The organism is Nocardioides epinepheli (assembly GCF_037936805.1).
Lineage (GTDB): Bacteria > Actinomycetota > Actinomycetes > Propionibacteriales > Nocardioidaceae > Nocardioides.
This window is the reverse complement of the sequence record NZ_JBBMMC010000023.1, coordinates 1-42,891: the sequence shown is the minus strand read 5'-3', so window position 1 is coordinate 42,891 and position 42,891 is coordinate 1. Positions and strand designations below refer to the sequence as shown.

The window sequence follows — 42,891 nt, the reverse complement described above, 5'->3', positions numbered from 1 at the left end:
TACATCGCCCGCGAGATCTACCGACACCTCGCCACCACAATGGCTTGACAACCCATAGAAGCGTCTCAACCTCCGGCCGGGGTGCTCGCTTGCTCGCCCTCCGGGCCCAACGCCTACCGTGGCCCCGTGACCATCCACCCGCCCGACCCGGCGTCCGCCGACCCGCTCTACGAGCAGCTGCGCTCGCAGATCGCGAGCCGTGCGGCGTCCGGGGATCTCCCGGCGGGCACGCGGCTGCCGCCGGTCCGGGCGCTGGCGGAGCAGATCGGCGTCGGCGTGCGCACCGTGCAGCGGGTCTACACCGAGCTCGAGCGCGACGGCGTGGTGGTCACCGAAGGACGTCGCGGCACGTTCGTGTCCGGCTCGACGGCCACCCCGGCGTCCGCCACCGACGCCGCCGACGAGTTCGCCGGCGCCGCCCGGCGCGCGGGCCTGACGCTCGCGGAGGCGACCCGGCTGCTGGCCGAGCGCTGGGGCACCGACGTCGGCGCCCACCAGTAACCTCCCCCGCATGGCCCTGGAGACCTCCCCCGAGCAGCCGGCACCGGTCCGGCAGATCGCCAACGCGATCTCGGGCTGGATCGACCGCCTCGGCGCGGTGTGGGTCGAGGGGCAGATCGCCCAGCTCAGCAAGCGCCCCGGGCTCCAGACCGTCTTCCTCACCCTGCGCGACTCGGTCGCCGACATCTCGGTACCGGTCACCTGCTCCCGCACCCTCGTCGACTCGATGAACCCGCCCCTGGTCGAGGGCGCCAGCGTGCTGCTGCACGCCAAGCCGTCCTACTACGCCAACCGCGGCACGCTCTCCCTGCACGCCCGCGAGATCCGGATGGTCGGGCTCGGGGAGCTGCTCGCCCAGATCGAACGCCGCCGCCAGCTGCTCGCCGCCGAGGGCCTCTTCGACCGCGCCCTGAAGCGCTCCCTGCCGTTCCTGCCCACCCGCGTCGGCCTGGTCACGGCTCCGAAGTCGGCCGCCGAGCGCGACGTGCTCGACCTCGCCCGCCGGCGCTGGCCGGCCGTCGGGTTCGCCGTCGCCCACGCCACCATGCAGGGTCCGCGCGCCGCGGGCGAGGTGATGGAGGCTCTGGCCCGACTCGATCGCGACCACACCGTCGAGGTGGTCGTCATCGCCCGCGGCGGCGGCTCGGTCGAGGACCTGCTGCCGTTCTCCGACGAGGGGCTCATCCGCGCGGTCGCGAAGGCCCGCACCCCGGTGGTCTCGGCGATCGGTCACGAGCAGGACAGTCCGCTGCTCGACCTGGTGGCCGACGTCCGCGCCGCCACGCCCACCGATGCCGCCAAGCTGGTCGTCCCCGACGTCGCCGCCGAGGCGCAGGCGGTCGCGAACGCGCGCCAGCGGCTGCGCGCGGTGATGCTCGGCCTGGTCGCCCGCGAGCAGACCAGGCTCGACGCCCTGCGCTCACGCCCCGTGCTCGCCGAGCCGCGCACGCTGTTCGACCGGCGCAGCGAGGAGCTCGCCCTGCTGCGCGACCGCGCCCGCCGCACCCTGCGCCATGCCCTCGACCGCGCCACCGACGACATCGGCCACCAGCGCGCCCGCGCCCGCGCGCTCTCCCCCCTGGCCACCCTCGAACGCGGCTACGCCGTCCTCCAGGACGCCGAGGGCCACGTCGTCACCTCCGTCGCCGCACTGAGTGCCGGCGAGCACGTCTCTGTCCGGGTGACCGACGGCCGGGTGCACGCCGACGTCACCTCCACCACCGAGGAGCCTTCATGAGCCAGTCCGCCGAGTCCGCTGCGTCACGCGAGGAGTCCCTCAGCTACGAGGAGGCGCGCGAGGAGCTGATCGAGGTCGTCCGTCGCCTCGAGGCCGGCGGCGGCACGCTGGAGGAGTCCTTGGCGTGGTGGGAGCGCGGCGAGGAGCTCGCCACGATCTGCCAGGACTGGCTCGACGGCGCCCGTCAGCGCCTGGAGGCAGCCATGAGCTCGGACGCTACGGCGTCTTCTTCGGAGACTTCGGAGTAGCGGAGCCGGACTCGCCCGGAGCGAGCGGTGCGTTGGTCAGTCGACCGATGAGGTCGGCGAGCTCGTCGGCCGAGGCCGCACCGAACACCAGGATCGTGCGGTCACCGTAGGGAGCGGTGAAGGCGTGGTCGCCGCCGTCGTCGGCCCAGCCGTCCCAGTCGGTGCGCACTCCGGGTCCGCCGGCCGAGAGTAGGCCGCTGGAGTCCTTCGGGCTGTCGTCGACGAACCTGTTCACCAGGTCCTCGGGGTTCTCGTCGGCCACCTTGACGCCGACATAGGAGCCGTCGCCGGTGAGCAGGTCGAGTCCGACGTCCGGGACGTCGCCGGGTCGCTCGACCGGGGTGGCGTCGACCGCGGTCACCCGCCAGTCCGTGGGCAGGCTCGTGGGATAGACGACGTCGATGTCGCCGGCCTGGAACTCCGCGACGCTGGCCCGGTAGTCGATGGCGGGCCGCTTGGTGTTGTCGACGTCCTCGCTCAGCAGGGCGCGGATGCCGACGAACGCCAGCACCAGCCCGACCAGCACCACCATCGCACCGATCAGCCCGCCGAACGAGCGCTCGTAGCGTCCGGGCCGCCCCTGCTGCTCATTCATCGCCGCCCATTGTGACGGTCGCCCCCCAGGCCGACGCGCCCACCCTCTCGTGGTCGGCCCGACGCGGCGGAGGTCGGTACCGCACCCGGCTACATTTCCGCGCGTGCCGGATCTCCTCTCGGACGCGGTCGCGCTCCTCGCGCTCGTTGCCCTGCTGGTCGTGGCCTACCGCCATCCCCGACGCCGGGTGGAGGCGTCGGTCTCGGTCGTGGCGGCCGCGGTCGTGCTGGCGACCGGGCTCATCACGTGGAGCGAGGCACGCGACACCGTCGCCCACCTGGCGCCGGTGGTGCTGTTCCTCGTCGCGATCCTCGTGACGGCGCACGTCTGCGATCGCGCCGGCCTGTTCGCGGCGTCCGGGCGGCTGCTGCGCCACGGCGGCGCCGTGCGTCTGTTGACCGTCGCCTTCCTCGTGGCGGCTGCGGTGACCGCGGTGCTCAGTCTCGATGCGACCGCGGTGCTCCTGACCCCTATCGTCGTCGCCGCGGCCCGCGCCGAGGGGGTGCTGCCGCGTCCGGGTGCGTACGCCTGCCTGCGGATGGCCAACTCGGCCTCGCTCCTCCTCCCGGTGTCCAACCTCACGAACCTGCTCGCTCTCCCGGCGCTGGGCCTCACCTTCACGGCCTTCGCCGCGACAATGGCGCCGGTGACCGCGGCGGTCCTGGTCGTGGAGTACGTCGGCCTGCGCCTGCTCTTCCGGCGTGACCTCGACGTGCGCACGCAGCCCCACGACGAGCCGGACGTGCCGCTGCCTCTGGTGCCCACGGCAGTGGTCATCGCGATGCTCGCCGGGTTCGCCCTCACCTCACCGCTCGGACTCGAGCCCGCCTGGGTCGCCGGCGCGGCGGCGATCGTGCTCACCGGGTGGGCCCACCGGCACGGTCTCGTCGCCTCCCGCGACGTCGTGCATGCCACGCATCCGGAGTTCGTGCTGTTGGTGCTCGCCCTCGGCGTCGTCGTCGCCGCGATCTCCGAGGGCTTCCTCGGGGAGGCCACCGCCCGGGTCGTGCCGGACGCCGCAGACTCGCTCGCGGCGCTGCTCCTGATCGCCGGTCTCGCCACCGCGCTGGCCAATGTCCTCACCAACCTGTCGGCCACCCTGCTCCTGGTGCCCTTGGTGGCTCCCCTCGGCGACGTCGCCGTCCTGGCCGCGCTGATCGGGCTGAACGTCGGCTCGGGACTCACCATGTCGGGCTCCCTGGCCAACCTGCTCTGGCGACGCACGCTGGCCGCCGGCGGCGACCGGGTCTCCGTGCCCGAGTTCCACCGGGTGGCGCTGCTCCTGACGCCGTGCTCGGTGCTGGTGGCTGTGCTGACGCTGTACGCGATCTCCCGATGACCCTCGACGGCGAGCATTCATCGTGACGTCTCCCTCGCGCCGGGCGCGGTTCGGTCGGGGGCCGATACGATCCGGTCATGAACCAGCCCATCGCGCCGTTCGAGGTCAGCCCCTCCTCACCCGACCGAAACCTGGCCCTGGAACTGGTCCGGGTCACCGAGGCCGCCGCGATGGCAGCCGGCCGCTGGGTGGGTCGTGGCGACAAGGACGGCGCCGACGGCGTCGCGGTCAACGCGATGCGGGTGATGATCTCCACCATCGGCATGCGCGGCACGGTGGTGATCGGCGAGGGCGAGAAGGACAACGCGCCGATGCTGTTCAACGGCGAGGAGGTGGGCGACGGCACCGGACCCGAGTGCGACGTCGCCGTCGACCCGATCGACGGCACCACGCTCACGGCCAAGGGCATGAGCAACGCCGTCTCGGTGCTCGCGGTGTCCCCGCGCGGCTCGATGTACGACCCGTCGGCGGTGTTCTACATGGACAAGCTCGTCACCGGTCCGGAGGCCGCCGACGTCGTCGACCTGCGCTATCCGGTCGCCGAGAACATCCACCAGGTCGCCAAGGCCAAGGGCAAGCGGGCCTCCGACGTCACCGTGGTGCTGCTCGACCGGCCGCGCCACCAGCAGCTCGTGGAGGACATCCGCGCGACCGGCGCGATGATCAAGTTCATCTCCGACGGCGACGTCGCCGGCGCGATCATGGCCGCCCGGCCCGAGACCGGCATCGATCTCCTGCTCGGTGTCGGCGGCACGCCGGAGGCCATCATCGCGGCCTGCGCGCTGAAGTGCATGGACGGTGTGATCCAGGGGCGCCTGTGGCCCACCGACGACGAGGAGCGGCAGCGCGCCATCGACGCCGGCCACGACCTCAGCCCGGAGACCATCCTCACCACCGACGAGCTCGTCTCGGGTGACGACTGCTTCTTCGTCGCCACCGGCATCACCGACGGCGAGCTGCTCAAGGGCGTCCGGTATCGCTCGGGCGGGGTGAGCACCCACTCGCTGGTCATGCGCTCGCGCAGCGGCACGATCCGCTCCATCCACTCCGACCACGCGCTGGAGAAGCTGCGGGCCTTCTCCGCGATCGACTTCGGCGGCAACTGACCGCACGCCGAGTCGGCGTCGCTCAGGCGATCTGGAGGCCCTCGGACGTCGTCGCGTCGGCGCCGCGGCCGAGCGCGGTGAGGACGTGGTCGATGACCACGGGGTCCACTGCCATCCCCAGATGCGAGGTGGTCACCTCGACCGGCTCGCCGTCGGGGTCGATGCAAGCCCGCCAGTCGACGACTCCGTCTCGCCGGGAGTAGATCGCGGTGAAGCTGACGTCGGTCGGCAGCGGGGCGCGACTCTCGTCGAAGCTCTGCCGCGCGCACAGGCCGGCGACACACTCCTCGGACATCAGGCCGGGCACGCCTGCGCGGGAGAGCCGGACCAGCGTCTCGACGCCCCACGAGAGCATCACGTGGTGGGCGGCCGGCGCGAGGATCGGGCTGCCGAGGGTGACGAGTCCGGAGACCAGGTCGGGCCGGCGCACCGCGATGCCGCGGGCGATCATCCCGCCGAGGCTGTGACCCACCACCTGGACCCGGGTGCCGCGGCGTAGCGCGATCGCCTCCAGGCGCGACTCCAGCTGGGCGGCGGCGTTGAGGGTGCAGCCGACGTTGGCGTGGATGTGGGAGCGGTAGGTGCGGAAGCCCCGGGCCCGCAGCGAGCGGGCCATCCACGACAAGGTGCCGTCGCCGGCCATGAAGCCGGGCACGAGGATCACCGGCTCCACCGCGCGGGCAGCCGATCGCCCCGTGTAGGGACGCGCGTGCCGTGCGCGCCAGTCACGGCCGGCCCGGACGGCGTAGCGGCCGGCCTCGCCGAGAAGCGCACTCTCCTTCATCATCGCCGCCAGCCCGGGCCGGGCGAAGCCGTCGGGCAGCAGGAAGGAGGCGAGCGGACTGTCGGTCACCCGTCAAGATTACGGGCAGCGGGTCGGACGGGAGGGTGATCTGGCGCCCATCGGCGGTTTGGTTGGATGGGCTCCATGCCCTCCAGGCCCACCGACTCGACGCCGATCCGCGTCTCCGAGGAGCTCTTCGCTCCGGTCTCCCCCCACGTCGAGCTCTGCTACCAGACCTTCGGGGAGCCCACCGACGAGCCGCTGCTGCTCATCATGGGGCTGGCCGGGCCGATGACCTGGTGGGACCCCGAGCTGTGCGAGATGCTCGCGCGGCGCGGCTTCTACGTGATCCGCTTCGACAACCGGGACGCCGGCCGCTCCAGCCGGGGCCGCGGCCGGGTGACCCGTTCGATGCTCGTGCGCGCGTTCGCCGGGGTGCCGGTGCGCGCGCCGTACTCGCTCGACGATCTAGCCGGCGACGCCTACGGCCTCCTCGACCACCTGGGCATCGAGCGGGCGCACCTGGTCGGCGTCTCGATGGGCGGCATGATCGCCCAGACGATGGCGATCGCCCACCCCGATCGCATCCGGTCCCTGACCAGCATCATGTCGACCACCGGTCGTCGCACCGTCGGCTGGCAGCACCCCTCGCTGATCAGGAACCTGCTCGCCCGCAGCACCGGGCGCGAAGCTTACATCCGCTCCAGCATCAACACCTGGCGGATGATCGGCTCACCGGCCTACCCGACGCCGCGCGCCGACGCGGAGAAGCGGGCCGCCGAGACCTACGACCGCGGCGTGAGCCTGGCCGGACTCACCCGGCAGATGGCGGCGATCATCACCCAGCCCGACCGCACTCCGGCCCTGCGCGCGCTGCCGGTGCCCACCACCGTGATCCACGGGCTCGCCGACAAGATGGTGCACGTCTCCGGCGGCCGGTCGACCGCCGCCGCCGTCCCCGGCGCCGACCTGCTGCTGATCGACGGGATGGGCCACGACATGCCCCCCGCCCTCTTCGAGACCCTCGCTGCGGCCATCCGCCGCAACGCCGACCGCGCCTCCTGACCCGCGCTCGGACCGGGGCTCGTCGACCACCCCGGCGGGGATGGCGCGGGGATCGTCGTCACCGCTAGCGTTCCCGAACGGTCTTGACGGACGTCAAGACGGCGCCCGGATCACGGTCACACACCGATCCACCCGCACCCGCGCGGTGGACTAGACAAACGCGAGCCCACGGGACAGGTTGTGACCAGTGTGACGAAGCGCACTCGGAGGGAGACATTGTGAAGATTCCCCACAGGAGTCGGCCACCCGGACGACTCCGTCGCCGCAGAAGCATCGCGCTCGGGGCGGTCGGCGTACTCGCGACCACGTTGCTCGCCGCCTGCGGCAGCAGCGGCAAGCCGGTGCTCAACTGGTACGTCAATCCCGACGGCGTCGATACGCTCACCAAGCTCGCCGAGCAGTGCAGCACCGATGACTACGACATCGAGGTCCAGCTCCTCCCCTCCGGTGCGACCGACCAGCGCACCCAGCTGGCGCGGCGCCTGGCCGCCGAGGACTCCTCGACCGACCTGATGAGCCTCGACCCCGTGTTCGTGCCCGAGTTCGCCAACGCCGGCTGGCTGGAGAAGCTGCCCGACGACGCAGCCACCAAGGCACTGGACGGCGTGCTGGAAGGCCCTGCGGACACGGTGCAGTGGGAGGACTCGGTGTATGCCTTCCCCCAGTGGGCCAACACGCAGGTCCTCTGGTACCGCAAGTCGCTCGCCGAGGCGGCCGGGCTCGACATGAGCAAGCCGGTCACGTGGGACCAGGTCATCGACGCGGCCTCCGAGAACGACGGGACCGTCGGCGTCCAGGCGAACAAGTACGAGGCCTATGTCGCATGGATCAACGCGATGATCCTCGGCGCCGGCGGCGACATCGTCTCCGACACCGAGGCGGGCAAGGACGCCAAGGTCGACATCGACTCCCAGGCCGCCGCCGACGCGGCCGCGATCATCAAGAAGCTGGCCGACTCGCCGGCTGCCCAGCCGGATCTCTCCGTATCCAACGAGGGCACCAGCCTCGGCCAGATGTTCCCGCCGGACGACGCCACCCGCAAGGCCGGCGAGTTCATGGTGAACTGGACGTTCGTCTACAAGAACTACGAGCCCGGCGAGGACAAGCCCACCACCAAGGAGCAGTTCGACGACCTGGGCTGGGCGCGGTACCCCCAGACCGTCGAGGGTGAGCCGTCGCGGCCGCCGGTCGGCGGCATCGACATCGGGGTCGGGGCGTTCTCCAAGCACACCGACTGGGCTCTGGAAGCGGCCGCCTGCGTGACGACGCCGGATGCCCAGACCCAGCTCGCGGTCACCGACGGACTGATGCCGGCCCGCGAGGACGCCTACTCCGACAAGGCCCTCACCGACGCCTACCCCCAGGACCTGCTGGACCTGTTCCAGGAGAGTCTCAAGGACGGCGGGGTCCGGCCCAAGAGCGCCTACTACGCGCTCATCTCCCAGGCGATCCAGAGCCGGTGGCACGACCCGACTTCGGTCGACCCGGACACCACCCCGGGCGAGTCGGCGAAGTTCCTCCAGGACGTCCTTGACGGAAAGGCACTCCTATGAGCACCCATGCTGCCGTCAAGCCGGTCGAAAGTGACCGGATGAAGGCCGAGGCCCGCCTGGGTCAGCGCCTGGTCGCACCCGCGATCATCCTGATGCTGGTCGTGACCGCGTTCCCGATGCTCCGGGCGCTCTACCTCTCGCTGTTCAACTACTCACTCACCGCGCCCGACGATCGCGAGTTCGTCGGACTCAGCAACTACCTGGTCGCGCTCACCGACCCGCTGCTGTGGAAGACCACGGGCGTGACCGTCCTCTACATGGTCGTCACGGTGGCCTTCGAGCTCGTCATCGGCTTCGCCTTCGCGATGGTGATGCACCGGGTCATCTTCGCCCGCGGCGTGATCCGCACCTCGATCCTGATCCCCTACGGCATCATCACCGTGGTCTCGGGCTTCGCCTGGCAGTTCGCGTTCAGCTACACCAACGGTTTCGTCAACGGGTGGCTCCCCTTCGTCGGCCAGGACTTCAACTGGTTCGGCGAGACGACGCCGGCGGTGATCGCGATCATGGTCTCCGAGATCTGGAAGACCACCCCGTTCATGTCCCTGCTCCTGCTCGCGGGTCTCGCCCAGGTCTCGGAGGACATGATCGAGGCCGCCAAGGTCGACGGCGCCACCTGGTGGCAGCGGCTGTGGAGAGTGATCCTGCCCAACATGAAGGCCGCGATCATGGTCGCCGTGCTCTTCCGGGCACTGGATGCCTACCGGATCTTCGACAACATCTTCGTGATGACCGCCGGGGCCCAGAACACCGAGTCGATCAGCTTCTTGACCTATCGGCAGACGATCGAGCAGTTCCAGATCGGGATGGGCTCGGCGCTGTCGGTGCTGCTATTCCTCTCGGTGCTGCTCATCGCGTTCCTGATCGTGAAGATCTTCCGAGTGAACCTGGCCGACGCACGGCAGGAGGGCTGAGATGAACCAGAAGCTCGGACAGAAGATCGGCATGGTCGTCGGGGTCGCGCTGATCCTGATCTGGTGCCTGTTGCCGGTGGTGTGGATCATCTCGCTGTCGTTCAAGTCGCAGACCGCGATCACCAACGGCAGCCCGGGATTCTTCCCCTCCGACGGCGGTGGCGCCGGATGGCAGAACTACATCGACGTCTGGAACAACGAGCAGTTCCGGCGCGCGATCTTCAACTCCATCGGCATCAGCCTGATCGCCACGACGTTGTCGGTCATCATCGCGACGCTCGCGGCCTACGCCGTCGCGCGACTCGAGTTCCGCGGCAAGAAGCTCGTACTCACCATGGCGCTGGTCATCGCGATGTTCCCCGTGGTCTCGCTGGTGGGCCCGCTGTTCGACATGTGGCGCACCTTCGGTCTCTACGACACCTGGCCGGGGCTGATCATCCCGTACATGTCGTTCACCCTGCCGTTGGCGATCTGGACGCTGTCGGCGTTCTTCCGCGAGATCCCCTGGGAGATGGAGCAGGCCGCACAGGTCGACGGCGCCACGTCGTGGCAGGCGTTCCGCAAGGTCATCGTCCCGTTGGCCGCCCCCGGCGTGTTCACCGCGGCGATCCTGACCTTCTTCTTCGCCTGGAACGACTTCGTGTTCGGCATCTCGCTCACCTCGACCGAGAACGCCCGCCCGATCCCGGCCTCACTGTCGTTCTTCGTGGGGGCCGACCCGTTCAACCGACCGGCCTCGCTGCTGGCCGCGGGTGCGGTCATCTCCACGATCCCGATCATCGTGATCATCCTCATTTTCCAGCGCAAGATCGTCGCCGGCCTGACCTCCGGCGCAGTGAAGGGTTGAGTTCATGGCTGCAATCGACATGAAGAACATCGTCAAGAAGTACGGCGACGGCTTCCCGGCCGTGAACGACGTGAGCATCGACGTCCAAGACGGCGAGTTCATGATCCTGGTCGGCCCGTCCGGCTGTGGGAAGTCCACGCTGCTGCGGATGATCGTGGGCCTGGAGGACATCACCTCCGGCGACATGATGATCGGCGACAAGCGGGTCAACGACTTGGCGCCGCGAGACCGCAACCTGTCCATGGTGTTCCAGAACTACGCGCTCTACCCGCACCTGACGGTCTACGAGAACATCGCCTTCCCGCTGCGGCTGGCGAAGGTGGATGACGCCACCGTCGACAAGAAGGTGCGCGAGGCGTCGAGGACCCTCGAGCTCGACGAGCACCTCGAGCGCAAGCCCGGCAACCTGTCGGGTGGTCAGCGTCAGCGGGTCGCGATGGGGCGGGCGATCGTCCGGGACGCCGACGCGTTCCTCTTCGACGAGCCGCTGTCGAACCTGGACGCCAAGCTGCGTGGCCAGATGCGCAGCGAGATCGCGCGACTGCAGAAGCGACTGGGCATCACCACGGTCTACGTCACCCACGACCAGACCGAGGCGATGACGTTGGGCGACCGGGTCGCGGTCCTCAAGCGGGGCGTCCTCCAGCAGCTGGCGACGCCGCGTGAGCTGTACGAGAACCCCGGCAACCTGTTCGTCGCCGGCTTCATCGGCTCACCGCCGATGAACTTCCTCCCGGCCACGGTCGAGGGGACCACGGTGAAGCTGCCGTTCGGCTCGGTGCAGATCTCACCGGAGAAGGCCGAGCGGGTCGCCGGCAAGGGACTGCTCATCGCAGGCATCCGTCCCGAGCACTTCGAGGACGCCAGCGTGGTCGAGACCAAGGCCGAGGGCTCGACGTTCCCGGCGAACGTCGAGGTGGTCGAGTGGCTCGGCGACAAGGCCTACGCCTACGTCCCGTTCGAGGCGCCGCCGGAGGTGCAGGAGCAGCTCCAGCAGCTCGAGCGCGACCTCGACGGCGACTCGCTGCGCACCCAGCTGGTCGTCGGACTCGACGGCGCCAGCCGGATCGCCGCGGGCGACGAGGCCGAGATCTGGGTCAACACCGACAAGATCCACCTCTTCGACCCGGGCACCGGGGAGAACCTCACCGTCGACAAGGAGCGGGCCGGACGCCTGGAGGAGCGGGCGCTGAACAAGGTCTGATCGCCACCTCGACGCGACGGCGCCCCCGAGCCTCGGCTCGGAGGCGCCGTCGCGTGCGTAGCGGGACGGAACTGCCCGGGCGCGTCGGCGAGGTGTCAGTCGATCTGACGCGGCTTGCCGCCCGGCGGGAGCTCGTCGCGGCGGCGCTTGCGCTCGACGTCGACGCCACCCCAGAGCGCGAAGCCCTTGATCCGCAGCGTCGGCGAGTCGGGCGTGAGCTCGGCCTCGACCCTGTCTGAGGGACCGGAGTACCCGCCCATGATCCCGACGCCCTCGACGACCACGTCGACGTCGGGGCCGACGACCACGTGGGCGCCACCCATGATCGCGTTCACGGTGAGCACGCACTCGGCGGCACCGAAGCGGGCCTCGCGCAGGTCGAGATCGGCCCCACCCCAGAAGGCGGTGACGGTCATCTGCGCCGGTACGGTCCACACCCCCTTGCGCTCCACGCCGCTCATCACGGCGAAGTGCCGCACCGGCTTGACCGGCTCTCCGGACCGCACGACCGGCGTGCCCGTCGCCGCCGGTCGCTCGACCGCGGCCGAGGGGTCCCGCGGTCGCGGCAACGAGGTGGGCAGGTCACTGGTGATCGGCACCAGCTCGGGGTAGGTCCGCGCGGCGTAGGTGGCCTCCAGCCGCGCGTCGAGCTCGTCCATGTCGAGCCGCCCCTCCCCCGCCGCCTCGCGGAGGATCTCGGCGACCGCGTGCCGGTCGGCGTCGGAGATGCGTAGCTCGGGGGTTCGCTCGGCCTCGTCCACGACCCCACCCTACGGCGACCTCGACCCGCGAACCGACCGTCCATCATCCCGTCGTCGTCGTGGGCCGACGCCACGTCCTACGATGCGACCGTGAGCACCGAGCCCGAGTTCCGCTACTCCGACCTCCTCCCGACCGGCGCCGACCAGACGCCGTACCGGCTGATCACCACCGAGGGGGTCTCGACCGTCGACGTCGACGGGCAGACGTTCTTGAAGGTGGAGCCGGAGGCACTGCGGCAGCTCACGGCGGAGGCGATGCACGACATCAGCCACTACCTGCGCCCCGCGCACCTCGCGCAGCTGCGCCGGATCATCGACGACCCGGAGGCCTCGGGCAACGACCGCTTCGTGGCACTGGACCTGCTCAAGAACGTCAACATCTCCGCGGGCGGCGTGCTGCCGATGTGCCAGGACACCGGCACCGCGATCGTGATGGGCAAGAAGTCCGAGGGCGTCCTCACCGGGGCCGACGACGCCGAGGCGATCTCGCAGGGCGTGTTCGACGCCTACACCAAGCTCAACCTGCGCTACTCCCAGCTGGCGCCGCTGACGACCTACGAGGAGAAGAACACCGGGAGCAACCTTCCGGCCCAGATCGAGCTGTACGCCACGCCGACCAAGGACGGGAAGCCGGAGTACAAGTTCCTGTTCATGGCCAAGGGCGGCGGTTCGGCCAACAAGTCGTTCCTGTTCCAGGAGACCAAGGCGATCCTCAACCCGAAGCGGATGCTGAGCTTCCTCGACGAGAAGATCCGCTCGCTCGGTACGGCGGCCTGCCCGCCGTACCACCTGGCGATCGTCATCGGGGGCACCTCGGCGGAGTTCGCTCTCAAGACCGCCAAGTACGCCTCGGCGCACTACCTCGACGAGCTGCCCACCGAGGGCTCGATGAGCGCCCACGGCTTCCGCGACCTCGAGCTGGAGGAGGAGGTCTTCAAGCTCACCCAGTCCTTCGGGATCGGCGCACAGTTCGGCGGCAAGTACTTCTGCCACGACGTCCGCGTCGTGCGGCTCCCCCGCCACGGCGCCTCCTGCCCGGTGGCCATCGCGGTGTCCTGCTCTGCCGACCGGCAGGCGCTCGGCAAGATCACCGCCGAGGGGGTGTTCCTCGAGCAGCTCGAGACCGACCCCGCGCAGTACATGCCCGACGCCGGCGTGGCCGACGACATCGCCGGCGGCGAGGTCGTGGAGATCGACCTGAACCAGCCGATGGCCGACATCCTCGCCGAGCTCTCCAAGCACCCGGTCAAGACCCGGCTGTCCCTCACCGGTCCGCTGGTGGTGGCCCGCGACATCGCGCACGCCAAGATCCAGGAGCGCCTCGACGCCGGCGAGGAGATACCGGACTACCTCAAGAACCACCCCGTCTACTACGCCGGTCCGGCCAAGACCCCGGAGGGGATGGCGTCAGGGTCCTTCGGGCCGACGACGGCCGGCCGGATGGACTCCTACGTCGAGGCCTTCCAGGCGGCCGGCGGCTCGATGGTGATGCTCGCCAAGGGCAACCGCTCCAAGGTCGTCACCGACGCCTGCGCCACCCACGGCGGTTTCTACCTCGGCTCGATCGGCGGCCCAGCCGCCCGGCTCGCCCAGGACTGCATCAAGAGCCAGGAGGTGCTGGAGTACCCCGAGCTCGGCATGGAGGCGGTCTGGAAGATCGAGGTCGAGGACTTCCCGGCCTTCATCGTGGTCGACGACAAGGGCAACGACTTCTTCACCGACCCCTCGGGCGCGGTCACGGTGCCGCTCAGCTCGATCGGGCCGGCCGGCATCCGGGTGCGCTCGGCGGAGTGACCGCGATGGGCTCCATCGAGATCGCCCGTGCGGAGTCCGAGCGCGGCGAGCTGGTGCTGCGACGCCGCCAGGGCGAGGCCGGCTCGCCCGCGGCGCTCGAGCTGCGCGCCAACGGCGTCTTCGTGATGGACACCGTGGAGACCACGACCGAGCGTGCGCTCGCCGCCATGGCCCTGGCGGCCGTGGCGGAGCCGCGCGCGGTGATGATCGGTGGACTCGGGCTGGGCTTCACCATGCACGAGGTGCTGGCCGATCCACGCGTGGAGCGCTGCGTGGTGGTCGAGCTCGAGCAGGCCCTGGTCGACTGGATGCGCGACGGCACCATCGAGCACGGCCCGGGCGTCATCGCCGACAGCCGGGTCCGCCTCGTCGTCGCCGACATCGCGGCCGCGGTCGCCGAGGCCCGCCCCGCCTCCTACGACCTGTTGCTGCTCGACGTCGACAACGGCCCGGGCTACCTGGTCCACGACGCCAACGCCGCGTTGTACGAGAACCACTTCCTCCAGCGTGCGCGCGACCTGCTCCGGCCCGGAGGCGCGGTCGCGGTCTGGTCGGCCGCGGAGGCCCCAGACCTCGAGGAGACCCTCACCGCGGTCTTCTCCTCGGTCCGGGTCGAGCGATACGACGTGCGTCTCGGCGAGCGCGACGAGCACTACTGGCTCTACCTCGGCTGCCTCGGACCCGGGCGGAGCCCTACCGGCCGGTAGTCGCCGAGGGTGGGGCGCCATGTGCACCCTGCGGTTAGGTTGGGGTAGTGAACGACACCCACGGCGTCCGGATCGAACACGATTCGATGGGCGAGGTCGAGGTACCCGCCGCGGCGCTGTGGCGAGCGCAGACCCAGCGCGCGGTGGAGAACTTCCCCATCAGCGGGACACCGATCGAGCCGGCCCTGGTGCACGCCCTGGGCCACGTCAAGGCGGCAGCCGCGGCGGTCAACGGCGAGCTCGGCGTGGTGGACGCGGGGGTCGCGGACGCGATCATCGCCGCCGCCAGGTCGGTCGCATCCGGCGAGCACGACGACGAGTTCCCCATCGACGTCTTCCAGACCGGCTCGGGCACGAGCAGCAACATGAACGCCAACGAGGTGATCGCCTCGCTGGCCGCGAAGGCCGGCATCGAGGCTCATCCCAACGACCACGTCAACGCCAGCCAGTCGAGCAACGACACCTTCCCGACCGCGATCCATGTCGCGGTGACCCTCGCCGTCGTCAACGACCTGGTGCCCGCGCTGGACACGCTGGCCGACTCGCTGGAGGCGAAGTCGGAGGAGTTCGGCGAGCTGGTGAAGTCCGGCCGCACCCACCTGATGGACGCGACGCCGGTGATGCTCGGGCAGGAGTTCGGCGGCTACGCGGCCACCGTGCGCTACGGCGCCGAGCGGCTGTCGGCGGTCCTCCCCCGGGTGCGCGAGCTCCCGCTGGGCGGCACCGCGGTCGGCACCGGCATCAACACGCCGCCCGGCTTCGCGGCTCGCGTCATCGAGGTGCTCAGCGAGGAGACCGGGCAGGCCTTCACCGAGGCGCGCAACCACTTCGAGGCCCAGGGCACCCGCGACTCGCTGGTCGAGCTCAGCGGCGTGCTGCGCACGATCGCGGTGGGCCTCACCAAGATCTGCAACGACCTGCGCTGGATGTCGTCGGGCCCCACCACTGGTCTGGCCGAGATCCACCTCCCCGACCTGCAGCCCGGCTCGAGCATCATGCCCGGCAAGGTGAACCCCGTGCTGCCGGAGGCCACCCTCATGGTGTGCTTCCAGGTGGTCGGCAACGATGCCGCGGTCACGATGGCCGGCGCCAGCGGCAGCTTCGAGCTCAACGTCGCCATGCCCGTGATCGCGCGCAACGTCCTGGAGTCGGTGCGGCTGCTCTCGACGTCCACGACCCTGCTCGCGCGCCGCTGCATCGACGGCATCACCGCCGACGCCGACCGGATGCGCCGCTATGCGGAGTCGTCTCCCTCCGTCGTCACCCCGCTGAACCGTCACCTGGGCTACGAGGCCGCGGCGAAGATCGCCAAGCAGGCGCTGGCCGAGGGACGCACCATCCGCGAGACCGTTCTCGCCCTCGGCTACGTCGAGCGCGGCGAGATCACCGAGGCCGAGCTCGATGCGGCCCTCGACCTGGAGGGGATGACCCACCCATGAGCATGTCCGATCGCGACCTGGTTCGCGAGCAGTACCGCACCGAGGCCCACCTCGAGACCCGACTGTCGGTCTGGTACCCCACCGCCGACGGACGCGACCCGGCGACCGAGGCACTGGCCGCCCTCGTCGACGCGACGCCCGACGCCGTGCTCGAGGTCGGCTGCGGGACCGGCGCGTTCGCCTCCCGCATCGTGGCCGCGCTCCCGGAGGCCGAGGTGATCGCGGTCGACCAGTCCCAGCGGCTGGTGGAGCTCACCGCCTCGCGCGGGGTGACCGCGCAGGTCGCCGACGCCGAGGATCTCCCCTTCGCCGACGACACCTTCGACGCCGTCTCGGCGATGTGGATGCTGTACCACGTTCCCGACCTGCATCGGGGTCTCTCGGAGATGCGCCGCGTGCTGCGCCCCGGAGGAACCCTGGTCGCGGTGACCAATGGCGACGACCATCTCATCGACCTGCGCCGCGAAGGTGGCGGCGAGCCCTTGGTCACGCAGTTCTCGAGCGAGAACGGCGAGCAGGCGCTCGCCGAGCACTTCGACGACATCACCCGCGACGACCTGCGCACCCAGGCGGTCTTCCACGACCACGCCGCAGCCCTGGCCTACCTGGAGTCCACGCCCGAGGACGTCGAGTGGGCGCTCCCGGCGTTCGACGGCTCGCGCGACTACGCAGGCCACGTCTCGGTGTTCGTGGCGCGCTAGCGGCGGCGCGGCACACAGGCGGCCCTTCGCGAATCCTCACCTCCGCCTCAAGAAGCGACCCTAGGTTCATCCCTGTCAACCAGGGTGGCCGTCGAGGCTGCGCGATCGGAGGGATGCCGGATGCCGGTCGCACACCCCGGACACGTCGTCGGAGGGACCACCGAAGAGCGCTGGTTCGGCGCGGTGAACGACCTCTCGCGCGATACCCCGTGGCTGCACGAGGCCGCGCGGCTGTTCGCCGAGTACGGCGTGGTGCTGTTCGGTGCCCTCCTGCTGCTCTCGTGGTGGTGGGCCCGCCGCGGTGGCGACGTCCGGCAGGTCTCGGCCGCACTGTGGGCCCCGCTCGGCGTGCTGATCGCGGTCGGCGTCAACCAGCTCCTCGGCGCGGCAGTCGCCGAGCCGCGGCCGTATACGGCGCTGCCCGGCGTGCTCGTCCTGGTGCCCCGGAGCACCGACTACGCCTTCCCGAGCGACCACGCGGTGATGGCCGGTGCGGTGGCAGCCGGCGTCTGGCTGGCTCATCGCAGGCTCGGGCTGTTGGCCACCTCGCTCGCGCTGCTCATGGCGGCTACGAGGGTCTACGTCGGAGCTCACTTCCCGCTCGATGTCGTCGCTGGCCTCGTCGCTGGCGCGGTGGTCGCGGTCATCTCCTACCTCGCCGTGCGTCCCTTGCTGACCCGCCTGATCGCTGGGCTCGCCGGCACGCCGGCTCGGCTCCTGCTCACCGCCGCCCCGCGACCGAGATGACCACCAGCGTCGGCGGTCGGCCGAGTCGCGGCCGCTCCGGCGCCGATAGGCTCGGCCGATGAGCCTCGACCAACGCGACTACTGGGACGGCGAGGCCGAGCGCTTCGACGACGAGCCCGACCACGGCCTGGGCGAACCCACCACCCGCGAGGCGTGGCGCGCGCTCCTGGCGTCGCAGCTTCCGGAGCCGCCGTCCGACGTCGTCGACCTCGGGTGCGGTACGGGCACGCTGTCGCTGCTGCTGGCCGAGGCCGGGCACCGGGTCCGCGGACTCGACCTCGCGCCACGCATGATCGAGCGCGCCCGCACCAAGGCGACCGAGGCCGGTCTCGAGGTCGAGTTCGTCGTCGGCGACGCCGCCGCCCCGGCCTACCCGCTCGGGTCGGCCGACGTCGTCTTGTGCCGGCACGTGCTGTGGGCGCTGCCCGACCCCGCGACCGCGCTCGCTCGCTGGGCCGCCCTGCTCCGCCCCGGCGGCCGCCTACTGCTGGTCGAGGGACGGTGGCACACCGGCGCCGGCCTCACGGCGGCCGACACCGAGCGGCTGGCCGCGACGGTCGGCGCCGACGTCCGGGTGCTCCCGATGACCGACGACGTCTACTGGGGCGGCCCGATCACCGACGAGCGATACCTGGTGTGCGCGCGGGTCAACTGAGGCAGAGGCAGAACGGGTGGCCGGCGAGGTCGTCGAAGACGCGGAAGGTCATGCCGGGCTGGATCTGGTGCTTGGTGGCCCCTAGCGCAAGGACCGCAGCCTCGGCCTCGTCGAGATCGTCCACGACGACGTCGAGGTGCATCTGCTGGGGCCGCTCCTGCCCCGGCCAGCACGGCGGTCGGTAGTCCTCGACGGACTGGAAGCTGAGGCGGCGACCATCCTCTGCTCGGACGTCGATCCAGCCGTCCTGCGGGTCGATGCGCCAGTCGAGCAGGGCGGCATAGAAGTGGGCGAGTGCGTCGGCGTCGGCGCAGTCGATGACGACGGTGGGGTGCCGGGCTATGGCCATCGCGCCACGGTAGGTGACAACCAGGACGCCCCGCGTCCGATTCGATGTGGTCGGGCGTGGCCGGTACGTCGTGTGGCTCAGTACCAGCCGTGGGACTGGCTGTGGCCCCATGCGCCGCAGGGGCTGCCATAGCGGTCCTGGATGTAGCCCAGGCCCCAGCGGATCTGGGTGACGGGGTTCGTGGCCCAGTCGGCGCCGGCCGAGGCCATCTTCGAGCCCGGCAGCGCCTGCGGGATGCCGTAGGCCGAGGACGAGGGGTTGTCGGCGTAGGGGTTCCAGTTCGACTCGCGGATGTAGAGCGAGTCGAGGCAGGAGAACTGGTCGGCGCCGAAGCCGAACTCGGCGAGCAGGGCGCGGGCGATGTCGCGCGGGTCGGCGTCGGAGAGGTCCTGGCTGCCGGCCTCGACCGGGCCCTCGGCCTCGGTGGTGAGCGCGGCCGCCTTGAGCGGGTCGGTGGCCTCGCGCCGGTCGGCGGAGCGGGAGAGCTCGGTCGTGCGCGCCAGCGGCTCGACCTCGGCCGCACGCGCGGCGAGCTCGGGGTCGATCCCGAGCGACGAGGAGTCGTCGGCGGAGTCGCTGTCGCCACCGCTGGTGGACAGGGGCGCCGAGGCGAGGTCGGCCTGCACCTTCGTGCGATCGGACCCATCGGCCGCGTTCGCGGTGGCCGGACCGTCAGAGCCCATCAGCAGGCCGCCGGAGATGGTCGCGCCGGTGGCGGCGACCGCGAGCGAGGACAGCACCACCGTGGTGCCGATCACCTTGCGCGGCGCGACGGGCAGAGCGGGTCGCGCGGGGGCGGCACGGTGCTTCGGGACGTGCTTTACATGCTTCGACACAAGTGGAACCCAGGGGTAGACGGCAGTCGGTGCCTCAAAGGCGGGCGATCGGCTGGGTCCGACGCTGGACCACTAAAGATCTCGGCCCACCATGCCGTCTGCTTGAGGCAGGTGCAAACCGAACCGCGAGATCTGTGCAGAGTTTCAATCAGATCTATGTCACATCAGATCACTTGAGTCACACAGAACTCACAGGTCCCAGAAGTCGCAGCCGCTCGAACCTGCCCGGCGCTCTCACACCGTGGCGTTCTCGAGCATCTCGGTGACCAGCGCGGCGATCGGCGAGCGCTCGGACCGGGTCAGCGTGACGTGCGCGAAGAGCGGGTGGCCCTTGAGCTTCTCGATCACCGCGACGACGCCGTCGTGGCGTCCCACCCGCAGGTTGTCGCGCTGGGCGACGTCGTGGGTGAGGACGACCTTGGAGTTCGCCCCGATCCGCGAGAGGACCGTGAGCAGCACGTTGCGCTCCAAGGACTGCGCCTCGTCGACGATCACGAACGAGTCGTGCAGGGACCGGCCGCGGATGTGGGTGAGCGGAAGCACCTCGAGCATCCCCCGGTCGAGGACCTCCTCGATCACCTCGCGCGAGGTGACCGCGCTGAGGGTGTCGAAGACCGCCTGGCCCCACGGCGACATCTTCTCGGTCTCCGAGCCGGGCAGGTAGCCCAGCTCCTGACCTCCGACGGCGAACAGCGGCCGGAACACCACGACCTTCTGGTGCTGGCGCCGCTCGAGGACCGCCTCGAGACCGGCGCACAGCGCGAGCGCCGACTTGCCGGTGCCGGCCCGGCCGCCCAGCGACACGATGCCGACCTCGGGATCCATCAGCATCTCCAGCGCGATCCGCTGCTCGGCACTGCGGCCGTGGATGCCGAAGGCCTCCCGGTCCCCACGAACCAGGTGCACCCGCTTGTCGGCGCCGACCCGGCCCAGCGCAGTCCCGCGCTCGGAGAGCAGGACCAGACCCTGGTGGCACGGCAGGTCGCGCGCCTGATCGAGATCGATCGTGCCGTCGTCGTAGAGCTCGTCGAGCGCGGCGGCCTCCACGTCGAGCTCGGCCATGCCGCTGTAGCCGGTGTCGGAGTCGGAGATCGCCTCGGCGCGGTACTCCTGGGCGTCGAGGCCGACGGCGGAGGCCTTGATCCGCATCGGGAGGTCCTTGGACACCAAGGTGACCCGCTTCCCCTCCTCGGCAAGGTTGCGTGCGACCGCGAGGATCCGGGTGTCGTTGTCCCCGAGCCGGAAGCCCGACGGGAGCGAGGTCGGGTCGGTGTGGTTCAGCTCGACGCGCAGCGTGCCGCCGTACTCCCCCACGGGCACCGCCTCGTCGAGGCGTCCGTGGGTGACCCGCAGGTCGTCGAGGCGGCGCAGTGCCGAGCGGGCGAAGTAGCCGAGTTCGGGGTGGTGGCGCTTGGCCTCCAGCTCGGTGATCACCACGACGGGCAGGACGACCTCGTGCTCCTCGAAGCGACCCATCGCGCCGGGGTCGGCGAGCAGGACGCTGGTGTCGAGGACGTAGGTGCGGGTTGCGGCTGTGGCCACGGTGAACCCCTTACCGAGCCGCGCGCGCACTCCTCGCCCGGCCCCTAGTCGACGCAGTTGGACCGGAGAGGTGCCCCAGCGCCGGAGTGCCGGCGTCCTTCCACCGCAGGTGCCATCGCTGACACCTCGTCGGTGAACTGATCGTGATCTCTCACGCTGGGGCCTCCCGATGCAGCCAGCTTCCCCACTGGCCACTGGTGCCGACGCTACGACCGTCGCCGGGCCGATTCCGGTCCGACACGCCCGAGCACGGTGAACGGAGGGTGAAGGGTCCTACTTCCTGACCGTGCCGAACGACACCACCCGCTCCAGCGGCTGGTAGCCCGCCGCGCGGCAGGTGATCCGCACCTTCAGGTCCGAGCCCTTCCACTTCTTGCGGACGACGGCGCTCGGGTTGCTGCCGCGCTTGCGGACCTTCCCGCCGGCGGTCGTCTCCCAGCGATAGGTCACCGCGACCCCGGCCTTCAGACCGGCCGCGGAGAGCACCGGCTCCGGCGCGGTGACGCGACGACGAACCCGGGCCTTGCCGCGCTTGGTGCCCATGGAGCGGTAGAAGCCCGCAGGCTGCCTCGGCAGCACGTCGCCGCCACCTTCGAGCGACGTCGAGGAGTGCATGAATCCGACGCGGGCAGGGGTGAGGCCGGGGAACACCGTGCTCAACCGGCGCTCGGGGTAGAGCACCGAGACCACCTCGGCGAGGACGTCGCGGTAGTCGGTGGTGACCGGGAGGTCGGCGTTGTCGGTGTTCTCGATGCCTGGCCACCGGCCGTAGTAGCCACCCTTGACGCCGCCGCCGAGGACGAACATGACGTTGCCGTGTCCGTGGTCCAGACCGCGTCCGGCGTTCTCCTTCACCCGGCGGCCGAACTCGCTGATGGTCACGACGGTCACCTTGTCGGCCAGCGGACCCAGATCCTTGAAGAAGGCTGCGAGCGCCGCCCCCAGCGGCTTGACCATCGTGAGGAGGTTGCCTCCGGAGAGGTTCCCGACGTTCTGGTGGTGGTCCCAGCTGCCCTGGTCGACGGTGATCACCTCGGCACCGACGTCCGCGCGGATCATTCGCGCGGTCGCGGCGAGCGCCGAGCCCAGGTCGCCCGCCGGGTAGCCGGTGCCCTTGGGGCTGGCGATCACCGGGGCGAAGGTGTCGGCCACCGCGAACGCGCGGGCGCCACCGGCCACCGGCCCGTTCTTCTCGTCCTGCCACAGCGAGCGCATCCCGGTCAGCCACCCGTTCGGATCCGGCCCGCTGACCCGGATCGCGTCGAGGCCGCGGGTCGCCAGGACCGGTGTGGGACCGTAGCTCTGGGTGGCCAGGGTCGTGCTGCCGAGCTGGATGCCGTTGAGCAGGCTGGTGCCGGCCGGGTTGAGCGACAGCAGCCGGTTCAGCCAGCCCACTCGCTCCGAAGAGCCGGGATCGGCGTCCTCGACCTCCTCCATCGCGGAGAAGTGCGAGCGGGTGGTGACCCGCTGCCCGGTGGCGTGGATGGCAGCCATGGAGCCGGCCTCCCACATCGGCAGCAGCGGCGCGAGCTCTGGGTGCAGGCCGAAGAAGTCGTCGGCCGCGATCAGCCGCTCCTTGGGGATCGAGATCGAGGGCCGCGCGGCGAAGTAGACGGGGTCGCCGTGCGGCACCATCAGCGACATCCCGTCGGCCGCTCCGCGCAGCGAGAGGACGACCAGCACCCGGTCGGCCTTGCCGGTGGCGGCGTAGGCGGTCTCGATGAAGGCGTCGCCGAGCACGCTGACGGCGGCCAGGCCACCGGCCAGCCCGGCTCCGATCCGGAATGCGTTGCGACGCGAGACCGAGGCCTGGAAGTCGCAGCAGGATCCGGCAGTCGCGTCGATGTTGTTCGAGGTCAGGTTCGTAGTCATGTCGGCCCCTCAGCGCAGGTAGAACACGGGCTGGTTGAGCACCAGGCTCAGCAGGTGGCGCACCCGGTTGTGCCGGATGATGGTGTGAGTGCTGGTGATGACCTCGTTCGCGCCGAAGCCGACCGAGGTCGTGCAGGCGTTCAGCAGGCGGTCGGTCGACTCCCGGCCGAGCAGGACCCGGCTGAGGTGGTCGACGAACTCGGCCAGCGTGATGCCGTCCTCGGGCAGCCAGTCGGCGTGCGGTCGGTTCTTCGCGTCGTGCGGCCAGCCGTCGATCATCCCGATGTGCAGCTCCCAGCTGCCGAGGAACCGGGACGGGTTGGTCCACGCCGCGTTGTCGGCCGGCGGCCCGTCGGGTGCGGTCCAGTTGAACGGGATGTCACCGAGGCTCAGGCCGAGCACCGACATCTGGTTGGTGCCTCCGCCGGCGGGACCGGGCGGCTTGGCGAACTCGGTGCCGAGGGCCCGGTAGACGGTGATCAGCTCGTCGGTGGGGGTGCGCACCTTCTTGTCGGCGGAGTCCCAGAACTCCGGGTGCCCGAAGAGCTTCTGCAGGACCGGCTCGATCTTGGTGCCGCTGGAGCGGTAGACGCCGGCGAGGTCCTCGACCAGGGCGTTGCTGGGGGTGTCGCTGACGAACCGGACCGCGAGCTTGCGGCAGATCCGGCGCGCGGTCGCCTCGTGGTGGGCCAGGTAGCGCAGATAGGCGCGCGTGGCGGCCTGGCCGTCGGCGTCGGCGTTCGGATGGGTGAAGCCCATGATCTGCAGCTCCCCGACATGGTGGAGCGACGGGTCGTACCAGGCGATCCACTCCGGGGCGGTCTTCACCTGGTAGCCGGTGAGCATCCGCGCGGAGTTCTTGACGTCGTCCTCGGTGTACTTGCCCTGGCCGACGGTGTGCAGCTCGAGGAGCTCGCGGCCCAGGTTCTCGTTGATCGCGCCCTTCTTGGACCGGACGTTGTCCAGCGACATGTTCATCGCCGCGTGCGTGGTGGAGGCCTGGAGCAGCTCCTCGAAGCTGGTGAGCGCCAGCCGCTTGATGTCGCGCCCGAAGCTGCTGCGGAACTGGAGGACGCCGTCGTCGACCAGCGGGATGTAGAAGTGGTTCTCCCAGAACTCCGACATGATCTCCAGCACCTGGCGGTTGGAGTACATCCGCTTCACCATCGCCCAGGTGCGGTAGTTCCCGGCCGCGACGTGGCCGCCCTCCGGCACCGTGGACACCTGCTGGGGCGTGCCCATCACCGACGTCGGCCACCAGCTGTCGACGGCGGTGGCCATCGCGCTCTCGCTCACCGTCGCGGGCGAGAGCTGCGCGGTGAACCAGCGCTCGGGCGTGCCGGCGGCCCGCAGCTGAGCCAGGGTGTCGGGAGTGAACCCGAAGGTGAACCGGTTGATTGCGTGGCGTTCGCGAGCGGTGGGCACCGGAGTCTTGGTGTAGCTCCCCGCTGCGGATGCGGGCGCCGAGCTCGTGGCGGCCACGGCACCGGCGGCGGCGGTGACCGCGCCACCCTTCAGCAGTCCGCGACGTCCGACCTCGAAGCGTCCGCGTGACTCACCTGAGCTCGCTGACCGGGCGCGTGACACAGCCATTTGTCTCCCTCTGTGGGGTCGGTTCGGCCCGTCGCCGAAATCGACGAGCGCACGTGGTTGACCTGCCACTGGGGGTAACAGACTCAGGCACCCTACTGAAAGTAAAGAGAATGTAAAGAGGTCGGCTCCTGCGGCGTACGGATCTTCTCACCGACGAGGCGTGCGTGACTCCGAAATGCCGCACGGGACCGGCCCTGGTATGGACCGGCCCCGTGTCGGGCCCGAATGGCTCTGGGTGCTACTTGACGGTGAGCTTCACCGTCTTCGAGGACCGAGCGAAGGCGTCAGCGCCCTGGTACTTCACGACCAGCGCGTACTTCCCGGCCTTCTTCTTGGCCGGCACGGTCACGGTGACCTTGCCGTTCTTGAGGGCCTTCACGCCGACCAGCTTGCCGGCGTACTTCACCTTGACCATGCCGGTCGGGGTGAAGGCGGAGGTCACCTCGATGGTGACCTTGGCCTTCTTGCCCTTCTTGATCGGCTTGGGCGCGGTGACCTTGACCTTGGTGGGCGCCTTGGCGACCTTCGCAGTCGGGGCCGACTCCGCGACGCCCTCGATCGAGGTGGCCGACTTGGCGGTGACCATCACGGTGATCTTCTTGCCGACGTCCTGCGGCTGGAGCTGGTAGGTCGCGGCGGTCGCACCGTTGATCAGCTGGCCCGAGGCGTACCACTGGTAGCTGTAGGTCAGATCGCTCTGGTCCCACGTGCCGGTGCTCGCCTTGAGGGTCTTGCCGACCTGGGCCTTGCCGCTGACGACGGGCGCCTTGGTGGCCTTCGGGGCCTTCGAGCCGATCTCGATCACCATCTGGCCGGTGGTCTCGTTGGACGACAGGACCTTGATGATCGTGCCGGAGCCGGCCACCTTCGTGGAGCCCCACGGGTTCTCAGCGTCCCAGTAGGCGTCGGGGTCGGTGTCGTCGAACGTCGTGACGCCCGGGCTGGACGGCACGCTGAGCGTCCGGGTGCCGTCCGGCTCCGCCTCCGCGGTGAACGAGACGCCGTCGGTCGTGTCGACGTCGAAGGTGGCGTCGTAGGACTGCAGGCGGCTGTTCGGGCGGCTGCCGTCGCTCCACTTGATCATCTTCGGGTGCGCGTCGACCGGAAGCGACTGACCGCCACCGGGGTGCAGGATGGTGTTGTTGTCGCCGTAGAGCCCGTTCTGGAACCAGACCAGCATGCCGTCCTGATAGGGGTAGTAGGCGACGCGGCTGGTGTTGGTGCGCACGTTGGTGCCGATGTAGGGGCCCTCGGCCAAGGTGGCGTCGTAGCCCATGTACTGACGGTTCTCCACCAGGTAGTACTGCGAGTAGTTGGCCTGGTAGGTGCCCTCGGCCGCGGCGAACCAACCGCCCAGGGTCCAGTCGTTGGCGCTGTCGAAGTTCGACGTGTAGTCGCCGACCGCCAGGTCGTCGACCGCCATGCCGAACCCGTGGGTGTTGTCGTCGGTCACGTAGTTCCACCGCAGCCGCACGGTCTTGTCCGCGTAGGCGCTCAGGTCGGCGGTGAGGTCGATCCAGCCATCGGTGGCACCCGAGATGCCCTGGCCGAGGTTGGACCCGTTCGGGTTCGTCGTGCGCGACTCGCTCGTGGCGACCGAGGTCCAGGTGGCACCGTCGTCGTCGGAGACCTGGAGGTAGGCGTAGTCCCAGTCCTCCTCGATGTCGTAGTTGACCTTCGCCGTCAGGTCGGCGGTGGCTGCGGTGATCGCGATCGGCTTGCTGACCGCGGTCGCGGAGGTGCGGTCCCGCTCACCGGAGTACAGGAAGGTGCCCTCGCCCAGCTCCTCGGGCGCCTCGGCGTCGGTGTAGCCGTCGGGGACGTTGACCAGCGCGGCCTGGGCACCGACGGTGCTGGCGTGGTACGAGGGACCGAGGGTGACCTTGCCGCTCTCGCCGGCCGCGACGTCGACGGTCGCCAGGTCGTTGGCGCCGTACCAGCCGAGGAAGCGCTTCTCCGTCGGACCCATGTGGTTGGGCGTGGTGCCGGTGGCGCCGTCGCCGTGGCTGAGCCACGAGCCGGAGCTCATCAGCGTCCAGAAGCCGGTGCCGTTGTCGCCCTTCTTCGTGTCGTAGAAGTCGGGCAGCCCGAGGTCGTGGGCGAACTCGTGGGCGAACACGCCCAGGCCGCCGTCCTCCGGCTCGGTGGTGTAGTCGCGGATCCACATGCCGGTGTCGCCGATCTGGATGCCGCCGGCGGGGTAGCACGCGGTGCAGTCCTCGGTCGTCTCCGGACCGTCTTGGTTGAAGCCGCCCTGGTTGGCCGACCAGCGGTGCGACCAGATGGCCCACGGCTCGGCGCCGGCCTCCTCGCCGCTGCCGGCGTGGATGGCCTGGAAGTGGTCGATGTAGCCGTCCGGCTCGTCGGTGATGCCGTCGCCGTCGAGGTCGAAGCGGTCCCACACGTCGAATCCGTCGAGATACTCGACGATCTGCTCGGGCGTCTTGCCCTGGGCGATCTGGTCGTCGTACCAGGCGTTGGCCGAGTCCTGGATGAAGTCGGTCATGTCCTCTTGGGACTCTTCACCGTCGGCCTGGCTGTAGGTGCCGGCGGCCTTGTCGAGCTTGACCCAGTCGCTGACGTCGCCCTCGAGGTCGAAGCGGCCGCTCGACATCTCCTTGTAGGAGTCCTTGAAGGACTCGCCGTCCTGCTCGGGCATGCCGTTGAAGAACATGTCCAGGTAGTGCTCGCGGGAGAAGTCCGACTTCCAGTAGCTGGTGTTGTCCGACCGGGCCGGCTCGGGGATCTCGTTGTGCAGCGGACCGGTCTGGCCGGGGAACGGCGAGCCGGTCTCGTCGTCGCCGAACTCGACGAGGAAGGTGAGCAGCTGCGCGGTCTGGTTGATCGGGTAGGAGACCAGGGAGCCGTCGGCGAGCTCGATCTTGCGCTTGGTGCCCTTGCCGACCAGGCGGGCGTCACCGGCGGCGAGCTCGTCGAGCGCGCGCTGCTTGGTGGAGGCCTTCTGGGTCGCCAGGGGGTCGAAGCGGTTGTGACTGCGCTCGGCGCCCGCCTCGGCCTTCGTGGGCGCGGGATCTGGCTTTGCTGACTGGGGTGCTGCTTGAGCCGGCATCGTGGCCAACACTGGTGTCACGAACATCAGTGCGCCCGCCGTGACGGCACTCGTCACACGACGATTCAACTTGCCCTCCGGGAGTTGTCATCGGGCCGCGTTCGGCCCGGCGGCGTGAAAGACCGCAGCGGGCAGGCAATCAGATGGGCGCCCGGCCCGTAAAGGGTCTGCGGTAACAAACGGGTTACAACGAAGGGATTCCGGCCCCAGGCGCGATCAGAGGTGATCCGTATGGTCGACTGCGTATTCCACCACGACGGGCGCGTGGTCGCTCATCCGTTCGGGGCGTGTCGCGGCGCGATCGACCGAGGCGCTGACGGCGGCGCGGGCCAGCGCCGGAGTGGCCAGATGATGGTCGATCCGCCAGCCGACGTCGTTCTCGAAGGTCTGGCCCAGCCAGCTCCACCACGACATCGGCCCGATCTCGTCGGGACGAAGCCGGCGTACGACGTCGACGAGGCGACGAGGGCCGGTGACCGCGGCGAACCACTCGCGCTCCTCGGGCAGGAAGCCCTCCATCTGCCGGCTGGCCCGCCACCGGGTGACGTCGGCGGGCTCGGGTGCGATGTTCAGGTCGCCGAGCAGCAGGAAGTCGCGTCCGGCGCGGCGGGCCCGCCGTCGCGAATGGTCCAGGTGGCGGGCGAAGGCGTCGAGGAAGGCCATCTTGCGGGCGTACCTCGCGCCGCCGTCGGGCGCCTCGCGCATCCGGCCGGGCTTCTGCAGGTGCGCCGGCAGACCGCCCTTGGGAAGGTAGAGGGAGGCGACGGTGATCGGCCGGTCGGCGAGATCCACCTCGACGTAGCGCCCTTCGTCGGCGAAACGGCGCAGGCCCCGGGCGAGGACGTCGGGCGCCGCCTCGCGCCACCGGGTCGCGCCGTCGGCCGCTCGGCTGAGCACCGGCGCGCCCCAGGTACGGACGCCCGCCGGTGGGACCCGGGTAAGGACGCCGACGCCGTTGCGGCCGGCCCGGCTCCCGGGGTCGTAGGTCAGGTGCAGAGCGCCGAAGGCGTCCCCGGGAAGGGCGTCGGCCGGACAGCGCACCTCCTGGAGCGCGATCACGTCGCACTCGCGCGCCGCCAGCCACTCGGTGAACCCGCGCCGCCGACTGGCCCGGATGCCGTTGACGTTGAAGGTGGCGACGCGCAGGCGCCCGGGGTCGGTCGGTGCGGGCGCGGTGGAAGGCGGCTGGACCGGCGGCCGCCACTCACGCACCGAAGCGGCGCTCGCGCTGGGCGTAGGCCCGGATGGCGCGGAGGAAGTCGACGCGACGGAAGTCGGGCCAGTAGGCCTCGCAGAAGTAGAACTCCGAGCGGGCGCTCTGCCAGAGCAGGAACCCGCCGAGGCGCTGCTCCCCCGAGGTCCGGATCACCAGGTCGGGGTCGGGCTGGCCCTTGGTGTAGAGGTGGTCGGCGATGTGCTCGACGTCGATGATCTGGGCCAGCTCCTCCAGCGAGGTGCCCAGGGCGGCGTGCTCGTGGAGCAGCGAGCGAACGGCGTCGGCGATCTCGCGGCGGCCGCCGTAGCCGACGGCGACGTTGACCAACATGCCGTCGACGTCCATCGTCGCCTCGGCAGCGGCCTTGAGGCGGGCCGCGATGTGGTCGGGCAGGAGATCGAGCGCCCCGACCGGATGCAGCCGCCAACGGCGCTGGTCGGCCAGGGAGTCCACGGCGTCGACGATGATGCCGAGCAGTGGTTCGAGCTCGGCGGCGGGGCGGTTGAGGTTGTCGGTGCTGAGCAGCCACAGCGTGACCACCTCGATGCCGACCTCGTCGCACCAGCCGAGCAGCGGCTCGATGTTGGCGGCCCCCGCCCGGTGACCGTGGGCGGTGTCGTGGCCGACCGCCTTGGCCCAGCGACGGTTCCCGTCGAGCATGACGCCCACGTGTTTGGGAAGATGGTCGCGCTCGGGCATCCGGCGTAGCACCCGAGCCTCGTAGGCCGGGTAGAGCACCCGCCGAACACCCGACTTCCAGTCGACCACCCGCCGATCCTAGGACACTTCGGCAACGAGTCTCGGGAGAAGAATCGACACGGCCGACAACCCCGGCCGGGCACCCGGAGTTTGGACGGGTGTGACGAGATGGAACCGACCAGACCAGACCGAGCACGGACGGAGGGATCGATGATCGCGCGTGGCTACCAGCGAGAGTTCGAGGAGTTCGTTCGAGAATCGTCCGACGGCCTGCTGAGAACCAGCTACCTGCTGTGCGGAGATCGCGGTCATGCCGAGGACATCGTGCAGACGGCGCTGATCCGGGTCGCCCGTCGATGGCGTTCCGCGCGACGTGACCCGGCGGCCTACGCCCGGCGGGTGGTGGTGAACCTCAGCAAGGATCGCTGGCGTTCGCTCTCACGTCGTCCCGCCGAGGCGGGCTTCGAGGTCGACGTCGCAGCACCGGAGTCCGATGCCGTCGCCGAGCGAGACGCCCTGGTCCGCGCGGTGCGGCAGCTGCCGGAGGGCCAGCGTGCGGTCCTCGTGCTGCGGTACTTCGAGGACCTCTCGGTCGCCGACACCGCCGCCGCACTCGGCTGCACGGCCGGGACCGTCAAGTCACAGACCGCCAGAGCGTTGACCGGACTTCGGTCGCTGCTCGCCCCCGAGGAGGAGATGAACAATGCACACCGATGAGGACCTGACCACCCGGCTCGGCGGCGCCTTCCGCGGCGCCACCGAGGACCTGACCTACTCCGGCACGATGCCCCGGGCGCGCCGCACGCCGTCGACGGCCTGGCTCACCGTGCCCGCCGTCGCGGCCGTGGCGACGATCGCGGTGGTGGGCGGCCAGTCCGGCGACGAGGCGCCGATCTCGGCCGGGCCCGACGCCTCGACGTCCACGAGCCAGGGCGCGTCGTCGGAGACCGTCACCGACAGCGTCGAGCTGGTCGGCGTCACCTACCAGTACACCCGCGGGGCGCAGGACGAGCCCCTCGTCGACGACTTCACCATCCGTCCCGGTCAAGCACCGGCGGACGCCAAGTCGATCGAGCTGGAGCCCGGCGCCTCGGCCAAGGCGTGGGTCGGCGTCGACCCGCAGTCCGGCGACAACGCGCTGTGGATCGACTCGCCGGTGCGGTTCGACGGCGAGTCCTACGTGATGTCGACGCCGACCTGGAGCCTGGAGCAGCTCGAGGACCTCGCGCTCAACGGCTGGCCGGACTCGGTCGACCTCGACGGGGAGCTGGGGCGCGCCAGCCGCTGAGCGGGCCGGATCCAGGGCCCCGGTTCAGGTCCCGATCTCGGGCCCTGAACCGGGGCCTCGCGACAGGCTCGCAACCGCTCCAAGACTCGCCGCCGGACCGCCGGGCGTTCCTCGCCTGGCGGTCCGGCTGCGCGTCGTGATCGAGTCGGTGCCACGATGTCCCCTGTCGCAACCGACTCACGCGTCCGATTCCTCGCCGAGCACAGGAGCACCGCCATGAACGCTGACTGGCATCCCGACCCGACCGGCAAGCACGAGCTGCGCTACTGGGACGGCTCGCAGTGGACCGAGCACGTCAGCGACCAGGGCGTGCAGTCCACCGCGCCGCTCGACGGCGGGGGTGCCCCGAGCGGCCAGCAGGCCGCCCAGCAGCAACAGGCCCAGCAGCCTCAGCAGGCCCACCAGCAGCAGGCCCACCAGCAGCAGGCCCAGCCCGCGCAGCAGATGGGCGGCCAACAGGGAGGTCAGCAGGGTGGCCAGGCCGGCTTCGGCGCCAACGCCTTCCAGGGCATCACCGGCGAGCTGATCGACGGCCGGTTCGGTGAGGTCAGCGGCTCCGGCCCGCAGCTGCAGAACTCCAAGATGCTCCGGGTGCGGGTCACCGAGCCGTTCATGGCCCGGCAGGGCTCGATGGTCGCCTACCAGGGCAATGTGAACTTCGCCTACCAGGGCGGCGGCGCGGGCCGGTTCGTCAAGAAGGCGCTCACTGGCGAGGGACTGCCGCTCATGCGGGTCGAGGGCCAAGGCGACGTGTTCATCGCCGACACCAACAAGAACGTGCACCTGCTGCAGCTCAACAACAGCGGGATCTCCGCCAATGGCAAGAACGTGCTGGCGTTCTCGGCCTCGCTGCAGTGGAACATCGAGCGCGTCAAGGGGGCGAGCATGCTCGCCGGCGGCCTGTTCAACACCACCCTGCGCGGTACCGGCTGGATCGCGATCGTCACCGACGGCGAACCGGTCGTGCTCAACGCCGGCGAGGCGCCGACGTTCGCCGACACCGACGCGATCGTCGCCTGGTCGGCCCACCTCGACACCTCCTTGAAGTCGACGATGAGCGCCGGCGCCCTGATCGGTCGCGGGTCGGGAGAGGCCGTGCAGGTCGCCTTCCAGGGCCAGGGTTTCGTGATCGTGCAGCCGTCCGAGGGCCCGGCGGTCCCCACCGCCTAGGACGCCGCGGGGCCGTTCACCCCGGCGTTCCCGGGGTGATCGACCTCATTGGTCCAACAACGCCCGCTCGGCTACCGGACGCCGCTACCCTTTCGGCATGAACCAGGCCATCCACAGCGCCAACGAGGCAGTGCGCGCCGGCCTGGAGTCCTTGGGCGACCGGGCCAGCGAGAGGTTCGCGGCGGTCAAGCCCAAGCTCCGTGGCTGGCTGCACCTGGGACTGACTCCCCTGGCCCTCGCGGCCGGGATCGTGCTCGTGGCGCTCTCACCCACTGCCAGCACCCGGATCGGCTCGGCCGTCTTCGCCGCCAGTGCGCTCCTGCTCTTCGGCGTCTCGGCGATCTATCACACCGGCACCTGGTCCCCCCGGGTGTGGACGACGCTGCGGCGCTTCGACCACGCGAACATCTTCGTGCTCATCGCCGGCACCTACACCCCGCTCACGCTGATCCTGCTCGAGGGCACCCAGCGGGTCGTGCTGCTCACCACGATCTGGTCGTGTGCCCTGCTCGGCGTGCTCTTCCGGGTGTTCTGGACCGACGCGCCGCGGTGGCTCTACACCCCGCTCTACATCGGCCTGGGCTGGTCGGCGGTGTTCTTCATCCCCGGCTTCATCGACGGCGCGAAGGCGGTGCTCAGCACCGGCGTCGCGATCAGCGTGCTCGTCCTGATCGCCGTCGGCGGCCTGCTCTACACCCTCGGCGGCGTCGTCTACGGCTTCAAGCGTCCCAATCCGTGGCCGCGCTGGTTCGGCTTCCACGAGGTCTTCCACACCTTCACGATCCTGGCCTTCGTCGCCCACTACGTGAGCGTCTCGATGGCCACCTACGCCCTGCGCTGACCCGGGACCGTCGGGGTCTGCCGGTTCCCCAGGCTCGCCCCGTCGGTCGCCCATCGACGGCGCGTTACGGTGGCGGGCATGGCTACCATCGAGCTGACCGGCGAGAACTTCGCATCCCACGTCGAGTCTGACGGCATCCTGTTCGTCGACTTCTGGGCCAGCTGGTGCGGCCCGTGCCAACAGTTCGCACCGACCTACGAGGCGGCGAGCGAGGCGAACCCCGACATCACGTTCGGGTCGGTCAACACCGAGGAGCAGCGCGAGCTCGCCGGAGCCGCCCAGATCCGCTCGATCCCGACGTTGATGGCCTTCCGCGACGGGATCCTGGTGTTCTCCCAGCCCGGCGCTCTTCCCCCCGCCGGCCTCGACCAGGTGATCGACGGCGTCCGCGGCCTCGACATGGACGAGGTCCGCAAGTCGGTCGAGGAGGCCGAGTCGGCCCCGGAGTGATCCTCCACCCGGACTCGGCCAATCTGGTGACGCCGACGCTCAGCCGTCGGCGCGCCGCGGCTCCGGTGGATCGTCGTCGGAGGACGACTCCGGGTGCCGGGTCGTCGGGTGCTGGGTCGGCGGGTGGTCGGCCGACGGCTGCGACTCGCCCTGCTGCTGGGAGGCCGCCAGCGCCCGGGCGGCACGCGCCTTCTTCGTGGACGGGTCGTACAGCCCCTCCTCCTCGGCGCGGTCGACCTTCTTCAGCTGCTTGGTGAGACTGAAGCCGAGGAAGGCGACGGCGAGCACCAGCACGATGATGACCACGAACGCCGTCCATCCGGCCACGACGTCCTCGTCGTCGGGGACGGCCATGACGCTCAGACCCGCAACGTCGGCGAACACGGCAAGGGGGGCGAGGGACATCTCAGACCGCCTCGTCGACCGCGGTGCCGGTCGGGTCGGCGACCGCGATGTCGGCGACCACATCGGGTGAGGAGATGCCGGCGAAGAGATCGTCCTCGGGCAGGGTGCTGTCGACGAAGCTCTTCACCAGCTCGAAGTCCTCGGTGGGCCACACCTCGACCTGGAGCTCGCGCGGGATCGCGAACCACATCCCGTCGGGGTCGATCTGGGTCGCGTGGGCCAGCAGCGCCTGGTCGCGGACACCGAAGAACTCGCCGCACGGCACCTGGGTGGTGATCCGGTTGTCCCAGTCGGGTTCGCGCTTCCACTCACGAAGTCGCTCCTCGTAGGGCGACTCGAGGCCGTGGTCGAGCATCGCCTGGTGCAGACGGTTCGTCTTCTCCCAGCTCCAGCCGTGGTGGTAGTACAGCTTGAGCGGCTGCCACGGCTCTCCCGCGTCAGGGAACCGGCTCGGGTCGCCCGCGGCCTCGAACGCCGCGACGCTGACCTCGTGGCAGCGGATGTGGTCGGGGTGCGGGTAGCCGCCGCGCTCGTCGTAGGTGGTCACGACATGCGGCCGGAACTCGCGGATGAAGCGCACCAGCCGCTCGGTGGACTCCTCCAGCGGCACCAGCGCGAAGCAGCCCTCCGGAAGTGGTGGCTTCGGGTCGCCCTCGGGCCATCCGGAGTCGACGAAGCCCAGCCAGTCCTGCCGGACGCCGAGGATGTCGCGAGCGCGCTCCATCTCCTGACGGCGGATCTCGGTGATGTTCTCCAAGACGTCGGGTCGGTCCATCTTCGGGTTGAGGATGGAGCCGCGCTCTCCCCCGGTGCAGGTGACGACGTGCACGTCGACGCCCTCGGAGACATAGCGCGCCGTCGAGGCGGCGCCCTTGCTCGACTCGTCGTCGGGGTGGGCGTGCACGTGCATCAGCCGGAAGCCGGCGTGAGTTGCCGGGTCCTGAGCCTGGGGGTCCTGCGCCATGCCCCCAATCCTAGAATGGGCCCGTGACGAGCACCGATCTGGCCGACCGCTACGGCACCGCGCCGACGTGGCGGCGTCCGGCGCTCCTGGCCTGCGCCGCGGTGGTCGTGCTCGCCTTCGGCGGGTGGCTGGCGTGGACCACCCTCATCCAGGCCAACCCATCGGCGGCCTCGGGCGAGCTCACTTTCGACATCGTCGACGACCGCCACGCGACCGCACGGTTCACCCTCGACAAGGATGACGACGTCGAGGCGACCTGCACGCTCAAGGCCTACGCCGAGGACCACGTCCTGGTCGGCAACGTGTCCTTCAAGGTGCCGCCGGGCACCAGCGGGCGGATCGAGCAGGATGTCGCCACCGACCGGCGGGCGACGTCGGTGGAGTTGGTGGGATGCACCGCGCCGGGGCAGAATCGACCGCGCTGACCGAGCACAACCGCTACTTGCCCGCCTTCGCTGGCCGGGGTTGGTAGGCTTGATGCTTCGGCCGTCCTGTCCGGCGGTCTCCGGCACTCGTAGCGCACGTCGATCACGTGCCCTCGTCGCAGCAGTCGCAGCAACGCACTCAGATCACGCCGGAGGTCCACGGGCACACGACGGCCGATCGTTGTTCTCATCCGCACCCAAGACGCAGCACCCGAGCAGCACAGGAGTACCCATGACCCAGTCGACCGAGCAGGACATCATCTGGCTGACCCCTGCGGCCCACGAGAGCCTCAAGGCCGAGCTCGAGAACCTCAAGGGTCCGGTGCGCGAGGAGATCGTCACCCGCATCAGCGAGGCGCGCGACGAGGGCGACCTGAAGGAGAACGGCGGCTACCACGCGGCCCGCGAGGAGCAGGGCAAGAACGAGGGAGCCATCCTCCAGCTCGAGGACCTGCTGCGTCGCGCGATCTCCGACCTGCCGCCCTCGGACGGCATCGTCGAGCCGGGCATGGTCGTCACCTACAAGTTCGAGGGCGACGACGACGACGAGGCAGAGCAGTTCCTCCTCGGCGCCCGGGAGAACGAGGGCTACGTCGACATCGCGGTCTACTCCCCGCAGGCACCGCTCGGCGAGGCGCTCCTCGGCGCCCGCAAGGGCGACACCGTGGCCTTCGACGCGCCGACCGGCAAGACGCTCCAGGTGATGGTCCTCGACGTCAGCGCCTACGGCGACTGATCACCCGCCCCGATCACTCCCGGACCCGGTAGCCGCGTTCGCGCAACCGGGACGTGACCAGCTCGGCGTGCGTCGAGCCACGGGTCTCCAGCTGCAGGTGCACGTCGACCTCGTCGACGTGCAGCGAGGGCGAGATCCGCTCGTGGGCGACCTCTAGCACGTTGACCCCGAGCTCCCCCAGCTCCCCCAGCAGCTTCCCGAGCCCGCCGGGGGCGTCGGGGATGTTGACGTGGAGGTTGAGGTAGCGCCCGGCTGCGGCCATGCCGTGCTGGATCACCTTGCCGAGCAGGATGGGGTCGATGTTGCCGCCGGAGAGCACCGCCACCGTCGGGGTGATGAAGGCCGTCGGGTCGGCCAGCAGGGCCGCGACCGCGGCCGCGCCCGCCGGCTCGACAACGAGCTTGGCACGCTCCATCAGAGCCAGTAGGGCGCGCGACATCTCCTCCTCGGTGACGGTGCGGATCTCGTCGACGTGATCACGGATGGCCGCGAAGGTGAGCTGGCCCGGGAGACCCACGGCGATGCCGTCGGCCATCGTCTTCATCGAGGGCAGCGGCACCGGTGCGCCGTGCGCGAGCGAGCCCGGGTAGGCGGCGGCGCCCTTGGCCTGCACGCCGATCACCGACACCTCCGGTCGCACCGCCTTCACGGCAATCGCGATGCCGGCGAGCAGTCCGCCGCCCCCGGTGGGAACGACCACGGTCTCGACGTCGGGCACCTGCTCGAGGATCTCCAGGCCTACGGTGCCCTGTCCTGCCATCACGTCGAGGTGATCGAAGGGATGGATGAGCACGGCGCCGGTCTCGTCGGCGAACCGGCGGGCACCGGCGAGGGCGTCCTCGACGTAGCGGCCCTCGAAGATCACCTCGGCGCCGTAGCCACGGGTGGCCTTCTCCTTGGGGATCGGCGCTCCCTCGGGCATGAAGACGGTCGAGCGGATGCCGAGCAGCTGCGCGGCGAGCGCGACGCCCTGGGCGTGGTTGCCCGCCGAGGCCGCGACGACGCCGCGGGCCCGCTCCTCCTGCGAGAGCCGCGCGATCCGCACATAGGCGCCCCGCGCCTTGAACGAGCCGGTGCGCTGGAGGTTCTCGCACTTGAGCCAGACCGGACCGCCGACGACCTCGGAGAGCCAGCGCGACTCCTCCATCGGGGTGGTGATCGCCACGCCCTGGAGGAGCTCGCGGGCGGCCCGTACGTCGTCCAGGCCGAGGCCTTGTGGCTGGGTCACGCCGGCGCCTCGGAGCTCTCGCCGGCGTCGCGCACCTCCGGCACGTCCGTGGTGGCGCCGGTCTCCTGGTAGTCCTCGGCCAGCTCCTCCTCGGGGTCGGAGCCGGGCTCGGTGTAGCTCGCCAGGTGCTGGACGACGGCGTTGAGCGCCGCCGCGAGGGGGACGGCCACCAATGCCCCGGCCACGCCGGCCACCAGGACGCCGGAGGCGATCGCGAGGATCACGCCGAGCGGGTGGACCGAGACCCAGCGGCCGAGCAGGAACGGCTGGAGGATGTGGCCCTCGATCTGCTGGACGCCGATGACGACGGCCAACATGATCAGCGCGGTGATCGGCCCCTGGTCGACCAGCGCCACCAGCACGGCCACGGTGCCGGCGATGGTGGCACCGATCATCGGCACGAAGGCGCCGAGGAAGACCAGCACGCCGATCGCGAGCACGAACGGGACGTCGAGGATGGCCGCGCCGATCATGATCCCGATCGCGTCGACCGCCGCGACGATCACCGTCGCGCGCACGAACTGGGTCAGTGAGATCCAGGCGATCCGCCCGGAGGTGTCGACCCGCTCGCGCGCCGCGCGCGGGGCGATCCGCACCAGCCACGACCAGATCCGGTCGCCGTCGGCGAGGAAGAAGTAAGTCGAGAACAAGATGATGAAGAACCCGGCCAGCACGTGGCCGAGCGCGCTTCCGACCTCGGTGGCCTGGGAGAACCAGTCGTTGTTCTTGGTGCGATCGGTGATCGCCTTCTGCGCCTGCTCGATGTAGGAGTTGATCTGGGTGTCGCTGGCGTTCAGCGGCCCGGTCTTGAGCCAGTCGCGGATCTCGTCGAGGCCCTTGACGGTCGAGTTCGCCAGGTCGTTCGCGCCACTGGCGACCTGCTGGCCGGCGAAGGTGAGCATCAGCCCGATGAAGCCCAGCATGCCGATGACCACGACGATCGCGGCGAGACCCTTCGGGAGTCCGATCCGCCGCAGCCCGGTGACGAATGGGCTGGAGAGCGCCGTGATCAGCAGGGCGATCGCCACGGGCAGGGTGACGACCGCGAAGTAGGCGGTGAGCCACAAGATGACGAACGCCGCCCCGCAGATCACCAGGAAGCGCCACGCCCACGCGGCGGCCAGGTCGAGGCCCCACGGCACCTGGGCGCGGCTGAAGTTCGACGCGCCGCCGGTGATCTTGATGCCGGACGGATCGGCCTCCTGGCGCCGCTCCTCCCGCATCTGCGCCCACTGGGCCGCGATCCGGGCGACGATCCGCTCCTCGTGCTCATGGGCGCCGGCGGCGGCGCCGGCGACGTCGGTCCCGCCGGCCCTGGCGGCGTCGTCGTGGCCGCGCTGCCACCAGGCGCGGCGTCCCTGATCCTCGACGGTCTGCTCCGCCGACTTCTCGTGGTTCTCCCCGGGATCCTGCGAATTCACGCCGCGACCCTACTGCGGCGTGCGCCGCAGCGGCTCACCCCAGCAGCGTGGCGGCGAGACGACGTGCGGTGTCGGGGTGGTCGGCGGACAGCAGGCCCACCGCCGCCAGCACGTACTCGCCGTCGAGCACGACCCGCGGTCGCTCGGGAAGCTGCCACCCGCCGTCGAGATCGACGCCGACGCTTCCGGCCAGGACCCGGTCCACGACCCCGGAGCGCCCGTGGCGCAGGGCACCACCCGAGGCGACGACGAGATCGACCTCGCGCAGGTCGGTGCCGCTGCGTTCGACGACCCGTCCCTCCGGGCCGACCACGACACGTGACCGGCCGGCATGGCGGCGCAGCGCGAGACCCGCCGCGGCGCGGGCGATCGCCTCGTCGTCGTCGCGATCGGCGTCTGTGTCCGGCAGGAAGGCGGGGTCGGCGGTGCGACGAGCGGCGGGCTCCCGCAGGGCGGGGTCCCCGGCCGCCTCGGCGGTGGAGGCAGCCGACCAGCGCATCCCGAGGTCGCCCTCGACGGTGCGGGTCACCGCCGTCGGGGCGACGACGTCGCGGGCGAGGGCGCCGTCCTCCGGGTCGAGCTCGACGACCGAGTGGACGTCGGTGGTCGCACCGCCGACGTCGACGACCACGACGTCGCCGACCAGGCCCGCCAGCACCTCGACCCCGGTCAGGACGACGTCCGGGGTGGCGCCGCGGACCAGCGAGACGAAGGCCTGGCCGCCGTCTCGGGCGCTGAGGTCCTTGCCGCCGATCACGTGGGAGAGGAACATCTCGCGGATCGCCGCGCGGGCGCCGTCGGGGCGCAGCACCCCGATCTGGGGGACGACATTGGCGGCCACCACGACCGGCAGCCCGTCGAGCTCGGCGCTCACCTCCTCGACGGCGTCGGCGTTGCCGGCCACGACGACCGGTCCGCGCCAGCCGCTGTCGGCCAGGGCGCGGGCGGCCGCGACGATCACCTCGGCGTTGCCGCCGTCGGTGCCGCCGGTGAGCAGGACGACGTCGGGCTCGGCGAGATCGTCGAGGCGCAGCGGCTCCCCTGCCGCGGCGGCCACGACGGCGACCACCTTGCCACCGCTGGAGAGCGCGACGCGGCGGCCGGCCTCTGCGGTCACCAGCTCCTCGTTGCCCACCACCGCGATCCGCAGGCCGCCGCCCGCGCTGGAGCAGACGAACGTCGCGGTGGTGGGGTCGAGGGCATCGCCGAGGGCGGCGCGGCACGCGTCGACGCCGTCGAGCACGTCGGTCTCGATCGTGGTGGGGTGCTCGGCGCGCGCGAGCACGGCGCCGGTGGCGACGTCGACGAGGGTGGCCTTGGTGAAGGTCGAGCCGACGTCGACGCAGAGGAGCTGGTGGGGATCTGTGTCAGCCGAGGGCACGGTCGAGGTCCGCGAGCAGGTCGTCGGCGGTCTCGAGGCCCACCGAGAGGCGGATCAGGTCGTCGGGCACCTCGAGGTCGGTGCCGGCGACGCTGGCGTGGGTCATCCGGCCCGGGTGCTCGATGAGCGACTCGACGCCGCCGAGGGACTCCCCCAGCGTGAACACGGTGGTCCGGTCGCAGACGTCGAGCGCTCGCTCGACGCCGCCGTCGACCCGGAACGACACCATGCCGCCGTAGCGGCGCATCTGGCGGCTGGCGACATCGTGACCGGGGTGGTCGGGCAGACCGGGGTAGATGACCTCGCGCACCGCGGGGTGGGCGGAGAGGAACTCCACGATCCGCTCGGCGTTGTCGCAGTGGCGCTCCATGCGCACCGCGAGCGTCTTGAGGCCGCGGTGGGTCAGGAAGCTGTCGAAGGGGCCGGACACGGCGCCGATCGCGTTCTGGTGGTAGGCGATCTTCTCGGCGAGGTCGTGGTCGCGGACCACCACCGCGCCGCCGACGACGTCGGAGTGGCCGCCGACGTACTTGGTGGTGGAGTGCACCACCACGTCGGCGCCGAGGGTCAGCGGCTGCTGCAGGTAGGGCGAGGCGAAGGTGTTGTCGACCACGAGCAGCGCCCCGGCATCGTGGGCGACGGCGGCCAGCGCCTCGATGTCGCCGATGCTGAGCATCGGGTTGGTCGGGGTCTCGACCCACACCAGCTTGGTGCGGCCGGGCCGGATCGCGGCGCGGACGGCGTCGACGTCGTCGACCGGGGCCGGGCTGTGCTCGATGCCCCACTCCTGCTCGACCTTGTCGAAGAGGCGGAACGTGCCGCCGTAGGCGTCGTCGGGGATCACCACGTGGTCGCCGGGGCGGCAGGTGGCCCGCACCAGGGTGTCCTCGCCGGCCAGGCCGGAGGCGAAGGCGAAGCCGCGCTCGCCGTCCTCGACCGCCGCCAGCGCGCCCTCCAGCGCGGTGCGGGTCGGGTTGGCCGAGCGGCTGTACTCGTAGCCGCCGCGCAGTCCGCCGACGCCGTCCTGCTTGTAGGTGGAGGTGGCGAAGATCGGCGGGATGACCGCGCCGGTGGTGGGATCGGGGTCGTAGCCGGCGTGGATCGCACGCGTCTCGAAACCCGCCTTGGACAGTTCGTTCTGGCTCACCGGGTCGAGGCTACTCACCCGCGCCGGAAGTTGGCGGGTTCGGTCGATCCGTCGAGTCGCTGGGCGATCTGCGAAACGTCGTCGAGCGCGCCGGAAGCGATGTCGATGATCAGGTCATAGGCGCCGTCGTCGTCGAGGGTGAGGCGCTCGCCGTTCAGTCCGAGGAATGCGATCAGGGTCGCGAGCGCCAGGCGCTTGTTGCCATCGACGAGCGCATGGTTCTTGCACACCGAGTGCACCAGCGCAGCCGCCTTGTCATGCAGGCGCGGGTATGCGTCGTCGCCGAACACCGTGGTGCTCGGTCGGGCCACAGCGGACTCCAACAGCCCGATGTCACGGACCTCGACGACGTCGAGCGTGCGGCGCGCGATGTGCAGGACGTCGTCGAGGTCGAGGAGTCTCATTGGCCGAGGCGCTCGAGGGCCACCGCGTAGCGCGGCAGCTCACTGTCGAGGACGGCGTCGAGGTCGGATCGCTTGTCGCGCCGCTCAGCCTCGGCCAACACCAGTTGGCGAATGAGCTCTTGCCGAGAGAGCCCGAGCTCTTGGGTCATGCGATCGAGCGCGGCGTCGAGTTCGTCGTCGGTACGCAAGGTGAAGGCCATGGCAGCCAGGCTACTCCGGTCGGTATCACTGTGATACCGAGATCTTGCGCGGACTGGGAGGATGGGGGCATGTTCTCCCGGCACAAGACCTCCCTCGTCGACGCCGAGCACGCCCTGCCGGGGCGCGAGGCCGACCCCTTCCAGCGCGCCGAGAAGCACGTCGTGCTCGGCACCCCCGTGGTCTCCGAGGAGATCCCGGACGGCTACGAGGTCGCGATCTTCGGCCTCGGCTGCTTCTGGGGCGCCGAGGAGATCTACTGGCAGAAGCCGGGCGTCTGGTCCACCTCTGTGGGCTATGCCGGCGGCCACACCGCCCATCCGTCGTACGAGGAGGTGTGCACCGGCCGCACCGGCCACACCGAGGCGATCCGGATCGTCTACGACCCCGCCGTGATCTCCTACGCCGACCTGGTCAAGACCTTCTTCGAGGTCCACGACCCCACCCAGGGCATGCGCCAGGGCAACGACGTCGGCACCCAGTACCGCTCGGCGATCTACTACATGACCCCCGAGCAGGAGCAGGTCGCCCGCGACCTCACCAAGATCTACGGCGACGAGCTCGCCCGCCGCCGCCTCGGTGACATCACCACCGAGATCCGCCCGGCCTCCGAGACGCCGTACTTCTACGCCGAGGACGTCCACCAGCAGTACCTCGCCAAGAACCCCTTCGGCTACCGCTGCCACGCCAACACCGGCGTGAGGTTCCCGGAGACGTCCTGATCGACAGGGGTCGGCTGTCGTATCCGGGCAGCGCCGTTCGTGGGTGAGATGAGGGCGGCCCGCCGGGTCCGCCACGAGCCGAGGAGCAGCGCATGACCGAGTACCTCCTGTACTTCAACCAGCAGTGGGTTGGCGACCACCCTGAGGAGTGGTTCGCCGGACGCGGACCGCTGGCGATGGCGGTCACCCAGGAGATGAAGGACGCAGGCGTCTACGTCTTCGCCGGCGGCCTCGAGGAGGACCCGCAGCTGGCCTTCGCCGCCGACCCCACCAGCGGCACGACCGTGGTGACCGACGGACCCTACGTAGAGACCAAGGAGTTCCTCGGCGGGTTCGCCATCGTCGACGTCCCCGACGACGAGACGGCCAAACATTGGGCCACCAGGATCTCCGAGGCGTGCGGCTGGCCGCACGAGGTGCGTCGGTTCAAGCCGCAGCCGAAGCAGCCCTAGCCGACTTCGCTAGTTCCGCATCGGATGAGCTTGTCCGGTGGCGTGGAGCTGGTGGTGGTGGAAGGGGCAGTGGAGTCGGGCGTCCTTGGTGTTGGTGTCGCCGCCTTGTTGCCACGAGTGCGCATGGTGGACGTGGCAGAACGCGGCCGGGGTGTCGCAGCCGGGGGTCTGGCAGTGCCGCTGTTCGAGGCCGATCGCCAGGCGCTGCGCGGGGGTGTGGAAGCGGCGGGTGCGGCCGAGGTCGAGGACCTCGCTCCTGGCGCCGAGGACAGCGGGAATGACCCC

General features: G+C 70.4%; 45 protein-coding genes. 25 read left to right on the top strand and 20 right to left on the bottom strand.

From position 1 onward, the window contains the following. Nucleotides 1-126: 126 nt before the first annotated feature. Genes WMR31_RS21640 through WMR31_RS21630 form a run of 3 tightly spaced genes read left to right on the top strand, consistent with a single transcriptional unit; the run spans nucleotide 127 to nucleotide 1,986 of the window. Entirely contained in the window at nucleotides 127-501 is a 375-nt protein-coding gene (locus WMR31_RS21640; protein ID WP_340541006.1) for a GntR family transcriptional regulator, read from the top strand. Between the two features lie 10 nt (nucleotides 502-511). Beyond that, on the top strand, nucleotides 512-1,738 hold the full coding sequence (gene xseA, locus WMR31_RS21635) for an exodeoxyribonuclease VII large subunit (RefSeq protein ID WP_340541005.1): 1,227 nt from the start codon (nucleotides 512-514) through the stop codon (nucleotides 1,736-1,738). Then, nucleotides 1,735-1,986 carry an exodeoxyribonuclease VII small subunit gene (locus WMR31_RS21630; protein ID WP_340541003.1) on the top strand — a complete coding sequence of 84 codons (252 nt, stop codon included), beginning with the start codon at nucleotides 1,735-1,737 and terminating at the stop codon, nucleotides 1,984-1,986. The genes xseA and WMR31_RS21630 overlap by 4 nt, the downstream gene beginning before the upstream one ends. Here the strand turns inward: WMR31_RS21630 and WMR31_RS21625 are convergent. Then, entirely contained in the window at nucleotides 1,955-2,581 is a 627-nt protein-coding gene (locus tag WMR31_RS21625; protein WP_340541002.1) for a DUF4245 domain-containing protein, read from the bottom strand. The two genes, WMR31_RS21630 and WMR31_RS21625, sit on opposite strands and share 32 nt — an antisense overlap. A gap of 103 nt (nucleotides 2,582-2,684) precedes the next feature. On the opposite strand from WMR31_RS21625, the gene WMR31_RS21620 reads away from it, so the two are divergent. Next, entirely contained in the window at nucleotides 2,685-3,920 is a 1,236-nt protein-coding gene (locus WMR31_RS21620; protein ID WP_340541000.1) for an SLC13 family permease, read from the top strand. Nucleotides 3,921-3,997: 77 nt separating this feature from the next. Next, the gene (gene glpX, locus WMR31_RS21615) at nucleotides 3,998-5,026 is read left to right on the top strand and encodes a class II fructose-bisphosphatase (RefSeq protein WP_340540999.1); all 1,029 of its coding nucleotides are present in this window, start codon (nucleotides 3,998-4,000) and stop codon (nucleotides 5,024-5,026) included. 22 nt (nucleotides 5,027-5,048) lie between these two features. On the opposite strand, the gene WMR31_RS21610 is transcribed toward glpX, so the two are convergent. Then, nucleotides 5,049-5,879 (bottom strand): esterase/lipase family protein, encoded by an 831-nt coding sequence (locus WMR31_RS21610; protein WP_340540997.1) that lies wholly within the window; start codon nucleotides 5,877-5,879, stop codon nucleotides 5,049-5,051. A gap of 75 nt (nucleotides 5,880-5,954) precedes the next feature. Between WMR31_RS21610 and WMR31_RS21605 the strand changes: the two genes are divergently transcribed. The 5 genes from WMR31_RS21605 (at nucleotide 5,955) to WMR31_RS21585 (ending at nucleotide 11,393) form a co-directional block, all read left to right on the top strand. After that, a complete protein-coding gene (locus WMR31_RS21605) occupies nucleotides 5,955-6,875 on the top strand; it encodes an alpha/beta fold hydrolase (protein WP_340540996.1) in 921 nt (306 codons plus the stop codon). A gap of 218 nt (nucleotides 6,876-7,093) precedes the next feature. Continuing rightward, entirely contained in the window at nucleotides 7,094-8,428 is a 1,335-nt protein-coding gene (locus tag WMR31_RS21600; RefSeq protein ID WP_340540994.1) for an extracellular solute-binding protein, read from the top strand. Next, entirely contained in the window at nucleotides 8,425-9,342 is a 918-nt protein-coding gene (locus WMR31_RS21595; RefSeq protein WP_340540993.1) for a carbohydrate ABC transporter permease, read from the top strand. The genes WMR31_RS21600 and WMR31_RS21595 overlap by 4 nt, the downstream gene beginning before the upstream one ends. A 1-nt stretch (nucleotide 9,343) precedes the next feature. Beyond that, a complete protein-coding gene (locus WMR31_RS21590; protein WP_340540992.1) occupies nucleotides 9,344-10,189 on the top strand; it encodes a carbohydrate ABC transporter permease in 846 nt (281 codons plus the stop codon). A gap of 4 nt (nucleotides 10,190-10,193) precedes the next feature. After that, the gene (locus WMR31_RS21585) at nucleotides 10,194-11,393 is read left to right on the top strand and encodes an ABC transporter ATP-binding protein (RefSeq protein ID WP_340540991.1); all 1,200 of its coding nucleotides are present in this window, start codon (nucleotides 10,194-10,196) and stop codon (nucleotides 11,391-11,393) included. A gap of 95 nt (nucleotides 11,394-11,488) precedes the next feature. On the opposite strand, the gene WMR31_RS21580 is transcribed toward WMR31_RS21585, so the two are convergent. Next, nucleotides 11,489-12,154, bottom strand: a complete 666-nt coding sequence (locus tag WMR31_RS21580; protein ID WP_340540990.1) for a DUF1707 SHOCT-like domain-containing protein — start codon at nucleotides 12,152-12,154, stop codon at nucleotides 11,489-11,491. A 90-nt stretch (nucleotides 12,155-12,244) separates the two neighbouring features. Between WMR31_RS21580 and WMR31_RS21575 the strand changes: the two genes are divergently transcribed. The 6 genes from WMR31_RS21575 to WMR31_RS21550 all read left to right on the top strand — a co-directional run bounded on the left by WMR31_RS21575 (nucleotide 12,245) and on the right by WMR31_RS21550 (nucleotide 18,197). After that, complete coding sequence (locus tag WMR31_RS21575; protein ID WP_340540989.1) at nucleotides 12,245-13,948, top strand: fumarate hydratase; 1,704 nt, start codon at nucleotides 12,245-12,247, stop codon at nucleotides 13,946-13,948. Between the two features lie 5 nt (nucleotides 13,949-13,953). After that, nucleotides 13,954-14,655 (top strand): spermine/spermidine synthase domain-containing protein, encoded by a 702-nt coding sequence (locus tag WMR31_RS21570; protein ID WP_340540988.1) that lies wholly within the window; start codon nucleotides 13,954-13,956, stop codon nucleotides 14,653-14,655. Between the two features lie 86 nt (nucleotides 14,656-14,741). Next, nucleotides 14,742-16,094 (top strand): class II fumarate hydratase, encoded by a 1,353-nt coding sequence (locus WMR31_RS21565; protein ID WP_340541008.1) that lies wholly within the window; start codon nucleotides 14,742-14,744, stop codon nucleotides 16,092-16,094. Next, nucleotides 16,091-16,795, top strand: coding sequence for a class I SAM-dependent methyltransferase (locus WMR31_RS21560; protein WP_340540987.1), 705 nt, complete (start codon nucleotides 16,091-16,093; stop codon nucleotides 16,793-16,795). The genes WMR31_RS21565 and WMR31_RS21560 overlap by 4 nt, the downstream gene beginning before the upstream one ends. Nucleotides 16,796-16,915: 120 nt before the next feature. After that, the gene (locus WMR31_RS21555) at nucleotides 16,916-17,542 is read left to right on the top strand and encodes a phosphatase PAP2 family protein (RefSeq protein WP_340540986.1); all 627 of its coding nucleotides are present in this window, start codon (nucleotides 16,916-16,918) and stop codon (nucleotides 17,540-17,542) included. Nucleotides 17,543-17,600: 58 nt separating this feature from the next. Beyond that, nucleotides 17,601-18,197 (top strand): class I SAM-dependent methyltransferase, encoded by a 597-nt coding sequence (locus WMR31_RS21550; protein WP_340540985.1) that lies wholly within the window; start codon nucleotides 17,601-17,603, stop codon nucleotides 18,195-18,197. Here WMR31_RS21550 and WMR31_RS21545 read toward each other — a convergent pair. From WMR31_RS21545 to WMR31_RS21510, 8 genes are all read right to left on the bottom strand, one after another. Further along, nucleotides 18,190-18,546 (bottom strand): VOC family protein, encoded by a 357-nt coding sequence (locus WMR31_RS21545; RefSeq protein WP_340540984.1) that lies wholly within the window; start codon nucleotides 18,544-18,546, stop codon nucleotides 18,190-18,192. The two genes, WMR31_RS21550 and WMR31_RS21545, sit on opposite strands and share 8 nt — an antisense overlap. Nucleotides 18,547-18,623: 77 nt before the next feature. Continuing rightward, complete coding sequence (locus tag WMR31_RS21540; protein ID WP_340540983.1) at nucleotides 18,624-19,382, bottom strand: aggregation-promoting factor C-terminal-like domain-containing protein; 759 nt, start codon at nucleotides 19,380-19,382, stop codon at nucleotides 18,624-18,626. Nucleotides 19,383-19,616: 234 nt separating this feature from the next. Beyond that, entirely contained in the window at nucleotides 19,617-20,924 is a 1,308-nt protein-coding gene (phoH2, locus tag WMR31_RS21535; protein WP_340540982.1) for an RNA 5'-3' helicase PhoH2, read from the bottom strand. Nucleotides 20,925-21,197: 273 nt separating this feature from the next. Beyond that, the gene (locus WMR31_RS21530; protein WP_340540981.1) at nucleotides 21,198-22,796 is read right to left on the bottom strand and encodes a DUF1501 domain-containing protein; all 1,599 of its coding nucleotides are present in this window, start codon (nucleotides 22,794-22,796) and stop codon (nucleotides 21,198-21,200) included. Between the two features lie 9 nt (nucleotides 22,797-22,805). Beyond that, nucleotides 22,806-24,389, bottom strand: a complete 1,584-nt coding sequence (locus WMR31_RS21525; protein ID WP_340540980.1) for a DUF1800 domain-containing protein — start codon at nucleotides 24,387-24,389, stop codon at nucleotides 22,806-22,808. A 238-nt stretch (nucleotides 24,390-24,627) separates the two neighbouring features. Further along, a complete protein-coding gene (locus WMR31_RS21520; protein ID WP_340540979.1) occupies nucleotides 24,628-27,516 on the bottom strand; it encodes an immune inhibitor A domain-containing protein in 2,889 nt (962 codons plus the stop codon). A 159-nt stretch (nucleotides 27,517-27,675) separates the two neighbouring features. Next, complete coding sequence (locus WMR31_RS21515) at nucleotides 27,676-28,605, bottom strand: exodeoxyribonuclease III (RefSeq protein ID WP_340541007.1); 930 nt, start codon at nucleotides 28,603-28,605, stop codon at nucleotides 27,676-27,678. A gap of 58 nt (nucleotides 28,606-28,663) precedes the next feature. Further along, on the bottom strand, nucleotides 28,664-29,443 hold the full coding sequence (locus WMR31_RS21510; protein ID WP_340540978.1) for an isoprenyl transferase: 780 nt from the start codon (nucleotides 29,441-29,443) through the stop codon (nucleotides 28,664-28,666). Between the two features lie 141 nt (nucleotides 29,444-29,584). On the opposite strand from WMR31_RS21510, the gene WMR31_RS21505 reads away from it, so the two are divergent. The 5 genes from WMR31_RS21505 to WMR31_RS21485 all read left to right on the top strand — a co-directional run bounded on the left by WMR31_RS21505 (nucleotide 29,585) and on the right by WMR31_RS21485 (nucleotide 33,123). Beyond that, complete coding sequence (locus tag WMR31_RS21505) at nucleotides 29,585-30,091, top strand: SigE family RNA polymerase sigma factor (RefSeq protein ID WP_340540977.1); 507 nt, start codon at nucleotides 29,585-29,587, stop codon at nucleotides 30,089-30,091. Beyond that, complete coding sequence (locus WMR31_RS21500) at nucleotides 30,078-30,662, top strand: hypothetical protein (RefSeq protein WP_340540976.1); 585 nt, start codon at nucleotides 30,078-30,080, stop codon at nucleotides 30,660-30,662. Before WMR31_RS21505 ends, WMR31_RS21500 begins: the two co-directional genes overlap by 14 nt. Before the next feature lie 216 nt (nucleotides 30,663-30,878). Continuing rightward, nucleotides 30,879-31,832, top strand: a complete 954-nt coding sequence (locus WMR31_RS21495; RefSeq protein WP_340540975.1) for an AIM24 family protein — start codon at nucleotides 30,879-30,881, stop codon at nucleotides 31,830-31,832. Between the two features lie 97 nt (nucleotides 31,833-31,929). Continuing rightward, the gene (trhA, locus tag WMR31_RS21490) at nucleotides 31,930-32,673 is read left to right on the top strand and encodes a PAQR family membrane homeostasis protein TrhA (protein ID WP_340540974.1); all 744 of its coding nucleotides are present in this window, start codon (nucleotides 31,930-31,932) and stop codon (nucleotides 32,671-32,673) included. A 78-nt stretch (nucleotides 32,674-32,751) separates the two neighbouring features. After that, the gene (locus tag WMR31_RS21485; protein ID WP_340540973.1) at nucleotides 32,752-33,123 is read left to right on the top strand and encodes a thioredoxin family protein; all 372 of its coding nucleotides are present in this window, start codon (nucleotides 32,752-32,754) and stop codon (nucleotides 33,121-33,123) included. Nucleotides 33,124-33,162: 39 nt separating this feature from the next. Here the strand turns inward: WMR31_RS21485 and WMR31_RS21480 are convergent, their stop codons facing one another. Beyond that, the gene (locus WMR31_RS21480) at nucleotides 33,163-33,528 is read right to left on the bottom strand and encodes a hypothetical protein (RefSeq protein ID WP_340540972.1); all 366 of its coding nucleotides are present in this window, start codon (nucleotides 33,526-33,528) and stop codon (nucleotides 33,163-33,165) included. Nucleotide 33,529: 1 nt separating this feature from the next. Continuing rightward, a complete protein-coding gene (gene mca / locus WMR31_RS21475) occupies nucleotides 33,530-34,492 on the bottom strand; it encodes a mycothiol conjugate amidase Mca (RefSeq protein WP_340540971.1) in 963 nt (320 codons plus the stop codon). Nucleotides 34,493-34,515: 23 nt separating this feature from the next. Between mca and WMR31_RS21470 the strand changes: the two genes are divergently transcribed. Together WMR31_RS21470 and greA are read left to right on the top strand one after the other, a co-directional pair. Beyond that, nucleotides 34,516-34,917: a DUF4307 domain-containing protein gene (locus WMR31_RS21470; protein ID WP_340540970.1), complete on the top strand. Its 402-nt coding sequence runs from the start codon at nucleotides 34,516-34,518 to the stop codon at nucleotides 34,915-34,917. Nucleotides 34,918-35,149: 232 nt separating this feature from the next. Further along, on the top strand, nucleotides 35,150-35,653 hold the full coding sequence (gene greA, locus WMR31_RS21465) for a transcription elongation factor GreA (RefSeq protein ID WP_340540969.1): 504 nt from the start codon (nucleotides 35,150-35,152) through the stop codon (nucleotides 35,651-35,653). Between the two features lie 13 nt (nucleotides 35,654-35,666). On the opposite strand, the gene ilvA is transcribed toward greA, so the two are convergent. The 6 genes from ilvA to WMR31_RS21435 are packed head-to-tail and all read right to left on the bottom strand — an operon-like array spanning nucleotide 35,667 to nucleotide 41,434. Further along, on the bottom strand, nucleotides 35,667-36,881 hold the full coding sequence (gene ilvA / locus WMR31_RS21460) for a threonine ammonia-lyase (protein WP_340540968.1): 1,215 nt from the start codon (nucleotides 36,879-36,881) through the stop codon (nucleotides 35,667-35,669). Continuing rightward, nucleotides 36,878-38,302: an AI-2E family transporter gene (locus tag WMR31_RS21455; protein WP_340540967.1), complete on the bottom strand. Its 1,425-nt coding sequence runs from the start codon at nucleotides 38,300-38,302 to the stop codon at nucleotides 36,878-36,880. Before WMR31_RS21455 ends, ilvA begins: the two co-directional genes overlap by 4 nt. A gap of 34 nt (nucleotides 38,303-38,336) precedes the next feature. After that, nucleotides 38,337-39,683, bottom strand: a complete 1,347-nt coding sequence (locus tag WMR31_RS21450) for a glutamate mutase L (RefSeq protein ID WP_340540966.1) — start codon at nucleotides 39,681-39,683, stop codon at nucleotides 38,337-38,339. Beyond that, a complete protein-coding gene (locus WMR31_RS21445; protein WP_340540965.1) occupies nucleotides 39,670-40,830 on the bottom strand; it encodes a cystathionine gamma-synthase in 1,161 nt (386 codons plus the stop codon). The genes WMR31_RS21450 and WMR31_RS21445 overlap by 14 nt, the downstream gene beginning before the upstream one ends. A gap of 14 nt (nucleotides 40,831-40,844) precedes the next feature. Beyond that, on the bottom strand, nucleotides 40,845-41,234 hold the full coding sequence (locus tag WMR31_RS21440) for a type II toxin-antitoxin system death-on-curing family toxin (protein WP_340540963.1): 390 nt from the start codon (nucleotides 41,232-41,234) through the stop codon (nucleotides 40,845-40,847). Continuing rightward, on the bottom strand, nucleotides 41,231-41,434 hold the full coding sequence (locus WMR31_RS21435) for a ribbon-helix-helix protein, CopG family (RefSeq protein ID WP_340540962.1): 204 nt from the start codon (nucleotides 41,432-41,434) through the stop codon (nucleotides 41,231-41,233). The genes WMR31_RS21440 and WMR31_RS21435 overlap by 4 nt, the downstream gene beginning before the upstream one ends. A gap of 69 nt (nucleotides 41,435-41,503) precedes the next feature. On the opposite strand from WMR31_RS21435, the gene msrA reads away from it, so the two are divergent. Both msrA and WMR31_RS21425 read left to right on the top strand, forming a co-directional pair. After that, the gene (gene msrA, locus WMR31_RS21430; protein ID WP_340540961.1) at nucleotides 41,504-42,154 is read left to right on the top strand and encodes a peptide-methionine (S)-S-oxide reductase MsrA; all 651 of its coding nucleotides are present in this window, start codon (nucleotides 41,504-41,506) and stop codon (nucleotides 42,152-42,154) included. A 92-nt stretch (nucleotides 42,155-42,246) separates the two neighbouring features. Then, nucleotides 42,247-42,606, top strand: a complete 360-nt coding sequence (locus WMR31_RS21425; protein WP_340540960.1) for a YciI family protein — start codon at nucleotides 42,247-42,249, stop codon at nucleotides 42,604-42,606. A gap of 9 nt (nucleotides 42,607-42,615) precedes the next feature. On the opposite strand, the gene WMR31_RS21420 is transcribed toward WMR31_RS21425, so the two are convergent. After that, a partial coding sequence (locus WMR31_RS21420) for an HNH endonuclease signature motif containing protein (protein WP_340540959.1) occupies nucleotides 42,616-42,891 on the bottom strand: 276 nt, incomplete at its 5' end.

What these genes read in the sequence shown, in the direction of transcription:
- WMR31_RS21585 (WP_340540991.1), top strand. Translation starts at nt 10,194, where the DNA reads ATGGCTGCAATCGACATGAAGAACATCGTCAAGAAGTACGGCGACGGC.
- WMR31_RS21555 (WP_340540986.1), top strand. Translation starts at nt 16,916, where the DNA reads ATGCCGGTCGCACACCCCGGACACGTCGTCGGAGGGACCACCGAAGAG.
- WMR31_RS21530 (WP_340540981.1), bottom strand. Translation starts at nt 22,796, where the DNA reads ATGACTACGAACCTGACCTCGAACAACATCGACGCGACTGCCGGATCC.
- WMR31_RS21440 (WP_340540963.1), bottom strand. Translation starts at nt 41,234, where the DNA reads ATGAGACTCCTCGACCTCGACGACGTCCTGCACATCGCGCGCCGCACG.
- mca (WP_340540971.1), bottom strand. Translation starts at nt 34,492, where the DNA reads ATGGCGCAGGACCCCCAGGCTCAGGACCCGGCAACTCACGCCGGCTTC.
- glpX (WP_340540999.1), top strand. Translation starts at nt 3,998, where the DNA reads ATGAACCAGCCCATCGCGCCGTTCGAGGTCAGCCCCTCCTCACCCGAC.
- WMR31_RS21480 (WP_340540972.1), bottom strand. Translation starts at nt 33,528, where the DNA reads ATGTCCCTCGCCCCCCTTGCCGTGTTCGCCGACGTTGCGGGTCTGAGC.
- WMR31_RS21590 (WP_340540992.1), top strand. Translation starts at nt 9,344, where the DNA reads ATGAACCAGAAGCTCGGACAGAAGATCGGCATGGTCGTCGGGGTCGCG.
- WMR31_RS21495 (WP_340540975.1), top strand. Translation starts at nt 30,879, where the DNA reads ATGAACGCTGACTGGCATCCCGACCCGACCGGCAAGCACGAGCTGCGC.
- WMR31_RS21595 (WP_340540993.1), top strand. Translation starts at nt 8,425, where the DNA reads ATGAGCACCCATGCTGCCGTCAAGCCGGTCGAAAGTGACCGGATGAAG.
- greA (WP_340540969.1), top strand. Translation starts at nt 35,150, where the DNA reads ATGACCCAGTCGACCGAGCAGGACATCATCTGGCTGACCCCTGCGGCC.
- WMR31_RS21525 (WP_340540980.1), bottom strand. Translation starts at nt 24,389, where the DNA reads ATGGCTGTGTCACGCGCCCGGTCAGCGAGCTCAGGTGAGTCACGCGGA.
- WMR31_RS21550 (WP_340540985.1), top strand. Translation starts at nt 17,601, where the DNA reads ATGAGCCTCGACCAACGCGACTACTGGGACGGCGAGGCCGAGCGCTTC.
- WMR31_RS21425 (WP_340540960.1), top strand. Translation starts at nt 42,247, where the DNA reads ATGACCGAGTACCTCCTGTACTTCAACCAGCAGTGGGTTGGCGACCAC.
- WMR31_RS21435 (WP_340540962.1), bottom strand. Translation starts at nt 41,434, where the DNA reads ATGGCCTTCACCTTGCGTACCGACGACGAACTCGACGCCGCGCTCGAT.
- trhA (WP_340540974.1), top strand. Translation starts at nt 31,930, where the DNA reads ATGAACCAGGCCATCCACAGCGCCAACGAGGCAGTGCGCGCCGGCCTG.
- WMR31_RS21565 (WP_340541008.1), top strand. Translation starts at nt 14,742, where the DNA reads ATGGGCGAGGTCGAGGTACCCGCCGCGGCGCTGTGGCGAGCGCAGACC.
- WMR31_RS21605 (WP_340540996.1), top strand. Translation starts at nt 5,955, where the DNA reads ATGCCCTCCAGGCCCACCGACTCGACGCCGATCCGCGTCTCCGAGGAG.
- WMR31_RS21630 (WP_340541003.1), top strand. Translation starts at nt 1,735, where the DNA reads ATGAGCCAGTCCGCCGAGTCCGCTGCGTCACGCGAGGAGTCCCTCAGC.
- xseA (WP_340541005.1), top strand. Translation starts at nt 512, where the DNA reads ATGGCCCTGGAGACCTCCCCCGAGCAGCCGGCACCGGTCCGGCAGATC.
- WMR31_RS21570 (WP_340540988.1), top strand. Translation starts at nt 13,954, where the DNA reads ATGGGCTCCATCGAGATCGCCCGTGCGGAGTCCGAGCGCGGCGAGCTG.
- WMR31_RS21485 (WP_340540973.1), top strand. Translation starts at nt 32,752, where the DNA reads ATGGCTACCATCGAGCTGACCGGCGAGAACTTCGCATCCCACGTCGAG.
- WMR31_RS21500 (WP_340540976.1), top strand. Translation starts at nt 30,078, where the DNA reads ATGCACACCGATGAGGACCTGACCACCCGGCTCGGCGGCGCCTTCCGC.
- WMR31_RS21625 (WP_340541002.1), bottom strand. Translation starts at nt 2,581, where the DNA reads ATGAATGAGCAGCAGGGGCGGCCCGGACGCTACGAGCGCTCGTTCGGC.
- WMR31_RS21505 (WP_340540977.1), top strand. Translation starts at nt 29,585, where the DNA reads ATGATCGCGCGTGGCTACCAGCGAGAGTTCGAGGAGTTCGTTCGAGAA.
- msrA (WP_340540961.1), top strand. Translation starts at nt 41,504, where the DNA reads ATGTTCTCCCGGCACAAGACCTCCCTCGTCGACGCCGAGCACGCCCTG.
- WMR31_RS21560 (WP_340540987.1), top strand. Translation starts at nt 16,091, where the DNA reads ATGAGCATGTCCGATCGCGACCTGGTTCGCGAGCAGTACCGCACCGAG.
- WMR31_RS21545 (WP_340540984.1), bottom strand. Translation starts at nt 18,546, where the DNA reads ATGGCCATAGCCCGGCACCCCACCGTCGTCATCGACTGCGCCGACGCC.